Annotated in this window: 51 protein-coding genes, 1 tRNA gene, 2 pseudogenes and 1 riboswitch (1 of these 55 cut by a window edge); of the genes and pseudogenes, 14 read left to right on the top strand and 40 right to left on the bottom strand. The window is 70.0% G+C overall.

What is annotated here, in order from left to right; all coding sequences use genetic code 11:
* From nrdE to FFS25_RS08485, 6 genes are all read right to left on the bottom strand, one after another.
* Nucleotides 1-970, bottom strand: partial view of a class 1b ribonucleoside-diphosphate reductase subunit alpha gene (nrdE, locus tag FFS25_RS08510; RefSeq protein WP_137802610.1) — the 5' portion only. The gene continues 1,136 nt to the left of window position 1, outside the view; the window shows 970 of its 2,106 coding nt (coding positions 1-970); its start codon is at nt 968-970; its stop codon lies beyond the left edge, outside the window.
* A gap of 74 nt (nt 971-1,044) precedes the next feature.
* On the bottom strand, nt 1,045-1,482 hold the full coding sequence (gene nrdI / locus FFS25_RS08505) for a class Ib ribonucleoside-diphosphate reductase assembly flavoprotein NrdI (RefSeq protein ID WP_051990374.1): 438 nt from the start codon (nt 1,480-1,482) through the stop codon (nt 1,045-1,047).
* 198 nt (nt 1,483-1,680) lie between these two features.
* Nucleotides 1,681-1,917, bottom strand: coding sequence for a glutaredoxin-like protein NrdH (nrdH, locus tag FFS25_RS08500; protein WP_006213334.1), 237 nt, complete (start codon nt 1,915-1,917; stop codon nt 1,681-1,683).
* A gap of 397 nt (nt 1,918-2,314) precedes the next feature.
* A complete protein-coding gene (locus tag FFS25_RS08495; protein ID WP_137802571.1) occupies nt 2,315-3,457 on the bottom strand; it encodes a glycerate kinase in 1,143 nt (380 codons plus the stop codon).
* A 54-nt stretch (nt 3,458-3,511) separates the two neighbouring features.
* Nucleotides 3,512-4,633, bottom strand: a complete 1,122-nt coding sequence (locus tag FFS25_RS08490; protein WP_006213336.1) for a tartrate dehydrogenase — start codon at nt 4,631-4,633, stop codon at nt 3,512-3,514.
* Between the two features lie 114 nt (nt 4,634-4,747).
* The gene (locus tag FFS25_RS08485) at nt 4,748-5,677 is read right to left on the bottom strand and encodes a LysR family transcriptional regulator (RefSeq protein WP_137802570.1); all 930 of its coding nucleotides are present in this window, start codon (nt 5,675-5,677) and stop codon (nt 4,748-4,750) included.
* Nucleotides 5,678-5,812: 135 nt separating this feature from the next.
* Between FFS25_RS08485 and FFS25_RS08480 the strand changes: the two genes are divergently transcribed.
* Nucleotides 5,813-7,438 carry an SLC13 family permease gene (locus FFS25_RS08480; RefSeq protein WP_171004148.1) on the top strand — a complete coding sequence of 542 codons (1,626 nt, stop codon included), beginning with the start codon at nt 5,813-5,815 and terminating at the stop codon, nt 7,436-7,438.
* Between the two features lie 94 nt (nt 7,439-7,532).
* On the opposite strand, the gene FFS25_RS08475 is transcribed toward FFS25_RS08480, so the two are convergent.
* Together FFS25_RS08475 and FFS25_RS08470 are read right to left on the bottom strand one after the other, a co-directional pair.
* Nucleotides 7,533-9,071, bottom strand: a complete 1,539-nt coding sequence (locus FFS25_RS08475) for an aldehyde dehydrogenase family protein (protein WP_137802569.1) — start codon at nt 9,069-9,071, stop codon at nt 7,533-7,535.
* Nucleotides 9,072-9,114: 43 nt separating this feature from the next.
* A complete protein-coding gene (locus FFS25_RS08470) occupies nt 9,115-10,209 on the bottom strand; it encodes an App1 family protein phosphatidate phosphatase (protein ID WP_137802568.1) in 1,095 nt (364 codons plus the stop codon).
* A gap of 156 nt (nt 10,210-10,365) precedes the next feature.
* Between FFS25_RS08470 and FFS25_RS08465 the strand changes: the two genes are divergently transcribed.
* Together FFS25_RS08465 and ppk2 are read left to right on the top strand one after the other, a co-directional pair.
* Nucleotides 10,366-10,917 (top strand): DUF3817 domain-containing protein, encoded by a 552-nt coding sequence (locus tag FFS25_RS08465; RefSeq protein WP_137802567.1) that lies wholly within the window; start codon nt 10,366-10,368, stop codon nt 10,915-10,917.
* Between the two features lie 115 nt (nt 10,918-11,032).
* A complete protein-coding gene (gene ppk2 / locus FFS25_RS08460; RefSeq protein ID WP_137802566.1) occupies nt 11,033-11,887 on the top strand; it encodes a polyphosphate kinase 2 in 855 nt (284 codons plus the stop codon).
* 22 nt (nt 11,888-11,909) lie between these two features.
* Here ppk2 and FFS25_RS08455 read toward each other — a convergent pair whose 3' ends face one another.
* Complete coding sequence (locus FFS25_RS08455) at nt 11,910-12,971, bottom strand: NADP-dependent oxidoreductase (protein ID WP_137802565.1); 1,062 nt, start codon at nt 12,969-12,971, stop codon at nt 11,910-11,912.
* 69 nt (nt 12,972-13,040) lie between these two features.
* Nucleotides 13,041-13,883 (bottom strand): MSMEG_6728 family protein, encoded by an 843-nt coding sequence (locus FFS25_RS13605; RefSeq protein ID WP_212742735.1) that lies wholly within the window; start codon nt 13,881-13,883, stop codon nt 13,041-13,043.
* 110 nt (nt 13,884-13,993) lie between these two features.
* On the opposite strand from FFS25_RS13605, the gene FFS25_RS08445 reads away from it, so the two are divergent.
* Both FFS25_RS08445 and FFS25_RS08440 read left to right on the top strand, forming a co-directional pair.
* Nucleotides 13,994-14,887, top strand: a complete 894-nt coding sequence (locus FFS25_RS08445; protein WP_249933830.1) for an EamA family transporter — start codon at nt 13,994-13,996, stop codon at nt 14,885-14,887.
* A gap of 108 nt (nt 14,888-14,995) precedes the next feature.
* On the top strand, nt 14,996-15,325 hold the full coding sequence (locus FFS25_RS08440; protein ID WP_137802563.1) for a hypothetical protein: 330 nt from the start codon (nt 14,996-14,998) through the stop codon (nt 15,323-15,325).
* Nucleotides 15,326-15,434: 109 nt separating this feature from the next.
* Here the strand turns inward: FFS25_RS08440 and FFS25_RS08435 are convergent, their stop codons facing one another.
* Entirely contained in the window at nt 15,435-16,289 is an 855-nt protein-coding gene (locus tag FFS25_RS08435) for an SDR family oxidoreductase (RefSeq protein WP_137802562.1), read from the bottom strand.
* Nucleotides 16,290-16,401: 112 nt separating this feature from the next.
* Here FFS25_RS08435 and FFS25_RS08430 point away from each other — a divergent pair, with 112 nt between their 5' ends.
* Entirely contained in the window at nt 16,402-16,827 is a 426-nt protein-coding gene (locus tag FFS25_RS08430) for a winged helix-turn-helix transcriptional regulator (protein ID WP_024290589.1), read from the top strand.
* Nucleotides 16,828-16,920: 93 nt separating this feature from the next.
* Here FFS25_RS08430 and FFS25_RS08425 read toward each other — a convergent pair whose 3' ends face one another.
* The gene (locus FFS25_RS08425; protein WP_137802561.1) at nt 16,921-17,760 is read right to left on the bottom strand and encodes an Ltp family lipoprotein; all 840 of its coding nucleotides are present in this window, start codon (nt 17,758-17,760) and stop codon (nt 16,921-16,923) included.
* Between the two features lie 163 nt (nt 17,761-17,923).
* Between FFS25_RS08425 and FFS25_RS08420 the strand changes: the two genes are divergently transcribed.
* The gene (locus tag FFS25_RS08420; protein WP_137802560.1) at nt 17,924-18,514 is read left to right on the top strand and encodes a sugar O-acetyltransferase; all 591 of its coding nucleotides are present in this window, start codon (nt 17,924-17,926) and stop codon (nt 18,512-18,514) included.
* Between the two features lie 58 nt (nt 18,515-18,572).
* A complete protein-coding gene (locus FFS25_RS08415; RefSeq protein ID WP_349654422.1) occupies nt 18,573-19,778 on the top strand; it encodes an FAD-dependent oxidoreductase in 1,206 nt (401 codons plus the stop codon).
* A gap of 41 nt (nt 19,779-19,819) precedes the next feature.
* Here the strand turns inward: FFS25_RS08415 and FFS25_RS08410 are convergent, their stop codons facing one another.
* The 3 genes from FFS25_RS08410 to FFS25_RS14030 are packed head-to-tail and all read right to left on the bottom strand — an operon-like array spanning nt 19,820 to nt 21,423.
* Nucleotides 19,820-20,620 carry an alpha/beta fold hydrolase gene (locus tag FFS25_RS08410; RefSeq protein ID WP_171004147.1) on the bottom strand — a complete coding sequence of 267 codons (801 nt, stop codon included), beginning with the start codon at nt 20,618-20,620 and terminating at the stop codon, nt 19,820-19,822.
* Nucleotides 20,621-20,679: 59 nt separating this feature from the next.
* Nucleotides 20,680-21,222, bottom strand: a complete 543-nt coding sequence (locus FFS25_RS08405) for an MmyB family transcriptional regulator (protein ID WP_349654423.1) — start codon at nt 21,220-21,222, stop codon at nt 20,680-20,682.
* 9 nt (nt 21,223-21,231) lie between these two features.
* Complete coding sequence (locus FFS25_RS14030) at nt 21,232-21,423, bottom strand: hypothetical protein (protein WP_349654421.1); 192 nt, start codon at nt 21,421-21,423, stop codon at nt 21,232-21,234.
* Nucleotides 21,424-21,574: 151 nt separating this feature from the next.
* Here FFS25_RS14030 and FFS25_RS08400 point away from each other — a divergent pair, with 151 nt between their 5' ends.
* Together FFS25_RS08400 and FFS25_RS08395 are read left to right on the top strand one after the other, a co-directional pair.
* Nucleotides 21,575-21,760 (top strand): DUF3024 domain-containing protein, encoded by a 186-nt coding sequence (locus FFS25_RS08400; RefSeq protein WP_249933829.1) that lies wholly within the window; start codon nt 21,575-21,577, stop codon nt 21,758-21,760.
* 345 nt (nt 21,761-22,105) lie between these two features.
* Complete coding sequence (locus tag FFS25_RS08395) at nt 22,106-22,450, top strand: helix-turn-helix domain-containing protein (protein WP_171004145.1); 345 nt, start codon at nt 22,106-22,108, stop codon at nt 22,448-22,450.
* Nucleotides 22,451-22,472: 22 nt separating this feature from the next.
* Here FFS25_RS08395 and FFS25_RS08390 read toward each other — a convergent pair whose 3' ends face one another.
* The 16 genes from FFS25_RS08390 to FFS25_RS08315 all read right to left on the bottom strand — a co-directional run bounded on the left by FFS25_RS08390 (nt 22,473) and on the right by FFS25_RS08315 (nt 41,324).
* On the bottom strand, nt 22,473-25,004 hold the full coding sequence (locus tag FFS25_RS08390; RefSeq protein WP_137802556.1) for a S8 family peptidase: 2,532 nt from the start codon (nt 25,002-25,004) through the stop codon (nt 22,473-22,475).
* Nucleotides 24,997-25,965, bottom strand: coding sequence for an AAA family ATPase (locus tag FFS25_RS08385; RefSeq protein WP_137802555.1), 969 nt, complete (start codon nt 25,963-25,965; stop codon nt 24,997-24,999). Before FFS25_RS08385 ends, FFS25_RS08390 begins: the two co-directional genes overlap by 8 nt.
* 493 nt (nt 25,966-26,458) lie before the next feature.
* Nucleotides 26,459-26,531, bottom strand: a tRNA-Ala gene (locus FFS25_RS08380).
* Between the two features lie 159 nt (nt 26,532-26,690).
* Nucleotides 26,691-27,080 carry a ribosome silencing factor gene (gene rsfS, locus FFS25_RS08375; RefSeq protein ID WP_137802554.1) on the bottom strand — a complete coding sequence of 130 codons (390 nt, stop codon included), beginning with the start codon at nt 27,078-27,080 and terminating at the stop codon, nt 26,691-26,693.
* A 52-nt stretch (nt 27,081-27,132) separates the two neighbouring features.
* Complete coding sequence (locus tag FFS25_RS08370) at nt 27,133-28,056, bottom strand: hypothetical protein (protein ID WP_137802553.1); 924 nt, start codon at nt 28,054-28,056, stop codon at nt 27,133-27,135.
* Between the two features lie 66 nt (nt 28,057-28,122).
* Entirely contained in the window at nt 28,123-28,770 is a 648-nt protein-coding gene (gene nadD / locus FFS25_RS08365; protein WP_283957208.1) for a nicotinate-nucleotide adenylyltransferase, read from the bottom strand.
* Nucleotides 28,771-28,874: 104 nt separating this feature from the next.
* Entirely contained in the window at nt 28,875-29,123 is a 249-nt protein-coding gene (locus FFS25_RS08360) for a hypothetical protein (RefSeq protein ID WP_006214643.1), read from the bottom strand.
* 135 nt (nt 29,124-29,258) lie between these two features.
* Entirely contained in the window at nt 29,259-30,590 is a 1,332-nt protein-coding gene (locus FFS25_RS08355) for a glutamate-5-semialdehyde dehydrogenase (protein ID WP_137802552.1), read from the bottom strand.
* 121 nt (nt 30,591-30,711) lie between these two features.
* Complete coding sequence (gene proB, locus FFS25_RS08350) at nt 30,712-32,163, bottom strand: glutamate 5-kinase (protein WP_137802551.1); 1,452 nt, start codon at nt 32,161-32,163, stop codon at nt 30,712-30,714.
* A 111-nt stretch (nt 32,164-32,274) separates the two neighbouring features.
* A complete protein-coding gene (gene obgE / locus FFS25_RS08345) occupies nt 32,275-33,879 on the bottom strand; it encodes a GTPase ObgE (RefSeq protein ID WP_137802550.1) in 1,605 nt (534 codons plus the stop codon).
* 226 nt (nt 33,880-34,105) lie between these two features.
* Nucleotides 34,106-34,363, bottom strand: a complete 258-nt coding sequence (gene rpmA / locus FFS25_RS08340) for a 50S ribosomal protein L27 (protein ID WP_137802549.1) — start codon at nt 34,361-34,363, stop codon at nt 34,106-34,108.
* Nucleotides 34,364-34,453: 90 nt separating this feature from the next.
* Nucleotides 34,454-34,765 (bottom strand): 50S ribosomal protein L21, encoded by a 312-nt coding sequence (gene rplU, locus FFS25_RS08335; RefSeq protein ID WP_137802548.1) that lies wholly within the window; start codon nt 34,763-34,765, stop codon nt 34,454-34,456.
* A gap of 291 nt (nt 34,766-35,056) precedes the next feature.
* Nucleotides 35,057-35,923 carry a bifunctional hydroxymethylpyrimidine kinase/phosphomethylpyrimidine kinase gene (gene thiD, locus FFS25_RS08330; RefSeq protein WP_137802547.1) on the bottom strand — a complete coding sequence of 289 codons (867 nt, stop codon included), beginning with the start codon at nt 35,921-35,923 and terminating at the stop codon, nt 35,057-35,059.
* Complete coding sequence (gene thiE / locus FFS25_RS08325) at nt 35,920-36,579, bottom strand: thiamine phosphate synthase (protein ID WP_137802546.1); 660 nt, start codon at nt 36,577-36,579, stop codon at nt 35,920-35,922. Before thiE ends, thiD begins: the two co-directional genes overlap by 4 nt.
* Entirely contained in the window at nt 36,576-37,478 is a 903-nt protein-coding gene (gene thiM / locus FFS25_RS08320; RefSeq protein WP_137802545.1) for a hydroxyethylthiazole kinase, read from the bottom strand. Before thiM ends, thiE begins: the two co-directional genes overlap by 4 nt.
* Nucleotides 37,472-37,570, bottom strand: a riboswitch (TPP riboswitch). Its footprint overlaps the gene before it by 7 nt.
* 124 nt (nt 37,571-37,694) lie before the next feature.
* Nucleotides 37,695-41,324, bottom strand: a complete 3,630-nt coding sequence (locus FFS25_RS08315) for an Rne/Rng family ribonuclease (RefSeq protein ID WP_137802544.1) — start codon at nt 41,322-41,324, stop codon at nt 37,695-37,697.
* 416 nt (nt 41,325-41,740) lie between these two features.
* Here FFS25_RS08315 and FFS25_RS08310 point away from each other — a divergent pair, with 416 nt between their 5' ends.
* The gene (locus FFS25_RS08310) at nt 41,741-42,403 is read left to right on the top strand and encodes a vitamin K epoxide reductase family protein (RefSeq protein WP_053447262.1); all 663 of its coding nucleotides are present in this window, start codon (nt 41,741-41,743) and stop codon (nt 42,401-42,403) included.
* A 195-nt stretch (nt 42,404-42,598) separates the two neighbouring features.
* Here the strand turns inward: FFS25_RS08310 and FFS25_RS08305 are convergent, their stop codons facing one another.
* The 5 genes and pseudogenes from FFS25_RS08305 to FFS25_RS14150 all read right to left on the bottom strand — a co-directional run.
* Nucleotides 42,599-43,357, bottom strand: coding sequence for an SDR family NAD(P)-dependent oxidoreductase (locus FFS25_RS08305; RefSeq protein WP_006214632.1), 759 nt, complete (start codon nt 43,355-43,357; stop codon nt 42,599-42,601).
* Nucleotides 43,358-43,421: 64 nt separating this feature from the next.
* Nucleotides 43,422-45,074, bottom strand: a complete 1,653-nt coding sequence (locus tag FFS25_RS08300) for an AMP-binding protein (protein WP_137802543.1) — start codon at nt 45,072-45,074, stop codon at nt 43,422-43,424.
* Between the two features lie 186 nt (nt 45,075-45,260).
* Nucleotides 45,261-45,674, bottom strand: coding sequence for a nucleoside-diphosphate kinase (gene ndk, locus FFS25_RS08295; protein ID WP_006214630.1), 414 nt, complete (start codon nt 45,672-45,674; stop codon nt 45,261-45,263).
* 87 nt (nt 45,675-45,761) lie between these two features.
* Complete coding sequence (locus FFS25_RS08290) at nt 45,762-47,480, bottom strand: choline/carnitine O-acyltransferase (RefSeq protein WP_137802542.1); 1,719 nt, start codon at nt 47,478-47,480, stop codon at nt 45,762-45,764.
* Between the two features lie 142 nt (nt 47,481-47,622).
* Nucleotides 47,623-47,760, bottom strand: a pseudogene (locus FFS25_RS14150) (dTDP-4-dehydrorhamnose reductase); the annotation flags it as partial.
* Nucleotides 47,761-47,940: 180 nt separating this feature from the next.
* On the opposite strand from FFS25_RS14150, the pseudogene FFS25_RS13795 reads away from it, so the two are divergent.
* Nucleotides 47,941-48,120: pseudogene (locus FFS25_RS13795) on the top strand (sugar transferase); the annotation flags it as partial.
* An 84-nt stretch (nt 48,121-48,204) separates the two neighbouring features.
* Here FFS25_RS13795 and FFS25_RS08280 read toward each other — a convergent pair.
* The 3 genes from FFS25_RS08280 to ileS all read right to left on the bottom strand — a co-directional run bounded on the left by FFS25_RS08280 (nt 48,205) and on the right by ileS (nt 53,482).
* Nucleotides 48,205-48,654 carry a DUF4233 domain-containing protein gene (locus FFS25_RS08280; RefSeq protein ID WP_137802540.1) on the bottom strand — a complete coding sequence of 150 codons (450 nt, stop codon included), beginning with the start codon at nt 48,652-48,654 and terminating at the stop codon, nt 48,205-48,207.
* Between the two features lie 5 nt (nt 48,655-48,659).
* Nucleotides 48,660-50,021 carry a bifunctional folylpolyglutamate synthase/dihydrofolate synthase gene (locus tag FFS25_RS08275; protein ID WP_137802606.1) on the bottom strand — a complete coding sequence of 454 codons (1,362 nt, stop codon included), beginning with the start codon at nt 50,019-50,021 and terminating at the stop codon, nt 48,660-48,662.
* A 101-nt stretch (nt 50,022-50,122) separates the two neighbouring features.
* Nucleotides 50,123-53,482 (bottom strand): isoleucine--tRNA ligase, encoded by a 3,360-nt coding sequence (ileS, locus tag FFS25_RS08270; RefSeq protein WP_137802539.1) that lies wholly within the window; start codon nt 53,480-53,482, stop codon nt 50,123-50,125.
* 380 nt (nt 53,483-53,862) lie between these two features.
* Here ileS and purU point away from each other — a divergent pair, with 380 nt between their 5' ends.
* Entirely contained in the window at nt 53,863-54,726 is an 864-nt protein-coding gene (gene purU, locus FFS25_RS08265) for a formyltetrahydrofolate deformylase (RefSeq protein WP_171004146.1), read from the top strand.
* 317 nt (nt 54,727-55,043) lie between these two features.
* Complete coding sequence (locus FFS25_RS08260) at nt 55,044-55,250, top strand: hypothetical protein (RefSeq protein ID WP_006214623.1); 207 nt, start codon at nt 55,044-55,046, stop codon at nt 55,248-55,250.
* A gap of 32 nt (nt 55,251-55,282) precedes the next feature.
* On the opposite strand, the gene FFS25_RS08255 is transcribed toward FFS25_RS08260, so the two are convergent.
* Nucleotides 55,283-56,062, bottom strand: a complete 780-nt coding sequence (locus FFS25_RS08255) for an SDR family oxidoreductase (RefSeq protein WP_058871010.1) — start codon at nt 56,060-56,062, stop codon at nt 55,283-55,285.
* Nucleotides 56,063-56,266: the final 204 nt, after the last annotated feature.

Here is a 56,266-nt window from a genome sequence, read left to right as displayed (position 1 = left end):
CGTCGACCATCTCGTGGTACTTCTCGGTGACGTTGACGTCCGAGAACGGCATGCCGTAGACGCGCTCGACGTCGTAGGGCGAGAACAAGTACATGTCCTGGTTGTTCTTGGCCAGCTCGAAGGTGATGTCCGGGATGACGACGCCCAGCGACAGGGTCTTGATGCGGATCTTCTCGTCCGCGTTCTCGCGCTTGGTGTCCAGGAACTTGTTGATGTCCGGGTGGTGCGCGTGCAGGTAGACCGCACCGGCGCCCTGGCGAGCCCCGAGCTGGTTGGCGTAGGAGAACGAGTCCTCCAGCAGCTTCATGACGGGGATGATGCCCGAGGACTGGTTCTGGATCTTCTTGATCGGGGCACCGGACTCGCGGATGTTGGTCAGCGCGAACGCCACGCCGCCGCCGCGCTTGGACAGCTGAAGTGCGGAGTTGATCGAGCGGCCGATCGACTCCATGTTGTCCTCGATGCGCAGCAGGAAGCACGAGACCATCTCGCCGCGCTGCTTCTTGCCCGCGTTCAGGAACGTGGGGGTCGCCGGCTGGAAGCGCCCGGAGATGATCTCCTCGACCAGGTGCTCGGCCAGCTCGCGGTCGCCGTCGGCCAGGTAGAGCGCGACCATGACCACGCGGTCCTCGAAGCGCTCGAGGTAGCGCTGGCCGTCGAAGGTCTTGAGCGTGTACGAGGTGTAGTACTTGAACGCGCCCAGGAACGTCTTGAAGCGGAACTTGTGCCCGTAGGCGAGCTTGGACAGCTTCTTCACGAACTCGAAGTCGTACTTCTCGAGGACCTCGGGCTCGTAGTACTGGTGCTCCACCAGGTAGTCGAGCTTCTCCTTCAGGTCGTGGAAGAAGACGGTGTTCTCGTTGACGTGCTGCAGGAAGTACTGGCGCACGGCGTGGCGATCGGCGTCGAACTGGATGTTGCCGTCGGCGTCGTACAGGTTCAGCACGGCGTTGAGCTCGTGATAGCCCATGCCGCGGAACTTCTCGGGGACCTTGGGATCTTCGTGGCCCCAGCCGGAGACGCCGGCGTGGGAGGTATGGGTGGTCACTGCCACAGCTTCATCAGTCCTTCGTTCACATTGGCGACGTCCTGCTCGGTGCCCATCAGCTCGAATCGGTAGAGCAGCGGGGCATCGCACTTGACGGCGATCTTCTGGGCGGCGAGGCAGAAATGCTCGCCGAAGTTGGTGTTGCCGGCCCCCAGGACCCCGCGCAGCTGACGGCGGTTCTCCTCGAGGTTGAGGAACTTCACGACTTGCGGGGGCACTGCCCCCGAGCCGCCGGGGCGGCCGTAGGTGGGCACAGCCAGCACGTAGGGCTCCCGGACGACGGGGGCCTCCTCGTGGGTGCGCAGCGGCAGGCGCAGCGAGCGGGCGCTGAGCTTCTCGACGAACTTGTGCGTGTTGCCCGAGATCGACGAGAAGTAGACGACGAGGGGGTCGCCCGAGCTCGGCGACGTGCGATCGGTGGTCTCGGCGGCCAGCCGGTCGCGCTCAGCGGCCGCGCGGCGCAGATCAGCGATGAGTGCGGACAAGGCAGTCACTCACTTCTCAAGCGGTACGACGGGTCCCGGACGAGCCGGGGTGCGGGGGCGACCATGGTGCTCGACGGCCGGACCGGGCACCGATCCCCCTCTCGGGAGACGAGCGCCGCGCGGTCCGGCCGTCGTGGTCGGAGAGCTTCAGGCGGAGACGCGCACCGCGAGCTGGGAGATCATGTCCGGGCGGTAGCCGGACCAGTGGTCCTCACCGGTCTCCACGACCGGGACCTGCTGGTAGCCCAGGCTCACGACGTGCTCGTAGGCGGCCTGGTCCTCGGTCACATCGACGACGCTGTAGTCGATGCCCTTCTTGGCGAGCGCACGGTAGGTGGCGTTGCACTGGACGCAGGAGGGCTTGCTGTAGACGGTCACTGACATGTCGGTGATCCCTTCCTGTTCATGGGGGTGAGTGGCGTGGTGAGAAGAGCCGCTCCGAGGCCTCCGGCTGGTGCCGGTGCTCGGTGCAGGACCGCCGTTCCGGGGGCTCCGATCGGTCCGCGTCATCCGGGCCGCTCTGGTTCCTGCGCTGGATAGAGATACTACATCTAGTGCCGCACCCACGGCACGACCCCAAGATGATGTGTGATGGTCAGATTCGTCACCATCGGGCCGCCTCCCCAGGATGTCCACAGACCGGGTGTCCTCACCGGCCGCTGCGGACCGCGTCCCCACGCGCATCGGGCGTGACGAAGGGGGCGTCATCCACACCTGGGGACGCCCCCTTCGAGCAGCCTGTGCACCGGCGAAATCTCTTGCCGCGCGGCGTGTCATGACGTCATGGGACCTGATCGGCCCCTTCCGCCAGCTCCGCCCCGATCTCCCGGCCGATCTCGACCAGCAGCGTCCGGGACAGCTCGGTGTCCCGCGCGCAGTCGGCCTGTGTGCGCCCGCTCAGCGAGCGGATGCGCGCGATGCCCGCCTCCGGGGCGGTGTCCGCGCCCAGGGCGTTGTGCCCCACGACGGCCTCCACCCGCGCGGGGGCGGCCCGATGGGCGACGACGGCCGGCAGCTTGCCGGACAGGGTCTGGCTGTCGATCCGGCCCTCGCCGGTGATCACCAGATCGCAGCCGGCCGCGGCGCGGTCGAAGCCCAGCAGGTCCAGGAAGTGATCCGCCCCGGAGGCGATCCGGGCCCCGAGCAACATGGCCGCGAATCCGAGCCCGCCGGCGGCACCCGCAGCCGGGCGCTCGGCCAGCTCGGCGGCATCGGGGCGGATCCCGGCCAGCTGCCGGACCAGGTGCTGCAGGCCGGATTCGAGCTGCTGGACCTCCTGCGGGTCCGCGCCCTTCTGCGGTGCGTAGACCGCAGCGGCGCCGTCGGAGCCGAGCAGGGGGTTCTGGACATCGCTGGCGGCCACGAGCTCGATGCCCGTGAGATCCACCGCGCCCGTCGCCTCGATCCGACGGATCTCCGCCAGCCCCAGGCCGCTGGGGTCCACGGGGGCGCCGTCGGCGTCCAGGAATCGCCACCCCAGTGCGGTGAGCATGCCGATGCCGCCGTCGGTCGAGGCGCTTCCGCCCAGGGCCAGGACGATGCGCTCGGCGCCGAGCCCGAGAGCCGCACGCACCGCCTCCCCCAGGCCGCGACTGCTCGCCGCACCGGCATCGCGGCGGTCATCGGGCACCATCTGCAGCCCGCTCGTGGTGGCCGCCTCCACGATCGCGGTGGCCTCCCGCAGAGCGATGGCGGTGACGGCCGGATCCCCGAGCGGGCCCGTCACAGGCGCCTCATGCGCGGCGAAGCCCGCCGAGAGGCCGGCCTCCACGCTGCCGTCGCCGCCGTCGGCCAGAGGCAGCTCGCGCACCTGCGCCCGCGGCACGACGGCCCGGATCCCCTCGGCCAGCGCAGCGGCCACCTCGCGGGCGGTCAGGCTGCCCTTGAACTTGTCCGGAGCGATGAGCACGTTCGGCGATGGCATGAGGGGACCTCGGTTCTCAGTGGTGCGGTCGGCGGCAGATCCGGTGGGTGCCGCTCAGACCGTCTCGTAGGCGGCGTCGGCCTCGGGCTTGGGCTGCGCGCTGGCCAGTGCCTCGATGATCGCCTGCGTGACCTCGTCCGTCGAGCTCGTGCCGCCGATGTCGCGGGTCAGGTGGCCGGCCCCCGTCGTGGCCTCGATCGCCGCCTCCAGGCGGCGCGCCTGATCGGAGAGGCCGAACTGGTCGAGCATCAGCGCCGCGGAGGCGATCGCGCCGATCGGATTGGAGATCTCCTGACCGGCGATATCCGGAGCGGAGCCGTGGACCGGCTCGAACATCGACGGGAAGCGCCGCTCCGGGTTGAGGTTGGCACTGGCGGCCAGGCCGAGACTGCCCGCGAGCGCCGAGCCCAGGTCCGAGAGGATGTCGGCGTTGAGGTTCGAGGCCACCACGACCGAGAGGTCCTCCGGGTGCAGGATGAACTTGGCGCTCATGGCATCCACCAGCACCGACTCGTTCGCCACGTCCGGGTACTCGGCGGCCACGCGCTGGAAGACCTCGTCCCACAGGACCATGCCGTACTGCTGGGCGTTCGACTTGGTCACCGAGGAGACCTTCTTCACCCGACGGGTGCGCGCCAGGTCGAAGGCGAAGCGGATGATCCGCTCGCATCCCTTCTCGGTGAACAGCGACGACTGGATCGCGACCTCCTCGCCGGGGCCGCGGCCCGAGAGGTTGCGTCCGCCCAGTCCGGCGTACTCCCCCTCGGAGTTCTCGCGCACCACGATCCAGTCGAGGTCCTCGGAATCGGCCTTGCGCAGCGGCGACTGCACGCCGGGCAGGAACTTCACGGGGCGGATGTTGGCCCACTGATCGAAGTTCTGCGTGATGTTCAGGCGCAGGCCCCACAGGCTCACGTGATCCGGCACGGACTCCCAGCCCACGGCGCCGAAGTAGATCGCATCGAAGTCGCGCAGCTGCTCCAGGCCGTCCTCGGCCATCATCACACCGTGCTCGGCGTAGTAGGCCGAGCCCCAGGGGAACTCCTGCCAGTCGAAGGCGAAGGCGCCGTCGGAGGCCTCGGCCATCGCGTCGAGGACGCGGCGTCCGGCGGCGACGACCTCCTTGCCCACGCCGTCGGCGGGGATGGAGGCGATGCGGAAGGTCTGCTCAGCCATGATCGGCCTTTCGTCGAGGTGCGGCGCCGCGGGAGTCTGCGGCTGGGATCCAGTAGAGACCGCGACGACTCGATCGGTCCAAGACCGCATTGCGATCCCCTCCATAGGAAGGGCCTATCCAAGTTGCGGGGTCGGGAGCTCGTCTCCGTCCGGGCCCTCCTCACGAGCGTGCTCGCGGGCATGGCCCAGGAAGGCGACGGCCAGCGGGGTCAGATCGGCGGTGCGGCTGATCAGCGAGATGTGCAGCGGCGGCCGCGGATCCAGGGGCAGCGCCGTCAGGCCCATCGCCCGGGCCGTGGGCATCCACGACGACGGCAGGATCGCGTGTCCCACATCGGCCATGACCAGCGGCAGGATCGAGGTCCGGTGCGCGGCTTCCACCACGATGCGCAGGTCGATGCCCTCGGCCAGCGCCTCGTCCAGGACCTGGCGCATGAGCGAGCCGCGCTGCGAGGCGATCATCGGCTGTCCGGACAGCTTCGCCAGAGGCACGGCCTCGAGCCCGTCGAAGGCCCGCGAATGCCGGGCCAGGACGATCATCAGGTCCTGCCGCGGCAGCGGCTGCACATCCACCGCGGCGCTGCAGAACGGCTCGGGGGTGCCCAGCAGGCCGAGCTCGGCCGAGCCCTGGCGCACCGCGTCGACGACCTGCTCCGGGGTGAAGGCCGCCTTCACAGCGATCCGCACGCCCGGGCGCTCGGCGGTGAATCCCGCCACGAGCGTGGCCAGCGGCTCCATGGCCGGCGACGGCATGGCGATCATCTCGAGCCTGCCCGACAGCGTCTCCGACAGCTCCGCGGCCGCGCTGCGCGCCACCTCGAGATCCCGCAGCACGATCCGCGCGGGTCCCACGAGCGCCTTCCCGGTCTCGCTGAGCACCACGCCTCGGCCGCTCCGGTGGAACAGGGGCACACCCAGCTCGGACTCCATCCCCTTGATCGTCTGGGACAGCGACGGCTGGGCGATGTACAGGTGCTCGGCGGCCCGGGTGAATCCGCCGTGATCGACCACGGCCAGGAAGCAGGTCAGCTGACGGATGTCCATGGAAGCAGCCTCATCTCTCGGGGGCCGCGGAGACGACTCATCGGCCCTGCCTATGCGAATGGTAGCTATCCTGACTTGGACGTGGCCTGCGTCACAGGCGCAGGGTGAGGGGACCCTCGTGAGGAAGGACCTCCAGTGACCGACACCAGCCCCATCTCCTGGGCTCGGGACGCCTCCCGGCGCACGGATGTGCGCTCCGCCCTGCTCGGCGGCAAGACGTTCCGCAGCCTGAGCGAGCAGAAGCTCTCCCCGCGGGAGGAGAAGTTCGAGCGAGCCCGCCAGACGGCCGGCTTCTTCGTCGCTCCCGCCATCGCGATCCTGTTCGCGCTGCTGCCCGTGAACCTCGAGCCGGATCAGCATCTGCTGGCCTCCGTGCTGCTGGGCGTGATCGTGCTGTGGATCTGCGAGCCGGTGCCCATCCCCGTGGGCGGCCTGATCGGCGTCGGCGCGATCGTCGTGCTGGGCGTGGCGCCGGCCGGCGACGTGCTCGCGCCCTTCGGATCGACCACGATCTTCACGTTCATCGGCGCGTTCATCCTGGCCCAGGCCATGCTCAAGCACGGGATCGCCCAGCGCGTGGCCCTGTTCGTGCTCTCGCTGCCGGGCGTGGGGCGCTCGACCTACCGGGTGATCATCGCGTTCGGCGTGATCACCTGCATCCTCTCGGCCTTCGTCTCCAACACCGCGACGGTGGCCATGCTCATGCCCACCGCTCTGGGCATCCTGGCGGTGATCGCCCAGCTGATGCAGGACCGAGGCATCGTCAAGGAGGACTTCGATCCGCTGCGCCTGCGCGTGGGCGCAGCACTCATGCTCATGCTGGCCTACGGAGCCAGCGTCGGCGGCCTGCTGACACCGGTCGGCTCCCCGCCCAACCTGATCGGCCGCGGCCTGATCGAGGAGGCCATGGGCATCCGGATCTCGTTCGCGCAGTGGATGGTCATGGCCTTCCCGATCTGCCTGGGGATGTTCATCGTTCTCGCCGCGGCCATGTTCCTGCTCAACCGGCCCGAGGTCCGTCGCCTGGACGGCGTGGAGGACTACGTCCGCGAGCAGCGCGAAGCCCAGGGCCCCATGGATCGCGCGGCCAAGAACACGATCATCGCCTTCGGCGTGACCATCACCCTGTGGCTGCTGCCGGCCGTGGTCAGCCTGTTCGCGGGCACCGACTCCGAGCTCTACATCTTCATGGACGACCGCCTGGACAAGGGCATCGTGGCGGTGCTCGGCGCCTCCCTGCTGTTCATCCTGCCCAAGGACTGGGCCAAGCGGGAGCCCACCCTCACCTGGTCCGAGGCCGCCAAGATCGACTGGGGCACGATCCTGCTCTTCGGCACGGGCATCATCTTCGGCTCCATGCTGGCCGACACCGGCCTGGCCGAGACCATCGGCACCGGCGCCTCCGAGAACCTGGGGGTCACGAGCCTGGCCGCGATCACGGTGTTCTCCGCAGTGCTGGCCGTGCTGATCTCGGAGACGACCTCCAACACGGCCGCCGCCGCCGTGATCGTCCCGATCGTCATCCCTCTGTGCCAGGCCATGGAGGTCGATCCGTTGGTGCCCGCCATGGCGGCCACGTTCGCGGCGTCGTTCGGGTTCATGCTGCCGGTCTCCACGCCGCAGAACGCGATCGTCTACGGCACCGGCGCAGTGCCCATGGTGCGGATGATCCGCACGGGCGCGGTGTTCGATGTCCTGGGCATCATCCTCATCGTGACCATGGTGCCGGTGATGGTGGGGCTGGTCGGGCTCTCCGGCTGAGGCCCCCGGTCTGATCCGCCGAGGGCGCGGCCCCGAAGCCATCCAGGCCTCGGAGGCCGTGCTCCTGCGGGGGCCGTCGTGGACGGCGGAAGGCTCAGTCCCGCGTGCGCCCGCCCCGACGGCGGCGCAGACGATGCACCAGCTCGGACGGCGTGGGCGCGGACATGAGCTGTCGCGCTGCCCAGGCCCGCGCGCCGCTGTACGGCGGGAAGGTGACGCTGAGGGTCTCCGGGGCCAGCGGCTTGTCGAGCACCGAGCGGTGATGGCTGAACGTGTCGAAGCTGGCGCGCCCGTGATAGGCGCCCATGCCGGAATCGCCCACGCCGCCGAAGGGCAGCTGCGGGTGGATGAGATGGACCATGGGGGCCTCGAACGTCATGCCGCCGGAGGATGTCCGCTCGCTGAAGCCGGCGCGCACCTGCTCGTCCCGGCTCATGACGTAGAGCGCCAGGGGCTTCTCCCCGGCCTGGACGACGTCGATCGCCTGGCCGTGGTCCTCCACCGCCACGAGCGGCAGGACGGGCCCGAAGATCTCCTGCTCCATGAGCGGACCATCCGGTGCGCTGCGCACGATCGTGGGGTCCAGGTACCGGTCCTCGAGGTCGTGGCGCCCGCCGGCCAGGACGTCCGCTGCCGGCACCCGCTCGAGCAGCTGCGTCAGGCGCTGCAGGTGCCGCGAGCTCACGATCCGCCCGTAGGAGGGGCTGGACTGCGGATCCTCGCCGTAGAACTCGCGGATGGCCTCCGTGAGCAGCGGCACGAGCTGCTCCAGCACGCTGGCCGGAGCCATGACATAATCCGGGGCCACACAGGTCTGCCCGGCGTTGACCAGCTTGGCCCAGGCCAGGCGCCGGGCGGCTGCGGCGAGATCGACGGTGTCGTCGATCCACACCGGCGACTTGCCGCCGAGCTCCAGCGTCACGGGCGTGAGGTGCTCGGCCGCAGCCCGCATGACCACGCGCCCCACGGCCGAGTTGCCCGTGAAGAAGAGGTGGTCGAAGCGGTGCTGCAGCAGCCGCGTGGTCTCCGGGACACCGCCCTGGACCACGCCCACGCAGTCGGGCAGCTCCTGCTCCAGGGCCCGGCTCAGCGCCTGGGACACGTGCGGGGTGTGCTCGGAGGGCTTGACCACCGCGGTGTTGCCGGCCGCGAGCGCGCCCACCAGCGGAGACAGCAGCAGCTGCACCGGGTAGTTCCACGGAGCGATGATCAGCACGGTGCCCAGAGGCTGCGCCTGGACCCAGCCGCTGGAGGGACTCAGCACCGCAGCCGATCCCACGGACCGCGGCGCCATCCAGGAGGCCAGGCTGCGACGGACGTGGCGCAGCTCGGTGAGCGTCACGCCGATCTCGGTGAGCTCGGACTCGGTCTGCGACTTGCCCAGGTCCTGGGCCAGCGCCGCCTGCAGCGCCTCACGGTGCCCGGTCAGCACGCGCTCGAGCCGGTCCAGGCGCTCCAGCCGCAGCTCGAGCGGCGCCGGGGCGCTGAAGGCCGCCTGAGTGCGCTCCACGAGGCGATCGATCTGCCGGGCGCTGTCTGCGGGCAGATCCTCGACCGCGCTGAGCTGCGGCTCGCGCCGCCGGAACGACGGGGCCGTGGGCAGGGACTCGGACTGGGTGCCTCGCTCGGTCATAGGTCCACGGTAGAGGCCCTCCCCGACAGCACAGCGTCCTGCCTCAGAGCAGCCCGTGCTCCTCGAGCTGCTCCGAGATCGAGGCACCGTCGTTCGCGCGGATCAGCGGGATCCCCTCCGGCAGCTCGGGGCCGTCGGCGGTGAGCAGGCGACCGGAGGCCAGCACGGCCTCGGTGGGCGAGAGCGTGCGGATCACGACGGCGGCCACGTTCTGCGGGTAGCGCTGCGCGAAGCCCCCGTAGATCTCCGGGTCGTGCTGGCCGTCGTCGCCGATCAGGATCCACTTCATGTGCGGGAACTCGCGGGCCAGCTGCTCGAGGTTCTCGACCTTGTGCCGGGGCCCCGAGCGGAACCAGCGATCCGTGGTGGGTCCCCAGTCGGTGAGCAGCAGCGTTCCGGGCGGGTAGGCGTTGCGGCTCAGGAAGCGGCGCAGCGTGGGCGCCACGTTCCAGGCCCCGGTCGAGAGGTAGATGAAGGGCAGGCCGCGGTGGCGGCGGCGCAGGCGCTCCAGCAGCACCGGCATGCCGGGGGTGGCGTCGCGGGCGTGCTCGTTGAGCACGAAAGAGTTCCAGGCCGCCAGCATGGGCCGCGGCAGGGCGGTGACCATGACGGTGTCGTCGATATCGGAGACCACGCCGATGCGCTGGGAGCCGTCGACCACCCAGATCCGGGAGGTGGCCCAGGCCGAGCCGGCGGTGCGCAGCCGCGCGGTGTGCACGCCGGGCTCCAGGCTGATCTCCACGTCGGCATCGATCACCCCGCCCTTGTCCGCCACCAGCCGGAACTGCACACCCTCGATCTCGACATCCACGTGGGCGAAGCCGATGGGGATCGAGGTGAAGGACCGCCAGCCGCGGATCGAGGTTTCGTCCTCGGCGGTGGGGTCCTCCCGCCCGTGCGTCTTGTAAAGAGCCCGGCCCAGGATGCGCACGTGGTCGGTGGTTCCGTAGCAGTCGAAGGCGACCATGACGGGTCGATCCCCGCGCCGCTCCGCACTGCGCTGCCGGAACTGGGTGAAGCCCTGCTCGATCCGGTACCCGAAGTTCAGGGCATCCTGCGTGACCTGATCCATGGTCTGGAGCAGATCGGTGGCCAGGTCGACGGGCTGCTGGTCCTGTTCCGGACGGGTCTGCGACATGGCGCTCAGTCTGGCACAGCCCTCCAGACCCACCACGCACGACGCCGGCCCAGCCGTCGTCGTGCCGCAGCCGTCGGCTGCGCGGACTGTGATGCGGCGCCCGCTCCACGGCGGCGCCTGGAGGACGCGTCCAGCCTGATGCGGTGCAATGGGGGCATGTCGAGCGATCCGAACCCCCGCACCACCGGTCCGAGCACCGCCCCCACGACGGCCCCCGCCACCCCTGTGCCGCACGCGGACCCCGTCACGCCGCACCGGCTCTTCCGCGTCCTGGCGCTGGCCGAGGCGGTGACCTGGACGCTGCTGATCCTGGGGATGATCGGCAAGTACGCGCTGCACCTGGGCGACTGGCCGGTCTCCGTGGGCGGTGGCATCCACGGCTTCGTGTTCCTGAGCTACTGCGCGGTCACGGTGCTCGTGTGGATCGACGCCCGGTGGTCCGTGGCCGACGGCCTGCTCGCCCTGTTCAGCTCCGTGATCCCCTACGCCACGATCCCGGTGGAGCGCCGGGCGCTGCGCCGCGGCCTTCTGCCCCACAGCTGGCGCCTGCGCGGCGACGACGAGGCACCTCGAGGCCCGCTCGAGAAGCCGCTGGCCGCCCTGCTGCGGCATCCGGTGGTCTCGACGGTCGTGATCATCGTCGTGGTGGCGGCTCTCTACCTGACCCTGCTGGCCATGGGTCCGCCCGTGGAGGTCTCCCCGGAGTGATCCGATCCAGCGCAGCAGAGGCGCCCGACCCTCACCGGCCGGGCGCCTCTTCGCGTGACGGCAACTTGCCCGTCCCGGCTGAGTGATCTGTTTCACAGCTGGCTATCGTCGAGGCATGACCAAGACGAAGCGCATGGACAAGTCCCTGTACGAGGCGGAGCTGCTGCGACTGCAGGCCGAGCTCGTGGAGATGCAGCAGTGGGTGAAGTCGACCGGCAATCGCGTCGTGATCGTCTTCGAGGGCCGTGATGCGGCGGGCAAAGGCGGGGCGATCAAGCGCCTGACCGAGTACCTCAATCCCCGCACCGCCCGTATCGTGGCGCTGCCGGCGCCGACCGAGCGGCAGAAGACGCAGTGGTACTTCCAGCGCTACATCGAGCATCTGCCGGCCGCGGGCGAGATCGTGATCTTCGACCGCTCCTGGTACAACCGCGCCGGGGTCGAGCGGGTCATGGGCTTCTGCACCCCGGAGGAGCATCAGCGCTTCCTGCGCCAGTGCCCGATCTTCGAGCAGATGCTGATCGAGGACGGCATCATCCTGCGCAAGTACTGGTTCTCGGTCTCCGGCAAGGAGCAGGAGAAGCGCTTCCAGTCCCGGCTCTCCGATCCCATGCGCCACTGGAAGCTCTCGCCCATGGACCTCGAGTCGCTGACCCGCTGGGAGGACTACTCACGGGCCCGCGACGAGATGCTCGTGCACACCGATCTCCCCTATTCGCGGTGGAACATCGCGGAGGCCGAGGACAAGCGGCGGGCGCGGATCAACATGATCGCCGATCTGCTGCACACCATCCAGTGGGAGCACATCGAGCGCCCGGAGCTGGAGCTGCCCAAGCGCCCGCCGTCCTCGGGCTATCAGCGCCCGCCGCGCGAGCTGCAGCGCGCCGTCCCGGACCACTCCGCCGAGGTGGAGGCCAAGGCCGAGAAGCAGCCCTCCCGGAAGAAGAAACGCGGGGCCAAGAAGGGCTGAGCCTCGTCGGACAGGCGGGCGTTCAGTCGGCGACGGCGGTGCGCACCACCATCTTGCCGACGTTGCGGCCCTGCATCATGCCCAGGAAGGCGTCGAAGGCCTGGTCGATCCCGTCCTCGACAGTCTCATCGGCCACGATCTCCCCTGCCGCGAGCCAGGGACCCATCTCGGCCAGGAAGTCGCCCATGGCCTCGGTATAGAAGCCCTGGATGAACCCCTGCAGCATCAGCCGCTTGGTGACCAGCATCCCCATGTTGCGCGGACCCGGGGCGGGCTGATCGTCGTTGTACTGGCTGATCGCACCGCACAGTGCTGCGCGGCCGTCGTCGTTGAAGTGCTGGATCGCAGCCTCCAGGTGATCGCCGCCGACGTTGTCGAAGTAGACGTCGATGCCGTTCGGAGCGGCCTCGCCGAGCTGACCCATGACGTCGCCGCGCTTGTAGTCCAGGCAGGCGTCGAAGCCGTAGCGCTCGGTCACGATGCGGTTCTTCTCAGGACCGCCCGCCGAGCCGATGACGCGGGCGGCGCCCTTGAGCCGGGCGATCTGCCCCACGGCCGAGCCGACGGTGCCGGCGGCACCCGAGACGAACACCGTGTCGCCCTCCTGCATGGACGCGATCCGCGCCAGACCCAGCCACGCCGTGAAGCCGGGCATCCCGGCGATCCCCAGGAACTTCGAGGCGGCCAGCGGGCCCTCGGTGTCGCGCAGGTCGGGCAGCTTCTGGGTCTTGGCCGCCGGCAGCTGGGCGACGTCGCGCCAGCCCTGTCCGTGCAGCACGCGGGTGCCCTCGGGGACATCCTCCGAGCGGGAGGCGACGACGACTCCCACCGCCGCGCCGTCCATCGGCTCGCCGAGCTCGAAGGGCGGGACGTAGGAGGGGCCATCGTTCATGCGCCCGCGCATGTAAGGATCCACGGAGATGGCCTCGTTGACCACGCGGATCTCGCCGTCGGACAGCTCCGGCAGCTCCACGGTCTCCTGGCGGACGTCGTCCTCGGTGGGCCAGCCGCTGGGTCGAGCGGCCAGCACCCAACGGGTGCTGCGGGCGGAGGCGGCAAGATCGTTCACAGTGGGAATGCTCATGGACACCACTGTCCGCCTGCCGGCCCCGGTGCGTCCACCTCAGCGCTCAGCCCATGGCGGAATCCGCTCTCAGCGACGGATCGGGAAGACGGTACGGGGGCGCTGCAGCTGCCACGGATCCTCCAGAGCATCGCGGGAGAGGATCTCCAGCCACTCGACCTCGCGGCGGATGCCGTCGTCGCCGTGCTCCCCGGCGCCGAGTCGACCCCGCAGCACCGGCTCGCGCAGACCCTCCTGCGCCTCATCGCGCTCGGACTCGAAGGCAGTGCCCTCGGCCGAGGCCGATGACAGCGGGATGAGCACCTCCTCACCGGGCTGGGCCTCGGTGCGCAGGCGCTCCAGCTGCCCCGGGCGGCGTCGGCGCTGGGCTGCGGTGTCCCCTGGCGCGGGCTCAGCGGGCAGCAGCAGGGCGTCATCGTGCAGCACGGGCCCGACCACGACCCAGGCGCGCTTGCCGGGGCCGGGTTCAGCGGGCTTCACGTGCGGGCTGGCCGGGCTCGGCCAGACCGCCTCCAGGCCCGTGGGGGTCTCGGGCCACAGCGGGCGATAGTGCTGCTCGTCCTTGGCGATCAGCGACGAGCGGTGCGCCGCGTGGAACTCCGGGTCGCCCACCCACGGCGGCAGGGCCGCCGGGCTGCGGGCCGCCTCCGGAGCGAACTCGGCGATCTTCCAGCGCGTGGAATCCCGCCCGCCGCGGGCCTCCCACTCATCGACCATGGCCAGTCCGTAGGACACCAGCCCGGGCACATGTCCGGACCACATCAGCACGGCCGGGTGCGTGCCCCAGCCGTAGTCCGGCAGGCACAGCGCACGCAGGATCTGCAGCGTCTCGACGCGCTGCTTGCCCAGGCGACGGCGGTCCAGAGCGTGGGCGGAGTCAGCCGGGCTCGGCATCGGGAGGAAGGTCTGCACAGCGGCTCAGCCTACCGGCGGGAGACGACGAGACAGCCCGACTGGCCCCGACAGCCGCGGCTCCGACATGCTGAGCCCCTGATCGCCACCACCCCGATGAGCCCGTCCTCGTGAGCGCGCAGTCGACTGCCCGCTCCACCGGCCCCGGGGCCGCGATGGTCCTGTCCGCCTGTCTGTCGATCCAGGTCGGCGCGGCAGCCACCGCCCAGCTCTTCGACGACCTCGGCTCGTGGGGCGCCAGCGCGCTGCGGCTGCTGCTGGCCGCCGGTCTCATGCTGCTGGCCGCCCGCCCGAGGATCCGGGCGTGGGACCGGCTGCAGTGGCGCTGCGTGATCGCCCTGGGACTCGCCCTGGCCGGGATGAACGGCTTCATCTACGCCGCCATCCAGCGGATCCCGCTGGGGACGGCAGTGGCCATCGAGTTCCTGGGCCCCCTCGTGCTGGCGGCGTGCCTGTCCCGACGCTCCCGCGATCTGCTCTGGGTCGCGCTGGCGTTCATCGGCATGGCCCTGCTGGGCGCCGAGTCCGCTGTCACCGCGGCTTCCCTGGATCCGCTGGGCGTCGTGTTCGGCCTGCTCGCCGGGGCGTTCTGGGCCCTCTACATCCTGGCCAGCGCGGAGACGGGCAAGCAGGTCCCCGGACTCGGCGGGCTCAGTGCGGCCATGATCATCGCCGCAGTCGTCGTGGTGCCGATCGGCGCCTCGGGAGCGGTGCGGGTCGTCGAGGAGCCCGGGCTGCTGCTCTTCGCCCTGGCGGCCGCGCTGCTGTCCTCTGTGCTCCCGTACTCGCTGGAGATCGCTGCGCTGCGCCGCCTGCCCAGCGACGTCTTCTCCGTGCTGCTGAGCCTGGAGCCCGCGATCGCGACGGTGGTCGGCTGGGTCCTGCTCGGCCAGGGCGCTGGAGTGCTGAGCATCGCGGCGGTGAGCCTGGTGGTCCTGGCCAGCATGGGCGTCACCCTGGGCCAGGGGCGCCCGCGCGCCGACCCCGAGCCCTCGGCCGCCTGAGGCACCGGTCACAGAGGATCCGCACCGCGTCACACACGAGTGAGGCAGCCCACCCTGTCGCCGGGATATCTATGCTTACGCAACCACCCCCGACGACAGGACCCCCCGATGGCACTCTTCGCCTCCAACGCCACCCTCAGCAAGGACCTCCCCGCGCCTCTGGACCGCGTCCGCGAGGCGATCGAGTCCACAGCCCGATCGGAGGGCCACCACATCGACGCCGTCAGCAGCGATCGGCTGCGCTTCGACATCACCACCAAGCGCACAGCCCTGAGCTGGGGCACCCATCTGGCGATCACCCTGGAGGAGGCCGGCGGCCGAACGCGGATGACCGTCGACTACGACAACAGCCCGGGCTCCCCCAAGGCGCTGATGGACAAGAAGAAGAACACCAAGTCCGCCCAGACCTTCGCCGATCAGGTCGAAGCCGCGCTCTGAGCCGGGATCGCCCCGTTCTGGCAGCGCTCGCGGCGACGACGAGGGGGTGCGACGCCATCGCGGCGTCGCACCCCCTCGGTGCTCCCGGCCCCGGGCGGACCTGTTCAGCTCAGACGGAGTCCGCGAGCGCCTGCGCGATCGTGGTGGCCGGGCGCCCGAGCAGGGTCTGCAGATCCCTGCTGTCCGACTCCAGGGCGCCGTCGGCGATCCCGCGGTCCATCTCGGCGACGAACCCGGCGACCTGCTCCGGCAGCCCGGCCTGCTGCAGCACCTGCGCGTACTCCTCGACGGTCTGATCGATGTAGTCGACCTCGCGCTCGAGCAGCCCGCCGATGCGCGCAGCGATCTCGGGGTAGCTCAGGGCAGGGTCGCCGGCCAGCTCGTAGACTCGGCCCTCCTGGGCCTCCATCGTGATCACGGCCGCGGCGGCCTCGGCGTAGTCCCTGCGCGCGGCTCCGTTCACACGGGCCGTTCCGGCGGCCCCGAACATCTTCCCGTACTCGCGGGCCGGGGCGATCGCCGAGGCGTAGTTCTCCCAGTACCAGCCGTTGCGCAGCAGCACGTGGCCGATGCCGGACTCGGCCAGCAGCTGCTCGGTCTCCCGATGCTCGGGGGCCAGATTCAGGGTCGAGGTCTCGACACCCAGCAGCGACGTGTAGGCGATCAGCTGCACACCGGCCGCCTGAGCAGCCTGGATGACGTTGGAGTGCTGCGCCACGCGCTTGCCGATCTCGCTGCCGGAGACCATCACCAGGCGCTGCACGCCCTCCAGAGCGGCCTTCAGGGCGTCGGCGTCCTCGTAGGCGGCGACCGCGACCCGGACACCGCGGTCGGCGAGGTCCTGCGCCTTGTCGGCATTGCGCACGACGGCGACGATCTCCCGCGGCTCGACCTGGCGCTCGATGAGGGATTCGATGACCTGATGGCCCAGCTGTCCGGTGGCTCCGGTGACGGCGATGCTCATGATGCTCTCCTTCGGTTCGGTGGTCTCGCACACCGTAGCACTTACTTTTCGTGAGCACTGCGTATCTTCACGTGCCGACATATTCGAAAGTGCTCTCGCTACAGTGGAGGACATGACTTCGCAGGAGACGACACCCCAGATCGTGCACGGGCAGGCCGAGCAGCCCACGGCAGAGCTCGGTGCTGATGTCATGGCAAAGGCCTGCGCGTCGCGCTCCGTGCTGCATCACGTCACGGGCCGATGGGGCGCCCTGACCATGGTCGCGCTCTCCCGCAGCGAGGGCCCAGCGCGCTTCGGCGAGCTGCGCCGGGCCATCGAGGGGATCAGCGACCGCATGCTCTCCCAGACCCTCAGCGAGCTCGAGCACGACGGCCTGGTGGTGCGAACCGTGCACAGCGCCATCCCGCCGCACGTGGACTACGCCCTGACGGAGCTCGGCGCGGCCGTGGCCGAGCCTCTCATTGCGCTCATCACCACGATCGAGGCGGATCTGCCCGCCGTGCTGGAGGCCCGGAAGGTGCACGACGACTGCGCGTGACCAGTTCGCGCAGTCGTCGTCGGCAGCCGTCGATCTCGGCCCCACAGGCCTGGGACCGTCAGGCCACCTGCCGGCCCGTCGCCGATCTGCGCTTCACAGACCGGCGCTGTCCGCTCCTGCGGCGGCCTCCTCAGGCGTGTACCCCTCGTAGATCAGCTGATCCACGAGCTCCGCGCGCGACATCGGCATCAGATCCAGATAGCTCTGTGCCGACCGGCCCGCCTGTTCCGAGTAGTCCACACTCAGGCTGCTCACCCCGGATTCGGCCTGGCCAGGGGTGTATCCCTCATAGACGAGCTGATCGACCAGCCGGGAGCGGCTGAAGCCGGTCATGTCGATGTAGCTCTGTGCACTTCCAGCGGCCTGCTGAGCGTAATCCACGTTCAACCCGTCGACCGCCGCCGTGGCCTCAGAGTTCGAGTAGCCCTCGTACTCGAGCTGCTCGATCAGGCCGCTGCGAGAGAAGTTCGTGAAGTCCAGATAGTTCTGCGCCGCCGCCGTCGCCGTGCCCTGCGGCACAGCCCCGGGGCCGCCTGCGGAGGCGTCCTCGCCGAACGGGTTCTGACCGACCTCCGCCGGAACCGGGACCTCCCCCGGGGCCGGACCGACGCCCGACTCCTCGGCGAAGGGGTCCTGCCCGACGTCCGCCGGGACAGGAGTCTCGTCCGGAGTCGGCCCGGCGGAAGGATCCTGAGCTTCAGCCGGGGTCTCCGCCTGCGCCTCGGCGGCAGGCTGATCGGTCGGCGCGGAGGATGCCTCCGTGGCGGTCTCGGTGGGCGTCTCGGTCTCGGTCGGCTCAGCGCTCGGCGAGGCGGAGGCGGAGGACGTCGAGCCCTTCTCGGCGTCCTCACCCGAGCCGCAGGCGCTGAGCAGCAGCACGGCGGCCAGTCCCGTTGCGATCCCTGCGGTGGACCTGCGGACGCGCTGTCCCATGACTGCTGTGCTCCTCGGCGATGAAGCGAGGCCTCGGATCGCACCGAAGATCGGCACCCCGAAGCAGATGATATGAATTACATCACATCTTCAGGGGGCAGGCAGGCGCGCCTGCCCAGCGATCCTCCGCGGCACGTCGGCGGCCCCGCGTAGCGTTCGGAGCATGACGAACGATCACTTCGCAGGTGACGACCGCAGCCACTGGCAGCGCATGCTCGACGGCGACCCCTACATCGCCGATGGCCCCGAGTTCGCTGAAGCCTCCCGCCGCGCCACGCGCCTCTGCGATGCCTTCCACCGCGCCGTCGTCGACGTCGATCCCGGCTCCCGCGAGCTGCTCGAGGAGCTGCTCGGGCACCTCGGTGAGGACGCGGACGTGCGCCCGCCGCTCTGTGTGGACTACGGCAGCCGCATCAGCATCGGCGCCCGGTCCTTCGTGAACTTCAACCTCACTGCCCTGGACGTCGCGCCGATCACCATCGGTGAGGACTGCCAGCTCGGACCCAACGTCCAGCTGCTGACGCCCACCCACCCCGTGGAGCCCGGCCCTCGACGGGACAAGCTCGAGGATGCCGAGCCGATCACGCTGGGCGACAACGTCTGGCTCGGCGGCGGCGTGATCGTGTGCCCCGGCGTGAGCATCGGCGAGAACACCGTGGTGGGCGCAGGATCCGTGGTCACCAGGGATCTGCCCGCGAACGTGATCGCCGTCGGCAACCCCGCCAAGGTCATCCGCGAGATCCAGGCCGACTGACCCCCATTCCCCCAGAAGGAGCACGTCCAGGAGCTCAGAGCTGTCCGTCGAACTGCTGGTGATCGGCTGGGGCAAGGCGGGCAAGACGCTCGCCAAGCGCTGGGCCGCGACCGGCAGATCCGTGGCCATGGTGGAGAAGAGCCCTCAGATGTACGGCGGCACCTGCATCAACATCGCCTGCGTTCCCACCAAGGATCTGATCGTCTCGGCGCAGCGGCGCCGCCCGCAGGATGATCCGCAGGAGTACTTCACGCAGGCCGTGGCCGGGCGCGACTCGCTGATCGGCAAGCTCAATGCGGCCAACCACAGGATGCTCGAGGGCCAGGCAGAACTGGTGGACGGAACCGCTCGGTTCATCGGCCCGCGGAAGGTCGCGGTGGACACGGCCGACGGCGAGCTGATCATCACCGCGGAGACGGTCGTGCTGGGCACCGGTGCCGTGCCCGCGCGCCCGGATATCCCCGGCATCGATCTGCCTCGGGTCTACGACTCGACGTCCATCCAGCACGCGGATCCCCTGCCGCAGCGCCTGGCGATCATCGGCAGCGGGTTCATCGGACTGGAGTTCGCCCAGATGTTCCAGCACTTCGGCTCCCAGGTCACCGTGCTGGAGCTGGCCGACGGCCAGGTCAAGGCCGATGCCGTGCTGGTGGCAGCAGGCCGCACCCCGGCCACCGCCGACCTGAACCTGGAGGCAGCCGGCATCGAGACCGACGACCGGGGCTTCGTGGCGGTCGATGATCAGCTGCGCACGAGCGCGGAGGGCGTGTACGCGGTGGGCGACATCAACGGCGGCCCGCAGTTCACCTACATCTCCCTGGACGACCACCGCATCGTCTGGGATCAGCTCATCGGCTCCGGGCAGCGCAGCCGCGCCGACCGCGTGGCCGTGCCGAGCACGACGTTCCTCACTCCCCCGCTGTCCCAGGTGGGCATGGGCCCGGAGGAAGCCGTGCGTGCAGGGCACTCGGTTCTCTACGCGGCCAAGGACGTGGCCTCGATCGCCGCCATGCCGCGGCCCAAGATCGTGGGCGAGACAGACGGCGTCATCACCTTCACTGTGGACGCGCAGACCCGGCAGGTGCTGGGCGCCTCGCTGTTCTGCATCGATTCCCAGGAGCTGATCAATCTGGTGGCCCTGGCCATCCGGGTCCAGGTCACCGCGGACGAGCTGATGAACGGCATCTGGACCCACCCCTCCAGCACGGAGGCGCTGAACGAGGTGCTCGGTGAGCTGCAGCCGTATTCGGGCGAGAGCGCCTGAGACAGCGGCACCCCGGTCGGCGCACCGGCGACCCCGCAAGATCAGTCAGCCGCCAGGAGCTCCTCCACGGCCTCCAGCGCCTCCGTCGACTCCAGGTGCGGGCAGTGGCGCTGTCCTTCCAGGATCCGCCGCTGGGCACTCGGAATGAGCTCGGCGAGCTGCCGGGCGCTGTCAGGGCGTGTCACCTGGTCGTCGGCCCCGTGCAGCACCAGCGTGGGCGCCGTGATCCTGGGCAGGTCGCCCCAGGCGTCGTGGCCGCGGCTGGCCTGGAAGTGCATCCGGCGTGCGGTGAGATCGGCGTCGCGGGCGAAGAACTGCTCGACGACATCTGGATGCTGGGCTGCGAAGCCGTCGGTGAAGAACAGCGGCGTCATGGTCTTGCGGTCGCCGGAGGCCAGGGCGGCGTCGATCCCCGGTCCGCGAGGGCCGTCCCGACGGTCGCCTCCGGTGGTGCTGGCCAGGACCAGCCGACGCACGCGCTCGGGCGCATCGATCGCCAGCCACTGACCGATGCGCCCTCCCATCGAATGGCCGTAGACATCCGCTCGCTCCAGACCGGCGTCCGTCATCACGGCGAGCGCGTCCTGGGCCAGCGCCCGAGTGCTGAGCCCGTCGGGCTCCCCCAGCGTGCTGCGCCCCACGCCGCGATGATCGAAGACCACGACCCGCCGTCTGCGCGCCAGCTGCGGCAGCACATGCAGCCAGCTGACGTGGGTGGTGGCCTGACCAGCGATCAGCACCAGACCGGGGCCCTCGCCATACGACGCCCACTGCAGCCGCGCGCCGTCTGCGGTCTCCACGGTCCCGATCCGCTTGTCAGCCTGCTGCGGCTCCTCGCTCATGGCAGACCACCGTACTCCGGCGGGGCCGAGGGCCATGACCGTCCTCTGAGAGGAACGCCTCAGCTGCCCGGATACAGCGATGCGCCGCTGTCCGGCTCCTGAGCTGCGCCCGTGGCGTGCCAGCTCGCCAGGAGCCTGAGCCGCTCTTCGTGCGCCGTCCCCGGCTCCGCGGTGCAGAAGGTCAGGTCGTGCCAGGCCCGCTGAGCGAGGGGGATCTCCGTGGACTGGCAGGTCAGCTCGAGCTCCCCGACGGCGGGGTGCTGGAGCCCCTTCCGGTCCTCATGGCGGATGAGGATGTCGTGGGAGCCCCAGTGCGCGCTGAACTGCTCGCTGATCGTGGAGAGCTCTCCGATCAGCTCCCGCAGCGCCATGTCGTACGGCGCAGGCCCCGCCTCGGCCCGCAGCAGGGCGACCGTCGCGGCGGCACCGCCCTCCCAGTCGACGAAGAACTCCCGAGAACCGGGGTCCAGGAAGTGGCAGCGCGCGAAGTTCGCCCGCCCTCCCCTGGCCGTGGGGCTGTCGAACATGGGCGCGTGCAGGGCCCTGCCCAGCGCATTCACGACGATCACGTCCAGGCGCAGAGCATCGGCGACGGCTGCCAGGACCTCCTCCTAGACCCCTGAGATGTAGCCCTTCTCGAGCTTCGTGTACCACTCGGTGCTGACCCCCGCGAGCACCGCGACCTCCTCGCGCCGCAGGCCGGGGACCCGGCGACGGGCGCTGGTGGGCAGCCCGACGTCAGCAGGCGTCCGCTTGGCCCGCTGAGTGGCGAGGAAGTCGCGGATCTCGTCGCGATTGTCCATGCCCTCACGATAGGAGCTCCGGCCGGTCAGAAGGGGGCCTGGTCTGCACCCCGCTGAGGGGACGTCTCACGCCACCGACGGTGGCTGCTCCATCGCCTGCGGTGGGATTCACGAGCTCCGCAATGAGCGGAGGAGAGGTGTGGAGGCAGGCATGGCTGTCCCCGAAAAGGATCTGCCGCGCATCCAGCGCTGGTGCCGTGAGCAAGTGCCCAAGCATCTGCGCGATCAGGTGCGCGTCGAGGTGGACGCAGCCGAGCGCCACGTCACGATTGTCGAGACGAGACCCCCGTGGGACGGCCAGGGTGATTGGGCACGCTTCGCCATCTTCTGGCGCTGAGGGCTTCCGACGCCGGAATCCGTCGAGCAGCCCCGCTGCATGAGCACCACAATCGGATGGCCCTGTGGTGTCGCTCGGCAGGTGGGCACCCACCGCTGCTGGGGGGACTCATCGGCCGTGCTTCAGGCCCCGAAAGCCTTCAGATGCGCCCCCTCGACGCGCTCCAGCCTCTGACCCGATGAGCCAGAACGACATGGTCCGGGCAACGACGAAGGGCCGCACCGGGAGGTTCGGCCCTTCGTATTCCTTCGGTGGAGGTAGCGCGGCAATGTTCTAACCTCGTCCCGTCGTTGCTCCGTGTGGCTCGTGAGCAGTGGACGATCCGGCGTCGCCCCCATGTCAGCGATGAATTCCACGCCGCAGACGGGTCGGCCTGCGCAACCCGTCCCCCGGCTGACAGAGGCGATGCTGGACGACGTTCAGCGCCGATATGAGGCGGGAACCACCCTGTGGCTGATCGCCGACGACCTGGGCGTGAGTCGTCAGCGCCTCGCTGCCCGCCTCCGGGAGCGCGGGATCAAGATCCGGGGCGAGGGACCCACGCCCGATCAAATTCTGGAGATGGTTCGGCGGTACGACCAAGGCGAGTCACTGATGAGGGTGGGTGCGCGTGTCGGATTCAACGGCGGAACGGTGCGCGCACATCTGCGCCGCGCTGGCGTCGCGTTGAGGGACACGCATGGGCGCTGACTCGGCCCCAGTGGGCTGCACGCTACGTTGCGGGGATTTCTGCCATGACCGGAATCTGGAGCTGGGTGGCGATTGGCGTGTAGAGGTCGACGCCTTGTTCCTTGGTCTGGAGTGACAGCAGGAGGGCGTACCGGACTGGTAGGTCACGGCGGTCTTTGCGTCCATTGTTCTTCCACCATCCGCCTACCGGATATACGGCAACATTATTGCAGTGAGCCAACTCTGCTCCGGTTCCCGTCCATTCATCCTGGTGCAACGATCCAAGGTGCCGGCCGCGTTCACCGAGGAACCAGCGGTCAGACTCGCTGGGTCGTGAGCCACCTTCTTCGTTCTGCGCTTCGCGATTGACGCGCTGGACGAACTCTGCTTGGTTCTCGGATCGTCCCTGAAGGTCGAAACGCAAGCCGTGTGAGGCATAGGCGTACTTGTTACGCCAGCCTCGGCGGGACGCCGAGGGCTCGATGAAGTACGACAACGTGACTCGGAGACGCACATCGGCCGCACCGAGGCTCTGCAGAACGTCAGTCGGCCACGGGAGCGGATGGAGACGGAAGTGGCGCATCGCGTACTTGTCCCCGCCGAATGGTACGAAACTGTCCTGCGCAATCAGGGTGACAGCATCGCGCCTAGAGTTCAGAACCGATTCCTCCGATGGCACCCCCCAGCCGAACTGACGAAGGAGTGTTTGACGCGCCGTTTTGCTGTGGTCCTGATCGATCTTTTGGACCATCGCGTCGGTCCATTCCGCAGAGTGGGTAAGGAGTCCCCGCACGGTCTCCGGCCAATACGACGGATATCGAGCCATCGTAAGAGCAGCGAGCCGTGATGCTTGCGCTGTGGCAGCGCTCGTCGCGTTCGCCGATGTCAGGGCAGCGTCAGTTCGGTGCCCCGTAGTGCGCAGCGATAGCAAAGGCAGGCGGTCTTCGTACATGCCCGCTCCGTTGCTGAGAACGTTGCCGCCTTCCATGCAAATGTCGGGCTTGATCGGCCAGCGGGTTCTGCTGAAGTAGAGCGATGTTGTGGTGTGCGGTGAGATGTCACCAGATCCGGCCAACACGTCCCAGCCGGCATACTGCGGGTGGGAGGGAGCCTGCGTGAGTTCCGTGTAGGCCCCGACCGTGAGCGCGTTCCATGCCTGGGCGGGGTCCTGGATCGGCGAGTTCTCTGAGTTGGTGCGGTAGTCGAGTTCGTACTGACGCACATTTCCAGCTGCGACCACAATGAGGCGAGCCGAGTCAGGGTTGGGCGTTGACAGCAATTGAAGCTCATTGCCCGAACGAACGATGTCGGTACCGACGGCGAGTGCGTCCACCGACGCTGACCATAGAGTCGGCTCGCCCGGTTTGTCTGGCTCCGTGCTCAGGGTCAGGCAGAATGTGCGGTTGCGGTCACTTCTGGCAATTTCGGGGTACGAGACAGCTTCGGTCGTTGCGGTGCCGTAGTCGAGTGGGTCGATCTGCTGATCGCCCGCTCCAGGGCGCATCCGCACAGATTCAAGGCGGTGTCGGAGTGTGATGTGGTCACCGCCGGTGAGCAGCGGTTCGAGGTTCCCAAACAGTGCGAGCCCGGCCATGGAAGTGCCATGCCCTTGGGGGTGGATGTCAGTTCCTGACCCGCCGAAGATCGAGTGATGGTCGCCTGGTGCCAACGAGCGATCCAGGAGGGCGTGGGTGCGGAGAACTCCAGTGTCGAGGTGGCACACGGCTGGTTCGTCGTCGGCCGCGGGCGAGACTCGTCCGGCAAGATCCTCCGCGTACTCAGTCTGCTCGGTTGTACTGAGGTCTTCGACGGAATCGATGAACTCGGGGTTTCGGACTTCGGTCACGGGGACTGAGGTAAACGGGAGAACTTGCAACTGCGTCCAGGTCGCTTCTACCCAGACGACAAGGCGATCGCCCAGCCGGAACTCGCCCTGTCGAGCCTTGAGGCCGTAGGCGGCGACGAAACCGTCCCAGTCGCCAACATGGGTGCTCGTCCCGTCGAGCCAAAGCTCCCACCAGTGGAGTCCAGAGCGGGGTGGTTGTGAATCCGAGGTCCAGAGATCGTCAAGGACGGCATCGCGGATGCGGGAGATGTTCGCTACGAGGTCCTGATTCTTCGGCCGACCGTTCTTCGTGTTCTTCTGGTCGTCGAGGTAGTCCTCAAACAACTTCAAGAACTGTGGGCGATACGCATCGGAGACCCACACGGTAGCGGCTTCCGGCGTGTCGTCCGTTGCTTCGCGGACGGAAAGCAGGAGCCACTTTGGCTTGCGAGTTTTTCCCCCGCTGTAGGCGTTGAGCGAGTCAGCTTTGAGGGGGTGTGCTGCGCCCTCACCTTCGAGGACGATGACGGTTCCCGTGGCACGGAGTTCCTCGTCCGTTGGTAGAGCCGCTACGGCTTCGTCGAAGCCCGCGAATACCTGCTCGGCGGCATTCTTCAGGTCGGTTCCATGCTTGTAGCGGTCAACTTGGCGGAGTGGTTTACCCCGTCCGCCACCAGTCCGGTGAAAATCTGCTGTTTCGACGTAGCCCTGAACGTAGAGATGGTCGAGGTCGCGCGGCCGCTCAGCCAAGACTTGCCGTTCGCCGCGAGATCAGTGCCGCGATGATGTCGTCGCGTTGAACCTCTGTCTCGCCGCGCATCAGTATCGTTTTGGCAGCGGTCTCGGCCGCCTTCACCAACTCCGCGTGGCTCAACCCTGCCGTGTATTCGCCGAGCTTCGCCATGCTGGTACCGCGGGCCAAAGTCCCAAGACGCGCCTTGATGACTGCGGCGGCCTGACGCGCGTCAGGCAGGGTGTACGTGAGCACCGCATCGAAGCGCCGGAAGAGCGCCTTATCCAGGATTGCGCGGTGATTAGTTGCTGCGAGCACCAACGATTCACAGCTGGCTTCCTCCAGAAAGACGAGGAAAGAGTTCAAGATTCGACGCGCTTCGCCGACATCGTTACCGGCGCGATCAGCACCAAGTGCGTCAAACTCATCGAAAAGGTACACCGCGCGACGTTGAGCGACCGAATCGAAGACAAGCCGGAGTTTGCTGGCCGTTTCACCCATGAACTTGCTCAACAGGCTGTCGAGCCTGATCGTGAACATCGGTACCGCAAGCTCGGTTGCAAGGACCGATGCGGTCATGGTCTTCCCAGTTCCGGGTGGGCCTTCCAGTAGAAGCCGGTGTGCGGGAGCAAAGCCATGTTCGAGAAGGTTCTTTCGCTGGCGTTGCTCGGCTAGTACCTGCTTGATCTGATCGGTAAGTTCAACGGGCGCGACAAGCTCGCGAAGACGGACGTCGGGGTGCGTCGCTTCGACGAGTTCGGCAAGCTCGCCGCGCGGTTGGGCAAGTGTTGTGATCTTACCGGCCGTCTCGCCTTCGCGGGACGCGTCGACGGCCTTCTTGATGTCGTTGGCGAGGACGTGATGGCCTGCCTTGGCCTCACGGGCAGCAACCTGGAGCGCTACTGAGTAGAAGCTGGCGTCGTCACCGGACGCGTGGCTGCGCACCATCGCGGTGATGTGCTGTCCGAGACCGGCCATGGTGCACCTCACTTTCGCGGGTCTGTGCGTCCTCCACCCAGGTCAATCTATCGGGCAGACTACCGTGCCGACGAGCGGCGCGCAGCCAGCGAGAGGACTCTGTCCGTGGCCTACAACGGAGGAGGCCCCGCTGGCGAGCGCGGCCTCATGTCGACAACTGATGATGCGCCAAAGGGACTGCCGCATGGGCAGGTCAAACTGTCACCTGATCGTGCGGCGGTCCCACAACCTACGACAAAGCCAAGGTCGCCTCGACACGATCCTGTCCACCCTTACCGACCTTGGAGACCTCTCTACGCCAAGGCCGAACCAGCCGAACGACGGATGCTCAACCAGGCACTGTTCGACCGCATCACCCTCGAAGACGACGACAGCGCGACCATCACACCCAAGCAGGCCATCGCCACGATCCTCGCCAGCGATCCCAGCCCCCACAACGAGCGAACCCTGCCCCGCGATCACGCGGGACAGGGTTCGAACGATTCCGATTATGTGGAGCTGAGGGGACTCGAACCCCTGACCCTCTGCATGCCATGCAGATGCGCTACCAGCTGCGCCACAGCCCCTTGCCGTTTCCGACCCGGAAACTCTACCACGTTCTCGGACTGAATCTCTCATCGAGAGTTCCTGCCCGTTCCCGCTGGGTTCGTCTCCCGTTCGGCAACGCATTAAATATTAGGGAACGCTCGGCGGCCGCGCAAATCGGCCGCCGCTCCCCTGCCGGATCAGCCTGCCGACGGCTCCGCCGCGGCCTCGGCCAGGCCCAGGTCGATGGCGGGAGCATCGCCCCACAGGCGCTCGAGCGCGTAGAACGCCCGCTCCTCGTCGTGCTGGACGTGCACGACGACGTCGCCGAAGTCCAGCAGCACCCAGCGACCCTCGGCGCGGCCCTCGCGGCGGATGGGCTTCAGATCGTGCTTCTCCTGCAGCTCCTCCTCGATCGCATCGACGATCGAGGCCACCTGGCGCTCATTGGGAGCCGAGGCGATCAGGAACGAATCGACGATGGCCAGCGCCTCGCTCACGTCGATGGCCACGATGTTCTCGGCCTTCTTGTCATCGGCGGCGCGCGCCGCCGTGCGGAGGTACTCCAGGGAGGTCTCGGGAATGCTCATGCAGTGCTTCCTCTCGATCGCCAGCGGCGATGGATGGTGGTGTGTCTCAGGTTCAGAGGATGAAGAAGATGATCAGGACCGCGAGCAGCGCCAGGACCAGGATCGCCGCGATCGTCAGGACGGGCGTGCGCCAGTCCGACGGCGTGCGGTAGTCCTTGGGGTCCATCAGCTGCAGGCCCTGGGCATTGACGGCGCGCACGGGCTCCGACGGAGCCTGCTCGTCATCGCTCGCAGCGGCACCGGCAGCCCCCGCTGCCTCCAGCGGCGAGCTCTGCTCGGACGCGTTCGCATCCGCGCCCTCCGAGGACTCCAGGGAGGACACGTGCTCCTCGACCGCCTCGGCGGAGTCGCTCGGCTGAGCAGTCTCCGACGACTCCTCGAGGTCATCGCGCGCCGGCTCTTCGGCGGGCTCAGATGCCGGCACGACCGGAACGGGCTCGCTCCACGGCGTCGCCTGGATCACGGGGTCGCTCGAAGCCTCATCAGAGGCCCGGTCCGGCTGCTCGACCTGCTCCGAGACCTCTTCGGGCGCCTCCTCGAGAGAGGACGTCCCGGGCTGGGTCTCGCGGGCTTCCTGCTCGTCGAGGGAGGCCAGGTACTCGTCCGTGATGGGCTGGATGCTCTGCGTCTGGGCGATCGCCTCGTCGGCGAGCCGGCGGTCCTCCTCGGAGGAGATCGCAGCACGGGAGGCGAGCTCGGCCATGCGCCGCTGCTTCTGCGCCAGCACGGGATCCACGTGCGCCGGGTCCTCCGTGCCGGAGCGCTCGATCTCCTGCTGGTGCTCGGCCATCTGCTCGCGCAGCAGCGCCAGGCGCCGCGGGCCCAGCGGGCGGCTCGGGCCCACGGCGATGTCGCCGTCCAGGTCGATGATCGGCGCCGGCGGGTTCAGGCCCTGCTGATCAGGGTCGGTGGGATCCGGGATGGTGACGTCATCCGGTGCAGCGTCGCTGTCCTGTGCGAACCGGCCGTCGCTCATCGGTGCCTCGAATCTGCTCGCCCGTATGAGCGGGCGGCGGGATGAATGTGTGCGTGGGGGGGGTCTTCAGGCGGTGCCGAGGGTATCGGCGGGCCAGCGGTGGTCGTCACCGGGACGGTAGAGACCGTACTTGCCGATGTACTGGACCACGCCGTCCGGCACCAGATACCAGACGGGCTGACCGCTGCGCACCCTGGCGCGGCAGTCCGTGGACGAGATCGCCATGGCGGGGACCTCCAGCAGGAAGACATCGCCGGCGCCCTCGGGGACGCTGAGCTCATGGCCAGGCCTCGTGACGCCGACGAAGTGCGCCAGGTCCCAGATGTCCTCCGCCCCGTGCCAGGAGAGGATCTCGCTGAGGACATCCGCGCCGGTGATGAAGAACAGGTCCGAATCCGGGCGCAGCTCATGCAGGTCCCGCAGGGTGTCCACGGTGTACGTGGGCCCGTGGCGGTCGATGTCCACGCGCGAGACGCTGAAGCGCGGATTGGCCGCCGTGGCGACCACGGTCATCAGGTAGCGATGCTCGGCGTCCGAGACCTCGGAGCCGGACTTCTGCCAGGGCTGACCGGTCGGCACGAACACGACCTCATCCAGATCGAACACTGCGGCCACCTCGGAGGCGGCGACCAGGTGCCCGTGGTGGATGGGGTCGAACGTGCCGCCCATGACGCCGAGCCTGGTGCGCCCGGGGCGCCGCGGCGGCACCTGGATCCCCTGCGGGGCCCGAGCGCGCGCTGGAACCTGCGCCTGCCGCTCCGCCACGATGCTCAGCTCGGAGGTCTCCGACACGGGGTGTCCGGGATGTCCTGCTGCGCTCAGTGCCCGCGCTTGGTCGAGTAGCTGGCCAGCATGGCGGCCTCGTCAGCCGGCAGCTGGGCCGGATCCACGTGGTGGTCGGTGTCATCCGGCGACTGACTGCGGGGCCCGAAGGTCAGGGTGGTGATCAGCAGCAGCATGAACACGATGAAGGCCACGATGCCGAACCACGGCCCGTCCACCGGCAGCTCGTTGACGATGTGGTGGCCGCCCTCGGCAGCCTGGATCAGCACTGAGGTCTGCTGCATGGTCTTCCCTTCTGTCTCCCCGCACGCGCGCGGGGCTCCTGGTCCCCACCATGGTAGCGGTCCAGGAGCCCCGTTCGCGGCTTCGGCTCAGCTCGCGCCCAGCACACGTCTGGCCGGTGCGGGTCGTCTCCTGCTTCAGGGACGGATGTGGCCGTCGCCCTGCACGATCCACTTGGTCGTGGTCAGCTCCTCGAGGCCCATGGGCCCGCGGGCGTGCATCTTCTGCGTGGAGATCCCGATCTCCGCGCCCAGGCCGAGCTGGCCGCCGTCGGTGAAGCGCGTGGAGGCGTTGACCATCACGGCTGCGGCGTCGATCGAGGCGATGAACTTCTCGGAAGCGGCCAGATCGTTCGTCACGATCGCCTCGGTGTGGCGGGTCGTGTACTTCTCGATGTGCTCGAGCGCCTCGTCCAGGGAGTCCACGACCTTCACGGCCATGTGCATGTCGAGGTACTCGGTCTCCCAGTCCTCCTCCGTGGCCGCCGGCTGATCCGAGCCGGAGGGCAGCAGCTGCGCGGCGCGCTCGTCGACGTGCAGCGTCACTCCGGCCTTGATCAGCGCCTCGAGCACGGCGGCACCGGCGGTGGAGTCCTTGTGCAGCAGCAGCGTCTCGGCGGTGTTGCAGGTGGAGGTGCGATGCGTCTTGGCGTTCACGGCGACCTCGACGGCCATCTTCTCGGAGGCCGAGGCGTCGATGAAGACGTGCACGTTGCCCTCGCCGGTCTCGATGACCGGAACCGTGGCGTTCTGGACGACGGACTGGATGAGCCCGCGACCGCCGCGCGGGATGAGCACGTCGACCTTGCCGCGCGCCGACATCAGCGCCGTGGCTCCGTCGCGGCCATAGTCGTCGACGGTCTGCACGATGTCCACGGGCAGCCGCTTGTCCGCCAGGGCGTCGCGGATCAGCCCGACGAGCACGCGGTTGGACTCGGCGGCAGCGGAGCCGCCGCGCAGCAGGACGGCGTTGCCCGACTTCAGGGCGATGCCGGCGATGTCGACCGTCACGTTCGGGCGCGCCTCGTAGATCGCGCCGACGACGCCCATGGGCACGCGCACCTGGCGCATGCGCAGTCCGTTGGCCAGGGTCTCGCCGCGCACCATGGTGCCGACGGGATCCGGAAGCGCGGCCAGCTCGCGCAGCGAGTCCGCGAGGCCCTTGATGCGGTCCTCATCCAGCTCCAGCCGGTCCAGCAGGGCCGAGGAGGTCCCGTTCTCGCGACCGCGGTCGATATCGCGTCTGTTGGCCTCGATGATGCGCTCGAAGGACTTCTCGATGGCCTCCGCGATGTGCAGCAGCGCGGCGTCCTTGCGCGAGCGGGTGGCCGTGGCCAGCGTGCGGGCTGCCACCTTGGCGTCATCGGCCATGAGCCCGACGGCCACCTGGGGGTCCTCGCCGAAGGTCTCGTGGGTCAGGCGGACCGAGGCATCGGTCGAGGCGGTGTCGTTCGTGGTGTTCTCGCTCATCAGGGTGTGCTCCTCCTCCGCCGTCGCGGCGGGGTCGTGAATCATCCTGCTCCGGTGGTCTTCCTGCTCAGCACAGCGAACCTGCCCGGCGCATTGTTCCGCGCCGGGCCAGGCCGCCGGATCACTCGCTCCTGCGCTTGCGGGGCTTGTCCGCGGCGTCGGAGGTGCTGCGCTTGCGGGAGGCGGACCTCGCGGCGGCGCCGTCCTTGGCCTTCGCCCTGGACTTCCCCTCGGCCTTGTCCTTGTCCTTGGTCTTGGCCTTGGACTTCGCGCCTGCGCCGTCCTTGGCCTTCACCTTGGGCATGGACTGGGTCCTGGCGCGGCGGCGCACCTTGGTCTTGGCCGAGCGCGGGCGGATGGTCACGAGGTTGTCCACGTGAACCAGCTCGCGCTCGAAGCGCGAGCCCAGGTCCTCCCCGATCTCCCGGGTCGTGCGGCCCAGCATGTCCGGGATGTCCTCGGAGTCGTAGTTGGACAGCCCGTGGGCGACCTCCTCGCCTTCGGCGTTGACCAGCGAGACCGGCTCACCTGCCGCGAAGCGGCCGCGGACCTCGGTCACGCCGGCCGGCAGCAGCGACTTGCGCTTGCCGATGGCCTTGACGGCGCCGTCGTCGAGCACGAGCGAGCCCTTGATGTCGGCCAGGTGCGCCAGCCACAGCAGGCGGGTGTTGCGTCGTCCGCCGGTGGGCAGGAACCAGGTGCCGACGTCCTCGCCGGCCAGGGCGCGCTCGATGTTCGCGGTGGAGGTCACCAGCGCGGGCACGCCGCCGGCCGCGGCGATGCGGGCGGCCTGGACCTTGGTCACCATGCCGCCGGAGCCCACGCCCGCCCGGCCCACGGTGCCGATCTCGACGCCCTCGAGGTCCTTGAGCGGATCCTCGACGACCGGGATGCGCTCACCGCCCTCATCCGGGTGCCTGGTGTACAGCGCGTCCACGTCCGAGAGCAGCAGCAGGACGTCGGCCTTGACCAGGTTCGCGGTCAGCGCCGCGATGCGGTCGTTGTCGCCGAACTTGATCTCCTGGGTGGCCACGGCGTCGTTCTCGTTGATGATCGGCAGCACGCCCAGGTCCAGAAGCCGCTCGATCTGGCGGTGCGTGTTCTGGTAGTGATGCCGCTTCATGAGGTCCTCGGCGGTGACCAGGACCTGGCCCACCTGGACGTCGTAGCGGGCCAGCGAGTCGATGTACCGGCCGATCAGCAGGCCCTGGCCCACGGATGCGGCGGCCTGCTGGGCGGCCAGCTCCTTGGGGCGCTTGTCGAAGCCCAACGGCGACAGACCGGCCGAGATCGCGCCGGAGGAGACGTAGACGATCTCCTTGCCGCGCTTCTTCTGCTGGCCCAGCGCGGCGACGATGCGCTGGATCGCGGCCTCGTCGATCGAGTTCTGGATGCTGGTCAGCGACGACGAGCCGACCTTCACGACGATCCGCTGGGCCCTGGGGATCTGCGACGGGCTCGTGATCGGCGAGACCCGGTTCTTCCCCCGGTTCTCGGAGCTGATCTGCTCGACGGACTTCTCCGCCTCCCCGCCCATGCGGTCGATGTCGTTCTTGTGCAAGACCTTCGCCATGCTTGTCCGTGTCCTTCCTGTGCCCCGCTGCGGGGCAGGTCTGAAGAGGTCAGGGGGATCGTGCGTGTCGCTTGGGTGCTGCTGTCGTGCCGCGCTGCGGCAGGGCCGGGCTCAGTCCTCGGTGGTGTCCTGGCCCTGGCTGCCGCCCTGCTGACGGGCTCGGCGCTTCTCGTCGACGGATTCGGTCCACACGCCGGCCAGGCGCTCCGATTCGAGCTCGTCGCGCGCGGCGGTCTTGGCGTCCATCCGATCGTAGAACTCCCGGCGCTTCTGCTCGCGCGTGGGACGGCCCGTGGTGTCCTGCAGTCGCGGATCCGTGCCGCGCGGTGCCGCGAGCAGCTCGGCGCCGCCGACCATGGTGGGCTCCCAGTCGAAGACCACGCCGTCCTCCTCGGGACCGATCAGCACGGCGTCGCCGGGTCGGGCCTTCTGGCGGAACAGCTCGTCCTCGATGCCGAGCTTGGCGAAGCGGTCGGCCAGGTAGCCCACCGCCTCCTCGTTGTTGAAGTCGGTCTGCAGGACCCACTTCTCGGGCTTCTCGCCGCGCACGTGCCACAGCGGCTCGAGGCCGCGCTCCTCGCGCGTGATCGTGAAGTCGGGGACCCCGACCTTCCCGCCGCGACGGGTGCGCAGCGGCTCGGGCCGCAGCACGGCCGGTGCGGTCTCCTCCGGAGCCTCGGCCTCGCGGCCCTGCTCGACGAGCTCGCCCATGGCGTAGCCCAGCAGGCTCATCCCCTCGTGCGAGGCCGTGGAGACCTCGAAGACGCGGTAGCCGCGCTCCTCAAGGTCCGGGCGCACGAATTCGGCCAGCTCGCGGGCATCGGGGACATCGATCTTGTTGAGCACCACCAGGCGGGGTCGCTCCAGCAGCGGGATGGAGCGGCCGCCGTCGAGCTTGCCGTCGATCGCGTAGGCGGCCAGCTCGGCCTCGAGAGCCTCCAGATCGGAGATCGGGTCGCGGTTGGGCTCGAGGGTGGCGCAGTCGATGACGTGCACCAGGGCGGCGCAGCGCTCCACGTGGCGCAGGAACTCGAGGCCCAGGCCCTTGCCCTCGGACGCGCCGGGGATCAGGCCGGGGACGTCGGCGACGGTGTAGCGGTACTGCCCGGCCTCGACCACGCCCAGGTTGGGGACCAGGGTCGTGAACGGGTAGTCGGCGATCTTGGGCCGCGCCTTGGACATGGCCGCGATCAGCGAGGACTTTCCGGCCGACGGGTAGCCCACCAGCGCGATGTCCGCCAGGGACTTGACCTCGAGCACGATGTCCCGGGCGTCGCCGGGAAGGCCCAGCAGTGCGAAGCCGGGGGCCTTGCGCTTGGGAGAGGCCAGGGCCGCGTTGCCGAGCCCGCCCTGACCGCCGGCGGCGGCCACGAACTCGGAGCCGACGCCGACCAGATCCGCCAGGACCTCACCGTCGCGGTCCTTCACGACAGTGCCGTCCGGGACCGAGAGGATCAGGTCCTCGCCCTTGAACCCGTTGCGGTCATCGCCCATGCCCGGGCCGCCGTTGGGCGCCGAGCGGTGCGGAGAACGGTGATACGGCAGCAGCGTGGTGGACTGGCCGTCGACCCGCAGGATCACGGAGCCGCCGTCGCCGCCGTGGCCGCCGTCCGGTCCGCCCAGCGGCTTGAACTTCTCGCGCCTGACGGACACGCAGCCGTGGCCGCCGTTGCCGCCCGCTGCGTGGAGCACCACTCGGTCGACGAACTCGGCCATGGTCTCCCTTCCTTGCCGGGCGTCCCGCGCCGGCAGCTGATCGGCGCCTGAGGGCGCCGAAATGTGCGTTCCGCCAGGCGTTCAGCCGGCGGGGTCCTGAAACGGAAGAGAGGGCGGGCGCACGTGGCACCCACCCTCTGACTCGTCATGGTGAGCGTGACGCGGACGATCCCGCGTCGAGCGACCGCTGCAGCGCCCCCTCAGGGTCGCTGCAGCGGTCGCCGGGTCACTCAGCCGCTGCGAGGACGTTGACGACCTTGCGGCCGCGCTTGGTCCCGAAGGCCACCTCGCCGGTGGCCAGGGCGAACAGGGTGTCGTCCTTGCCGCGGCCCACGTTCTCACCGGGGTGGAAGTGGGTGCCGCGCTGACGCACGATGATCGAGCCGGCGTTGACGGACTCGCCGCCGAAGCGCTTGACGCCCAGGTACTGGGCGTTGGAGTCGCGGCCGTTGCGGGTGGAGCTTGCGCCCTTCTTATGTGCCATGGCTGCTGCCTGCTTTCGCTAGTCGGTCCGGTTCGAGCCGCTGAAGGCTCGGGCGGACCCATGGAGTGTGGAGAGGGTGACCGGGTGGGGTCAGGCCTTGATGTCGGTGACCTTCACGGTGGTCAGCTCCGAACGGTGACCCTGGCGCTTCTTGTAGCCGGTCTTGTTCTTGTACTTCATGATGCGGATCTTGGGGCCGCGGAGGTTCTCGACGACCTCGGCCGTGACCTTGACGCCCGAGAGCTTCTCGGCCTCGGAGGTCACCTTGTCGCCGTCGACGAGCAGAAGCGCGGGGAGCTCGAAGGTGCTGCCGGCCTCACCGGCGACACGGTCGAGGGTCACGAGGTCGCCGACGGCAACCTTCTCCTGGCGGCCGCCTGCGCGGACAATCGCGTAAACCACGGGGAACTCACTTCTCTCGAGTAGAAATCACTGTCTGGGGGCGCAGACGCTCCTGCCTGACTGACGACGCCGAGATCACCGTGGCGTCGGCCTGCCAGTGGGATGGAGACAGTACGGCCGACGCGGCTTCTCAGCGGTCAGGAGCTACACCCGGGTGTGCCTTCCGAAGTCCCGCGCTCACGACATGGACGGTGTCGCAAGGGGTCATGCGGCATGACACTGAGCAAGGAGACTACTCCATCGTCACCGCCGCGGACAAGGACATTCGGCCCCCGCGAGTCGTCGTGCGGATCACGTCCCGAGAAGCCCGCGCAGGGCCGGGCCCAGGTGGTGCCCGTGGTGCACCGGGCCGTTGCCCTGCCCCACCTCGAGCTCCTCGGCATGGGCGAGCGCCCCGCGCAGCCAGGCCCGCGCCGCCTCCACGGACTCCGGGAGACGCCCCGAGCGCGCCGCCAGCACGGCGATCGCGCTCGAGAGGGAGCAGCCCGCGCCGTGGGTGCAGCTCGTGTCGATCCGCGCTGCGTCCCACCGCGCCATCGGCTCCGCCTGCCCGGGCGCGACCATCGCATCAGGGGTTCGCTCCCCCGGCAGGTGCCCGCCCTTGACGAGCACGGCCACGCCGAGCTGATCTGCAAGGCGCCGTCCCTGCTCGAGGGCCTCGGGCCAGTCCTGCGCCGGCGCCCGGTCCAGCAGGGAGGCGAGCTCCGTGAGGTTCGGCGTCACCAGGTCGGCGGAGCCCAGCAGCTCCAGGACGGCGCCGAGCGCATCGGACTCCAGCAGCGTCCCACCGGCGGTGGCGACCATGACGGGATCGATGACGCACAGCGGCGGCTTCTGCTCCTGCAGCCACTGCCCCACGACCTCGACCGCACCGGCGCTGCCCAGCATGCCGATCTTCACGGCATCCACGACGACGTCGTCGGAGACGGCCAGCAGCTGATCCCTCAGCACCTCCGGCGGCGGCGTGTGGATTGAGCGCACACCGCAGGTGTTCTGCGCGATGACAGCGGTGACCGCACCCATGCCGTAGCCGCCCAGTACGCTGATGGTCTTCAGATCCGCATGCAGACCGGCGCCGCCGGTCGGATCGGTGCCGGCGATCGACAGGACGCGCGGGACGGCGCGCGTGCTGGTCGTGCTCCAGGTCGTCGAGCTCATCGCTGGATCTCCCGTCGGTAGGTCTGCGCCGCCAGGCGCGGATCGGGGGCCGCGCAGATCCCGGAGACCACGGCCACGCCGTCGGCCCCGGCGGCCATCAGCCCCGCGACGTCCTCCGGCCGGATCCCGCCGATGGCCACAGCAGGCAGCGGGCTCAGAGCTCGCGCCCGGGCGAAGCCGTCGATGCCCAGCGGCTGCGGGGCGTCGGGCTTGGTCTCCGTGGCCCGCACCGCCCCGATGCCCAGGTAGTCCACCGTGCCCGCGGGCAGTGCCGCGGCAGCTGCGATCTCGTCCTGCGAGGCCGCAGAGAGCCCGATGATCGCCTCCGGTCCGCACAGGCGCCGGGCGTCCTCCGGGGGCAGATCCGACTGGCCGATGTGGACGCCGTCGCATGCGACCCCCCGGGCGCGTGCGGCCAGGTGGCACTCCACGCGATCGTCCACGACCACCGGGGCCGCGCCGTCTACGGCCGACACGACGGCCTCGAGCAGCTCGAGCAGCTCGCGTCCGGAGGCATCCTTGGCCCGGACCTGGATCATGCTCGCCCCGCCCTCGACAGCCAGCCGCGCGACCTCGGGGACGCTGCGAGTCCGGCTGAGCTGGGGGTCGGTGACGTGGTAGAGCGACAGTGCGGCGGGGTCGAATCGGGGGCTCATCGCCCGGCCTCCTCGGCCCGACCCGCCCCGGCGGCGGCACCGTCCGCGGCGTTCGAGGCATCGGCTGCCTCGACACGGCAGCGCTCGGCGACGTCCTCGGGGCGCAGCCCGGCCAGGGCGTCGAGCAGATGCACGGCGAAGGACCCCGGGCCCTGGCAGCGATCGGCGGCGTCCTCGGCCGCCAGCCCCCAGACCAGGCTCCCGGCCGCAGCGGCCTCGGCGGGGTCCTGCGCGACGGCAGCGAAGGCCGCGATCACGGAGCCCAGGGCGCACCCTCCGCCCACCACCTGGGTCAGCAGCCCGTGACCGTGCGGCACTCGCAGCGTCCCCGACGCGGAGACGATCAGATCGACGGGCCCGGAGATGGCCACGGCATCGGCGCAACCGGTCGACACGAGCTGCCGAGCGGCCTGCACCGCGGCCTCCGGGACATCCGTCGTGTCGACGCCGCGGCCCCCGGCCCCTCCGGTCAGAGCCAGGACCTCCGAGGGGTTGCCGCGGATCACCGCCGGACGGGACTCGAGCAGCTCGGCGGCAAGGGCAGTGCGGATCGGCAGCGAGCCGATCGCCACCGGGTCCAGCACCCAGGGGCGGCCTGAGGCCTGTCGCGCGGCAGCGGCCTCGCGCATGGCGCCGCGCTGCTCGGGATCCGGGGTGCCCAGGTTGATCAGCATGCCGTCGGCGACCTCGGCGAACGGCCCTGCCTCCCCCTGGATGTCCGTCATGGCCGGAGCAGCGCCGAGGGCCAGCAGGGCGTTGGCGGTGAAGTTGGAGACCACCGTGTTGGTCAGGCACTGCACCAGGGGGCGAGTGCTGCGCAGCTGCTCGAGCAGCCGGGCCATCCGCTCCGAGACGGGCTGGTGGGCGGACTGCGATGGACTCTGGGTGTGACTGTGCATCAAGGCGACAATCCCTCCGCTAGTGCGAACTAGTTCAGGTTCGACGGGTGTGCTCTCAGCCGCCTGCTCGGGCGGCACCCCGTGTCGTGCCTGCTCAGTCTACACGTGATCCGGCTGCTCTGTTGGGAGACGATGACGGCCGCCTCCCCGCTCGGGGAGGCGGCCGTCATGCACGCGGCTCAGCGGGGCCGGCTGCTCGCCGGTGCGGCCCTGCGCTCAGGTGCGCCCGTGACCGTCCTGCGGCGAGGACTGCTCCGCGCCCGTCTGAGGAGCGGCCTCGGGCGCGCTGGCGCGCCGCGAGCGGCGCGGGCGGCGACGCGGTCCGGCGGCACCGGGCTCGCGCTCGCCCATGGTGCTGGCCAGCGACTCGAGCTGCGAGCCGGTCGAGCCGCCGGCGCCCAGCGCCTCGGCGGCGCTGTGGCCCTGCGGCAGCTCGATGACCTCGCCGTTGATCGTCACCTGCGAGGCTCCGTCGGTCTGGGCGACCACCGAGGCGGTGCCTGCGGTCACGGTCGCCGCGGCGCCCGGAGCCGCGGGAGCCGACTGCGGGACCTCGGGCGTGCCCGCCGGGGCTGCGGCACGGCGCGAGCGACGGGCCCGCTGGCGCACCGGGGCGGCCTGCTCCGCGTCCGCATCGCGCACCGTCGCCGTGCCCTGAGCGGCCGGGGCCGTCGGTGCGGCCGGGGCCTGGACCGGCTCCGGCGCCGCCTGGGCAGCGGCCGCGGTGCGGCTGCGACGCTTCTGCTGAGCGGCAGCCGCCTGCTCGCCCTGGGAAGCACCCTGGGCCGCCTCCTGCGACTCGGCTCGCGCCGTGCGCGATCGCCGCTCACGTCGTCCCTGGGGGCCCTGAGCGGCGTCCCGGCGCTTCGGCTCCGATGCCTCTCGCGGCGTGGACTCGCCGTCGGCCTCCTTCTCCGGGGCCGACTGATCCGCCGCGTCCTCGCGCGGGGCGCTCGCCTCGGGAGCCTCGCCGGAGGCCGCACGGATGCGCGCCTCGATCAGGGAGCGGGTCTCGTCCTCGGAGCGGGCCCCGGACTGCGCCTCGGACCGGCCGCGGCCGCCACGGCCGGAGGATCGCTCACCGCGCTGCCGGCGCTGCCCGGAGCGGCCGTCCGACTCACCGCGGCCCCGCTCTGCCTGGGCGCCCGTGTCCTGGCCCTGCCCCGGATCGGCCTGCGGGGAGTCCTGCCGGTCGCTCTGGGCCTGGTCGCTGCGGTCCTGATCGTTCTGGTCCTGCGGGGCCTGGCCGTCCTGACCGCGGCCGCGCGAGCGCTTGCCGCGGCGCTTGCGACGACGCTTGCCGCTCTCGCGGGAGTCCTGGGACTCCTGCGTGCGCTGGCCCTGGGACTCCTGGTCCCCGGCGGACTCGCTCGCAGAGGCTGCCTCCGTCCGCTCTCCTGCCGAGGCGGAGGAATCGGTGTCGTGGCCGCTGGCCGAGGCGATCGCGGCCAGGGCGCTTCGGGTGGCCTGTGCGCGCTTGGCCTGCTCCGGATCCTCGGCGCGCGGACGCTGCTCGTCCTGAGCGCCCGGGAGACGACGGCTGCGCTTGCGGTCGTTGCGACCCTGCCGGTTGTCCGAGGAGCCCGAGCTGCGGCCCTTGAGCGGGTGATCGTGGACGACCACGCCGCGGCCGTCGCAGGCCTCGCAGTCCTCCGAGAAGACCTCGAGCAGGCCGGTGCCCATGCGCTTGCGGGTCATCTGCACGAGCCCCAGCGAGGTGACCTCGGCGACCTGGTGCTTGGTGCGGTCGCGACCCAGGCACTCGACCAGGCGCCGCAGCACGAGGTCGCGGTTGGCCTCGAGCACCATGTCGATGAAGTCGATGACCACGATGCCGCCGATATCGCGCAGGCGCAGCTGCCGCACGATCTCCTCGGCCGCCTCGAGGTTGTTCTTGGTGACGGTCTCCTCGAGATTGCCGCCGGAGCCGGTGAACTTGCCCGTGTTGACGTCGACGACGGTCATGGCCTCGGTGCGGTCGATCACCAGGGAGCCGCCCGAGGGCAACATGACCTTGCGCTCCAGTGCCTTGAAGATCTGATCGTCCACCCGGTAGTGGGCGAAGAGATCCTCGTCCCCGTCCCAGCGGTGGACGCGGTCCAGCAGGTCAGGAGCCACGTAGGTCACGTAGGCCTCGATGCCGTCCCAGGCCTCCTGGCCCTGGACGTGCATGGCGGTGAAGTCCTCGTTGAAGACGTCGCGCACGGTCTTGATGGTCAGATCCGGCTCGGCGTACAGCAGCTCCGGCGCAAGCGTCTTGCCCTGGGCCGCCTTCTCCTGGATCTGCTCCCACTGGGTGCGCAGGCGGTTGATGTCGTTGGTCAGCTCCTCCTCCGAAGCCCCCTCGGCGGCGGTGCGCACGATGACGCCCGCACCCTCCGGGAGGTGGTCCTTGAGGATCTTCTTCAGCCGCTGGCGCTCGACGTCGGGCAGCTTGCGGGAGATGCCGGTCATCGAGCCGCCGGGCACGAACACGAGGTAGCGCCCCGGCAGGGAGATCTGGCTGGTCAGGCGCGCGCCCTTGTGCCCCACCGGGTCCTTGGTGGCCTGCACGAGCACCGGGTCTCCGGGCTTCAGCGCATTCTCGATGCGCTTGGCCGCACCGTTGAGGCTCGCCTTGTCCCAGTCGACCTCGCCGGCGTAGAGGACGGCGTTGCGGCCGCGGCCGATGTCCACGAAGGCGGCCTCCATGGACGGCAGCACGTTCTGGACCTTGCCCAGGTAGACGCTGCCGATCAGCGAGTCCTGCTGGGTGTGCGAGACGAAGTGCTCCGCGAGGATCCCGTCCTCGAGCACGCCGATCTGGATGCGGTCGTTCTTCTGCCGCACCACCATGGTCCGCTCGACCGATTCCCGACGAGCCAGGAACTCCGCCTCGGTGATCACCTGGCGGCGGCGCCCGGTCTGACGCGACTCGCGACGACGCTGCTTCTTGGCCTCCAGGCGCGTGGAGCCCTTGACCGACTGCACGGTGGTGGGCGCGGAGCCGTCGACCACGCGCGCGGTGCGGATGCGCGTGATGGTCTGCTCCGGGTCGCCGTCGTCCCCGCCGATCAGCTCCAGATCCTCCGAGCCGCGACGGCGCCTGCGCCGACGTCGGCTCGTGACCCCCGCACCGGGCTCCGGGTCCTCGTACTCCGCCTCCTCGGCCTGCTCCTCCTCCTGCACCTCGCGCAGACGAGCCTCCTCGCGCTCGCGCTCGGCGCGCTCCCGTGCCGCGGCGACGTCCTCCGGGGCCGGGGCGTGGAAGAGCAGCGACGTGGCCGACGCCGCGCCGAACGCGGCGAACGGATCCGCCGCCGGCTGCTCGTCCTTGGTCTCCTCGTCCTTGCCCTGCTGCGGCGGCTCCTGCTGGGCCGGCTGCTGCTGGCTCTGCGCCTCCTGGGTCTGCTCGCTGCCGCCCAGCGGCGCGGTGCGCAGGATCGTGGTGCTGGCCTGCTCCTGCGTGTGCTCTGCGGACTCGAGCGCCTCGAAGGCGGTCTGCGCCGGATCTGCCTGCTCGGCGGCCTGGCCCTCGGTCTCGACGCGCTCGCCCTCCTGCTGGGACTCCTCGTCCTGCGCCGACTCCGTCTGCTCGGTCTGGTCTGTCAGGCTCTTCTTGCCGCCGGCCTCGGCCTGCTCGGTCCCGGCGTCCGCCGACGGGGCGGGATCCGTCGAGGCCGGCTCAGCGGATGCCGTCTCAGCGGTGGTCGCCCGGGGTTCCGTGGGGGTGTCCTGAGCCGATGCGCCCAGGTCGATCTCGGTCTGGGCCGACGGGTCAGCGGAATCGGTGGAGGGGTTCTCCGCCGGGACGTTCGCGCCCTCCGGCGAGGAGTCCGACTCGGGCTGTGCCTGCTCTGATGCCATGTGTGCTGTGCTCCTGCGGGTACCAGCCGTCCGCACCCGGTGGTCCCCCGGTCGTGAGCGCCGTGCGTGGCCCCGAGGGGTCGCGCGGCTGCTGCAAGAAGTCGTGTGTGTGCGCTGCGCGGGGGCGCTGATCGCCGGGCGCGCAGGCCGTCACGGATCCGAGTCGCCGGGGCGGGCCCTGTAGGACCCTGCTCACGGCCGATCTTGTCCGGGCGGCGGACGCGCTCGATCCTTCCGAGAGCTGCGGCCGCGCCGACCGGGTCGGAGCCGTCGACGGACCCTCCCACGGGTGCGGCCGAAGGAGGACCGCTCACATTCTGACACAGCGCTCCCCCGGAATGAGGCACATCACGTCCGGGCCCGGGGTGATCGCCGCGACCCTCACCACCCATCGGCGCGCCCGTAGGATCGGGAGGGTGAACACTCGAGACACTCTGGACTCCCCCACTGACGAGCCGGGCCGCGCTCACGCCGCCGCGCGCGGCTCCGAGCCAACCTCCCCCCGCCCGGCAGGCGAGACCGGCTGGGCGATCCTGGCCCTGATCACTGCGGCCGCCGGGCTGTACGCCTCGATCTCGCTCGTCGGGGAGAAGCTGCAGATCCTGGAGAACCCGCTGCACACCACGGCCTGCGACATCAATGCGGTGCTCTCGTGCGGCACCGTGATCCGCACCGACCAGGCGGCGGTCTTCGGATTCCCGAACCCACTGATCGGCCTGGTCGCCTACGCAGTCGTGATCGTGGTCGCGGTCGCCGTGCTGGCCGGTGCCCGCTTCCGCAGCTGGTTCTGGTGGGGCCTGATCGCAGGTCTGGTGCTGGGGCAGGTCTTCCTGATCTGGCTCTGGTTCGAGGCCACCTTCCAGATCAACGCCCTGTGCCTGTACTGCATGCTCGTGTGGCTCGTGCACCCGTTCCTGCTGATGTCCACGATCGGGCGCGGCGTGCGCACCGGCGCGCTGCCGGGCTCGGCTGCCGCCCGCTCCAGCGCGGGCCTGTGGAGCATCGGGCTGGCCGTGCTGATCGTGGTGATCATCTTCGGCGCCGTGCTGGTGCGGTTCTCCGGCACCATGTTCGGCTGAATCCCCGCAGTACCCGTCCAGCGGGTGCCGACCTGAGAGAGGACGAACGCCCCGGAAGAGGACTTCCGGGGCGTTCGCACTGTCATTCCCCCGCATCTGCGCGGGCCGCGGTACGGCCCGTCCGCGATCGGGAGGGACTCTCAGCCTAGGGCTGCGCCCGAACCTCCGCAATCCGCTCAGGGGACTTCCCAGTGCTCAGCGCGGCGGCATGCGCAGCGCGCCGTCCATGCGCACCGTCTCGCCGTTGAGGTAGTCGTGCTCGACGAGCATGCTCACCAGGCGCGCGTACTCCTCCGGGCGGGCCAGGCGCGCCGGGAACGGGACGGTGGCCTCCAGCCCGGCGCGGAAGTCCGGGTCGATTCCGGCCATCATGGGCGTCTCGACGATTCCCGGGGCGATCGTGCACACACGGATGCCCTTCGAGGCCAGGTCTCGGGCCGCCGAGATCGTCAGCGCGTGGACGCCGCCCTTCGAGGCCGCGTAGGCGGCCTGCCCGATCTGCCCCTCGAAGGCCGCGACGGAGGCGGTGGAGACGATCAGGCCGCGCTGGCCGTCGTCGTCGACCGGCTCGAGCTCGGCCATGGCGGCCGCCGCAGCTGTCATGACGCTGAAGGTGCCGATCAGGTTGATCTCCACGACCTTCTGGAACAGCCCGATGTCGTGGGGGCCCTTCTTGCTGAGGATGCGCTGGCCCGGGGCGATGCCCGCACAGTTCACGGCCAGGCGCAGCGGGCCGGCCGCTGCCGCCTCCTGCACGGCGGCCTGCACGGCCTCGGGGTCGGTGACGTCCGCGGCGATCAGGTGCACGCCGTCCTGGGCCTCGGCCTTGTCGATCGAGGGCTGCAGGTCCACGCCGTACACGGTGGCTCCTTGGGCGACGAGCGCGGCCGCGGTGGCCGCGCCGAGTCCTGAGGCCGCTCCGGTGACGAGGGCGACGGTGTCCTTCAGCTGCATGGTCTCTCCTTGGGGTTCTCGTTCAGGTTCGGGTCTCGATGTGCGCTGGGCGCGGGATCGGCATTCAGGAGCGCTCGCCGATCCCGGCGCCCTGCTCCTTGCGCTGGGCGCGCAGCACATTGCGCTGGACCTTGCCCGACGGGGTCTTGGGAAGCTCGTCGACCAGGTGGACCCTGCGCGGGAAGGCGTGCGCGGCGTACTCGGTCTTCACGAACCGGGCGATCTCCTCGCCCAGGCCGTCCGCCCGCTGCACGTCGTCGCGCAGCACGACGAAGGCCTCCACGACCTCGCCGCGCAGCTCGTCGGGCACGCCGATCACGGCTGCCTCGGCCACGGCCGGGTGGCCCATCAGCGCCGACTCGACCTCGAGCGGGCCCACCCGGTACCCGGCCATGAGGATGACGTCGTCGTCGCGCGAGGTGAAGGCGAACGCCCCCGAGGACAGCCTGCGGGCCAGATCCCCGGTCAGATACAGGCTCCCGTCGCGCGAATAGCGCTGCGCTGTGCGCTCGGGCTCGTCCACGTAGCCGGTGAACCACATCAGGGGGCTGTCCGGCAGGACGATCGCCAGGCGGCCGGGCTCGTCGTCAGGGGCGGGCCGATCCGCCTCGAGCTCGAGGACCTGCGCTGCGAATCCGGGCAGAGGCCGGCCCATGGAGCCGGGCTCGATCGGGCGCAGCACGTCCGGGTGCCAGCCGTTGACGATGCACATGCCCATCTCGGTCTGGCCGTAATCGTCGCGGATGGCCGTGCCCAGATGCTGCTCGGCCCACTCGACCAGCTGCGGGTTCAGGGGCTCTCCGGCAGACGAGGCCACGCGCACGCTCAGCGGCTGGTCCGGAGCGGACCTGGAGCGCAGCACCCGGTACACGGTCGGAGCCGCCGCGAGGTTGGTGACGCCGAGCTCGGCGATCAGCCGCCAGGTCAGCTCGGGGCTGAAGCCGCCGCGCAGCAGGATGTTGGCCCGCCCCATGAACAGCGGGCCCATGAGCCCGTAGTACAGGCCGTAGGCCCATCCGGGATCGGCCGCGTTCCAGTAGACGTCGTCCGCGCGCACGTCGAGCCCGTACTCGAGGTAGATGCCGAACGCGGCCAGCGCGCGCACTGGGACCGGGACCGCCTTGGGCGATCCCGTGGTTCCGGAGGTGTAGATGTGCACCAGGTGATCGTCGCCGTCGCGAAGCGCTGCCGGCAGGCCTGCCTGCTGCTGCTCGATCAGCTGCTCCAGCGCCGGGGCCACGACGGGCTCGCCGGAGCCGTCGTCGGCCGTCACGACGGTCCAGCCGGCGTCCTCGCCGCGCAGCTGCTCGGAGTCCAGCTTGGAGCGCTGGGAGGCGTCGCACACCACCACATGAGGCTGGCTGGGCAGCAGCCGCTGGGCGATCGCGGACGGGGCGAAGGCTGTGAACAGCGGGATGTGGATCGCGCCCAGGCGCCAGATGCCCAGCAGCATCACCACCAGGTCCTCGCCCTTGCCCATCAGCGTGGCGACCCGGTCACCGGGTCCCACTCCGAGCTCGGCGAGTGCCGCCGCCGCGCGCTGCGAGCGCTCGGTGAGGTGCCCGTAGGTCAGATCGCGGCGGGAGAGGTCCTGCTCGACGACCGTGAAGGCCACAGCCTGCGGATCGTGGCGGTCGCACAGCAGCTGCGCGACCGGGATGCCGGTGCCGCTGACCTGCTCCAGCAGGTCCTGAGCCCTGCGCTCCGGGGTGCTCACGGCGTCTCCTTCGGGGGTGGGATCGTCTTCCGTGCGCGCGTGCACGGGACCTTCAGCAACCTACTGGTGCGCCCCGTGAGTGTGCAACGGCTCACACCCCACCGGCGCGTCGCCGCGCGGCAGGTACGACGACGGCCGCACCGAGCGGATCGGTGCGGCCGTCGTGATGCTGCGGAGGACTTCAGCTCAGGCGAACCAGATGCCGATCTCGCGCTCGGCGGACTCGGAGGAGTCGGAGCCGTGCACGATGTTCTTCTGGACCTTCTCGCCCCAGTCGCGGGCCAGGTCGCCGCGGATGGTCCCGGCGGCGGCCTTGACCGGATCGGACACCCCGGCCATGGCGCGGAAGGACTCGATCACGGACTCTCCCTCGAACACGGCGGCCACCACGGGCCCGGACATCATGAACTCGACGAGCGGCTCGAAGAACGGCTTGCCCTGGTGCTCGGCGTAGTGCTGCTCCAGGATCTCGCGGGTGGCGTCGAGCTTCTTGAGCTCGGCCAGGCGGAAGCCGCGGGCCTCGACCCGGGCCAGGACCTGGCCGGTCAGGCCGCGCTCGACGCCGTCGGGCTTGACCAGGATGAGGGTGCGCTCGGTCATTCGGTGCTTCTCCGTCTCTGCCGTGCGCCCTGGACGGGCGCGGTGTTCAGGTCTCCAGGACCACCCTAGTGGGGCCCGGAGCTCGCTTCAGCGCGCGGGCGTCCCGACAACGGACCACAGCAGCTGCGCGGCCTCGACCAGCGCCTCGGCGAAGCTGTCGGGGTCCTCGGCCGTGTCGGCGCGGAAGCTGAGGCAGAACTCGAACTCGCGCTCGCCCTTGGTGTAGGCGATGCCGAAACCGGCCGCGGAGGTGGGGGCGAAGGCGTAGCGCACGATGGACTGCGCCCCGCCCACCGAGGTGGTCGACAGGAAGTCCTCCGAGAGCGCCTCCAGCGATGGATCCCCGAGCAGCCCCTTCCGCACCTGGTCCTCATCCGCCATGAGCCGAAGGCCGGTGACGTGGCGCTGCGGGCCGTGCCCCGCCTTGCACGCCTTGATCCAGTCCTTGTGCGCCTCGATCGCAGCGCGCAGCTGCTCCTGGGTCGCGATGCCCTCCACGGCGGCGGCCGCGAGCTCGACGGCCTGGGCCGTCACCGGGCGCAGGCACTCGGTGCGCCCGGCCTGGAACTCGCGGACGTCGACCGACTCGTAGACGCTGCGCACCCGCCCGAAGGCCAGCTGCTGGGCGATCGTGAAGATCAGCTGCTGGACGGCGTCGTCGCTCATCTTGAACGGGCGCTCCTGTGCTGACATGCGCGGCACCGTGACGAGGCGCACCGACAGCGGCTCGGCGTCCTGAGACACGCCCTCCAGCCCGGTGCGCATGCGCTGGGCCTGCTCCGCAGTCATCGACCAGGCGAGCTCCGGGGCCTCGATGACCAGCTCCGGAACGGCGGCGGGGGCGTCGTGGATCTCGACCTGCTGCATGCGGCCCACGGCCGCCAGCACCGTGGCCCCGTCGATCGTGCTGTGCTCCACGTGCACGCCCGTGAAGGAGTCGTGCAGCGCGATCTCGTAGGACATGGGCTTGCGCACCCAGGCGTCGTGGAAGCCGAAGGCCAGGTGCTGCAGGTGCTGCTCATCCGTGAGCTGCTGCTCCTGCAGGTCCACCGTGTACACCAAGCGGGACAGCCGGTCGTAGGTCCGCGCGTTCGCCGAGTCCTGCAGCAGCTCCTCGAGGATCTCGGCGGCGTCGTCGGCGGGCAGCCAGGAGACCGCGCCGAAGGGCAGCTCGTCCCGGGCACCGCCCGGAGCGGCGACGATCGTGCGCAGCGCCTGCGCTATCCAGGCGGCGCTGCGGGGCTGGCCGTCGGCATCGGCGATCGGCAGCACTCGGAGGCGCCCGCGGTGGAGGATGCCGATCTCGGCGTCGGCGGCCTCGACCCGCGGCCGGCGGATCTCGTCCATGCCCGCCTGCGGGTGCCGCAGCCCGCCGCCCAGGGCCTCCCACTGCTGCATGCACAGGTGCGCACCGCGCGGGCTGACCTCCACCGGGGTCTCACCGCGCAGCTGCTGCAGGTGGACGGCGGCCGCGCGGTGGATAAACCGGGCTGCGCGGTCGAGGCCGGGAGTCCCGGGCTCGTCGGCCAGCTGGAAGCCCACGCTCGTGCTCAGCGGCAGGGACTCGCGCGTGCGCAGGTAGCCGCGCAGCCACTCCCGCGACAGCCAGCTGCGTCCGGCGGCGTCCTCCCGCCGGGCGAAGTCCAGCAGGCGCTGCTGCAGCACGGGGGCGTCGCCGGCCAGCCACTGCCGGGCGGTCTCGCGGGTGCGCTCGGCCTCGGCGTCGTCCTGGAGGGGTCGAAGCGCGCTGAGCAGCCGCTGAACGGTCGGCTCGAGCTCGGGCACTGGAAGGACGGGAGTGGTCATGGAGTCCTCTTGGAGAAGGCGGCGGCGATGACGGCCTCTCGATTCTCGCAGGCGCGAGCGGGCGACGCGGACGTCGAACTGGATGCGCTGGGCGCGGCGCCGCACCGGGACGGTCCCGGAAGAACTCCGCCGTGCTGACGGGGCTCACCCGCTGCGGATCGTGGCCCGTCAGCTCGAAGACCGCGCGCACCCCCTGGAACCAGCTCATGGCCGTTCCCGCGTTGGTGACGTGCCGGGTGCCGTAGGGGGCCTGCTCGACCACGAGGTCCAGCAGGACCACGGTCAGGTCGGCGGCGAAGGTGAGACGGCCGTGCTGATCATCGACGACGGCAGGGTCGATCCCCCGCGGGGCCAGCGGGGCCACGGGGTGCTCGGGTGCGTGCTCCTGATCCAGCGGCAGGGAGCCGTCGAAGACGCAGTCGGTCGACACGCGCGCCAGGGGGACGTCGTGATCGCGGGCCGTCTGCTGGTGCGCCCCGGACTGACCGGGCTGTGGCAGGTCTCCGGCCGTTCCAACCTCTCCTGGGAGGACTCGGTGCGCCTGCACCTGCTGTACGTCGAGCAGTGGTCGATGGTCCAGGATCTGCTGATCCTCGTGAAGACGGTCCGTGCCGTGGTCACGGCGCGCGGCGCGTACTGAGGCTCGAGCGCGCAGCCCGGACGAGACGGCGAGGGCGGCGACTGCATGATGCGGTCGCCACCCTCGCCATCGCTGCGGAGCCTGTCAGCCCAGCCCGTGGCGCCGATCCCACTCGAGCTCGGCCTCGTAGCGCTGCCGCTTCTCGCGGTCCAGGCGCCGACCGGTGCGCAGCGAGTACCACCAGCACAGCACGAACAGCACGCTCACCAGGAACATGGGCGGGAACACGAATCCGGTGGCCAGCATCACGAGCTGCAGGATCCAGCCGAAGGCCGGGCCCCACGGACGGCTCACGGTGCCGGAGCCGACCACGAAGACGATCCCCAGCACGGCGGCCCCGATCAGCACGGGCACGCGTCCGGTGTGTCCAGCACCCCAGATCCCGAAGGCCGCCAGTCCGCCGAAGAACACGACGAAGGCCTCCATGAGCAGCGTGGTGGCCCCGAACATCACCATGACCGAGGACGGCTTCTTGCGCTGCCCCGGGCGCCACTGCTGCTGCTTGCGGCTGAGCCTGCGCTGCTTCTGCGCCACGGCGCTCACCTCCCCAGGATCTCGCGGGCCTCGCCCACGACGGTGATGGAGCCGGTGACCAGCACGGCCGACTCGCCCTTGCCCTCGGAATCCGAGGCCGATTCCGCGCGTGCGGCCGACAGGGCCTCCTCGATAGCCTCGCCGATGCTCGACGAGGTGCGCACGGCGGCCTCGTCGAAGCCCAGGGCGATCGCGGCCTCCGCGAGCTGCTCGGGGTCCACAGCCCGCGGCGAGCTCGAGCGGGTGAACCACCACTGGGTCCGGGCGTGGTCGTAGCCGTCGTGCAGGGCCCGCAGGACGCCGTCGACGTCCTTCTCGGCGAGCACCCCCACCACGGCGTAGAGCCGCTCGGGGTGGAAGGACTCCACGAGACCCTCGGCGCTGGCCCGGACCCCGTGCGGGTTGTGGGCTGCGTCCAGGATCACCGGCGGCGACGGCTGCATCAGCTCGAGCCGCCCGGGCGAGGTGACGGCGGCGAAGGCGTCGCGCACGACCTCGAGATCCAGGGCGCGCTCCCCTCCGCCCACGAAGGCCTCAACGGCGGCGACTGCCACCGAGGCGTTCTGCGCCTGATGCGCTCCGAGCAGCGGCAGCAGCAGCTCCTCGTACTCGGAGGCCAGGCCGCGGATGGACAGCTGCTGCCCGCCGACGCCCGGGGTGCGCTCGGTGACGCCGAACTCGACGCCCTCGAAGCGGAACGGGGTCCCGAGCTCCTGCGCGCGCTCGAGCAGGATGTCGGCGACCTCCGGGACCTGGGCCGCCGAGATCAGGAAGCCCTCGGGCTTGAGGATCCCGGCCTTCTCGTGGGCGATGTCCTCCACCGTGTCGCCCAGCAGCTCGGTGTGATCCAGGTCGATCGGCGTGATGACCGAGACGGCGGCATCGGCCACGTTGGTGGCATCCCACTGCCCGCCCAGCCCCACCTCGAGCACGACGATGTCCACGGGGGCGTCGGCGAAGATCGCGAAGCCCAGCACGGTCAGCAGCTCGAAGTACGTCAGCCTCTGCTTGCCCTCGGCCTCCAGGCCGGAGTCCACGACCGAGATCAGCGGGGCGATCTCGGCGAAGACCCGCACGAAGGTCTCCTCGGTCACCGGGGAGCCGTCCAGGCAGATGCGCTCGGTCACCGACTCCAGGTGCGGCGACGTGTAGCGGCCCACCCGCAGATCCTGGGACAGCAGCAGCGCCTCGATGATGCGCGCTGTGGACGTCTTGCCGTTCGTGCCCGTGATGTGGATGACCGGGGCGGCCCGGTGCGGATCGCCCAGCAGCTCGACGGCCTGCTCGACCGCCTCCATCCGCGGTTCCATGGCAGATTCCGGGGCGCGGGCCAGCAGCTGCCGGTACACATCCTCGATGGAGCCCACCGACGGCGAGGCCCACACGGAGTCGTCCTGGCTCAGCGCCGAGGCGCCGAGGTCGGCGTCCTCGGCGGCTGCGCCAGCGTTCCTCTCGGGGGGATCGATGCTCACAGCGCGCCCTCCGATCCGGCCGAGGCCACCACGGCGACCGTGATGCCCGACTGCTTCGGGTCCGGGGTCTCGATCAGCTCGAGCTCGACCGACAGCGTCTCCCCGGAGACGAGCTCGCGGTTCTCCTGCACGGCCGCGACGACCTCGGCGGTGTCCGTGATCGTGGTGCGGATGCGGTCGGAGACCTGCAGCCCGGCGTCCTTGCGGGCCTGCTGCACGGCGCGGACCATGTCGCGGGCCACGCCCTCGGCCTGCAGCTGCGGGGTCAGGGCGGTGTCGAGCACCAGGAACCCGCCGCCGGGCAGGACGGTCACAGCGGTCTCGGCCGCCGCGTCCTCTCCCACCACGGTCTGCAGCTCGTACTCGCCCTCGGCCAGCTCGACGCCGCCGGCGGTCACGGTGCCGTCCTCGGCGGTGGACCAGTCCCCCGCCTTGGCCGCCTTGATCACGGCCTGCACGCCCTTGCCCAGGCGCGGGCCCGCCGCGCGGGCATTGACCTTGAGCTGCTGGGAGATGCCGTAGTCCGCGGGACTCGTGCTGGCGGTGTCGCGCAGCTCGACCGACTTGAGGTTCAGCTCATCGGCCACGATGGACTCGAACGTGCCGGCCAGCGCCTGGCCGTCCGGGACGACCACTGTCATGCCGGCCAGCGGCTGGCGCACGCGCAGGCTGTGCGCCTTGCGCAGCGACGAGCCCGCCGAGCACACCGCACGCGTGGTCTCCATGAGCTGGACCAGGCGCTCGTCCTCGGCGGAGCGGGGGAACCGATCGGCGTCGGGCCAGTCCGTCAGGTGCACGGAGCGCCCGCCGGTCAGCCCGCGCCAGATCTCCTCGCTGACCAGCGGCAGCAGCGGGGCCGCCATGCGCACGGTCGTCTCGAGCACGGTCCACAGGACGTCGAAGGCCTCGCGGTCCTCCTCGAAGAACCGATCGCGGCTGCGGCGCACGTACCAGTTGGTCACCAGCTCCATGTGAGCGCGCAGCGCCTCGGCCGCGGCCCAGACGTCGTAGTCCTGCAGGTGGCGCTCGACCTCCCGCACGGCGGCGCCGGTGCGGGCCAGTACGTAGCGGTCCATCACGTGATCGGAGCTGTACCGGGGCTGGGCGTCGTAGCCGGCCCCGCCGTCGGCGGCGTTCGTGTAGAGGCTGAAGAAGTTCCAGGTGCTCCACAGCGGCAGCAGCACCTGGCGGGCGGCCTCGCGGATGCCCTCCTCGGTGACGATCAGGTTGCCACCGCGCAGGATCGGGCTCGACATCAGGAACCAGCGCATGGCGTCGGCGCCGTCGCGGTCCAGGACCTCGTAGACATCCGGGTAGTTGCGCAGGGACTTGGACATCTTCTGCCCGTCCGAGCCCAGCACGATGCCGTGGGAGATCACATTGCGGAAGGCGGGGCGGTCGAACAGCGCCGTGGCCAGGATGTGCAGCGTGTAGAACCAGCCGCGGGTCTGCCCGATGTACTCGACGATGAAGTCGCCCGGGTTGTGGGTCTCGAACCACTCCCGGTTCTGCATCGGGTAGTGCACCTGGGCATAGGGCATCGACCCGGAGTCGAACCACACGTCGAGGACCTCGGGCACCCGGCGCATGGTGGCCTCCGGGTGATCCGGGTTGGGGCGCGTCAGCTCGTCGATCCAGGGCCGGTGCAGGTCCACCTCGCCCTCGGCATTGCGCGGCAGACGGCCGAAGTCCGCCTCGAGCTCGGCCAGCGAGCCGTAGACGTCGCGGCGCGGGTGGGCCGGATCATCCGACTCCCACACCGGGATGGGCGAGCCCCAGTAGCGGTTGCGCGAGATCGACCAGTCCCGGGCGTTCTCGAGCCACTTGCCGAACTGCCCGTCCTTCACATTGCCCGGGATCCAGTTGATGTCCTGGTTGAGCTCGACCATGCGCTGCTTGAAGCGCGTGACCTCCACGAACCAGGAGTCCACCGCGCGGTAGATCAGGGGGTTGCGACAGCGCCAACAGTGCGGATAGGAGTGCGCGTAGGACTGCTGCTTCACCAGCAGCCCGCGCTCGCGCAGATCGCGGATGATCGTGCGCGAGACCTCGGAGTCGAACACGTTGCGATCGGCGATCGGGCCCAGCGGGGTGCCCGGCAGCACGGAGCCGTCGGCGAACCAGCCGAAGAAGGCACCGGACTCGTCGACGGAGAGCACCACGGGGATGCCGTGGGCGGCGCACGCGATCTGGTCGTCCTCGCCGTAGGCCGGGGCCTGGTGGACGATGCCCGTGCCGTCGGTCGTGGTGACGTAGTCGGCCACGATGATCTGCCACGATTTCTCGAGCGACTGCCCCGGGGCCAGCGCCACGGCCGTGCCCGGCAGGCCGCGCAGGTAGTCCCACAGCGGCTCGTAGCGCAGGCCCTTGAGCTGCGCGCCCTGCAGCGTGCGCTCGACGGCGGCCGCGGCCTCCTCGGCGGACTCGAAGCCCAGTGCCTCGGCGTGGGCGCCCAGCAGGTCCTGGGCCAGCAGGAAGCGGCGGCCCTCGAGCTCGCCGCGCCCCGGCACCAGGACGTAGGAGATCTGCGGGCCGACCGCGAGCGCCTGGTTCGTGGGCAGGGTCCAGGGGGTGGTCGTCCAGGCCAAGGCCTCGGCGCCGGCGAGCTGAGCGGCCAGCTCGAGGTCGCCGGCGGTCTCGTCCTGGACCTCGCCGGTCAGGCGGAAGGCCACGGTGACCGTCTGGTCGGTGCGCTCCTGGTAGACGTCGTCGTCCATGCGCAGCTCGTGGTTGGACAGAGGGGTCTCGTCCTTCCAGCAGTACGGCAGGACGCGGTAGCCCTTGTAGACCAGGCCCTTGTCGTCCAGGGCCTTGAACGCGCCGATGACCGACTCCATGTAGTCGGGGTTCAGGGTTTTGTAGTCGTTGTCGAAGTCGACCCAGCGCGCCTGGCGGGTGACGTAGTCCTTCCACTCGGAGGCGTACGTCATCACGGAGGTGCGGCAGGCGTCGTTGAAGCGGTCGATGCCCATGGCCTCGATCTCGGCCTTGTCCGTCATGCCGAGCTGCTTCATGGCCTCGAGCTCCGCGGGCAGGCCGTGGGTGTCCCAGCCGAAGCGGCGCTCCACGCGACGGCCCTGCTGCGTCTGGAAGCGGGCCACGAGGTCCTTGACGTAGCCGGTGAGCAGGTGGCCGTAGTGCGGCAGGCCGTTGGCGAACGGAGGGCCGTCGTAGAAGACGAACTCGTTGGAGCCGTTCTCCCCGGCCGGGCGCTGGTCGATGCTGGCCTGGAAGGTGCCGTCCTGCTTCCAGTACTCGAGCACCCGCTCCTCGATCTGCGGGAAGCGCGGAGAGGCGGGGACGCCGCGGGTCTCGCCGGTGCTCGCCTTGGGATACAGGGGATGCTGTGCGCTCATGTGGTCCGTCCTGGTCGTGCGTCGTCCTCGTTCCCGCGGACCATGCTCCGCGGGTCCCTGCTGCAAGGACGCCGTGGCCGTGCGTGACGGCCGTCTTCGACGCGGTACCACCTCGCTTGCCCGCCGCCCCCGTGTCCGGGAGCAGGCGAGCCGCTCGATTCCCGAGGCTGTGTCGGGCCCGACCCGTTCGGCTCTACTGAGGGCGCAGGCCCCGTTCTTCCGAAGAGCTCCCCGGTGATGGCCGGATCTCTGCTCACGTTCTGCCTTCGATCATAGGCCACGGCCCACACCTGCGGCACGTCGGGATGGCCGCGCCGTGCGGGCGCCTGTGGGACGATATCCCTTCGTTCCCCCGCCTCTACGTCCCTCGAGGAAGTGCCGTGCTCCAGCGCATCGTCCGCGTCTCCTGCCCCGACCGCACCGGACTGGTCTCCATCATCACGACCGCCTTCGCGGACCGGGGTCTGAACATCAACCAGCTGGATCAGTTCACGAACGACGGCTCGTTCTTCGTGCGCGCGGTCATCGAGGCATCCTCCGGGCTCTTCGCCTCGCCCGCGGCCGAGGACGACGAGTTCCGGCGCCTGGGCGAGCGGCTGACCGCCTCGATCGACGACGCCGAGGTGGAGATCCGCCCGCACCCGGCGCAGCAGCGCATCGTGGTGCTGGCCTCCCGGACGGATCACTGCCTCAACGAGATGATCCGCAGGGCCCAGGACGGGCAGCTCGGCGGGTCGATCGTGAAGGTCGTGGCCAATCACGACGTCCACCGTCAGCTGTGCGAGTTCCACGGCATCCCGTTCGTCGTGGTGCCGCACGAGGGACTGTCCAAGCAGGAGCACGAGGCGGCGGTGCTCGAGGCGATCGGCGAGGATGTCGACCTGATCGTGCTGGCGCGCTACATGCGCATCCTCTCGGACGAGTTCCTGCAGAAGGCCCCCACCCCGATCATCAACATCCACCACTCGTTCCTGCCGTCGTTCATCGGCGCGAATCCGTATCAGCGCGCCCACGACCGCGGCGTGAAGATGATCGGGGCCACCGCGCACTACGTCACCGCGGATCTCGACGAGGGTCCGATCATCGAGCAGGACGTGACCCGCGTGCACCACGGGCACTCCAAGGACGACCTGGTGCAGGCCGGAGCCGATGTGGAGCGCACCGTCCTGCACCGGGCCGTCCAGGCGCACTGCGAGGGGCGGATCTTCCTCAACGGCGACCGCACGGTGGTCTTCGGGTCCTGAAGCTCCTGCTGTGACAGGACTCTTGCCCAGCCGCGCCCCAGGTGTGACCCAGATCAACGAATCGGCACACAGTGACCGGATCGTTATCGGTTTTCCCCTCGAATCGGCTCGCGGCCCTCGTGCGGGTCGCTACGTTGTCTCGTGGTCCGTCGCCGGATGCTGTCCTCGACACGCATCCGGGCCCGGCAGACCCGCTGCGGCGGAGGGCGCCGCAGCCGACCGACAGGTGCCGCAGGCGGCGGCACCGCGCCCCGGGGGCGACGATCGCAGGGAGTGATCGTCCGAGGGTCGCAGACAGCAGTGCAGGAGGTGCCCGCATGACCGATGCTCTCAACGGCCGAGCTCTGCTCAGCGCAGTGCTCGCCTTCCTGCTGGTGCTCAGCGTCCTGGCCGGCGTGGGCGCCTATGCCTCCAACGTCCACAGCGCCTGCGACGGCACCGACGCCGGCTCCTTCCTCTCCCAGGTCCAGGCCTTCCACTCGGACGACGGCTGCGAGGTCACCGGCACCGCCTACACCCGCTGAAGGCTCCTCCGCATACACCCGCTGAAGGCTCCTCAGCTGCTCCGGATCATCTTGTGCGGGGCGGCCTGGGCCACCGGCTTCACGGTGATCGTGTCCAGGTCCACGTGGTGCGGCAGGTTCACCGAGAAGGCGCAGACCTCGGCCACGTCCTCGGCCGTCAGCGGCTTGTCCACCCCCGCGTAGACCTTGTCCGCGGCCGCCTGATCCCCGCCCAGGCGCATCAGCGAGAACTCCTCGGTGTGCACCAGACCCGGGGCCACCTCGATCACCCGCAGGTTGTTCTCGGCCTCCTCAAGGCGCAGCGCCTCGGTCATGGCGCGCTCGGCGAACTTGGCGGCGTTGTAGCCGGAGCCGCCCTCGTAGGCCCGCCAGCCGGCGATCGAGGTCAGGTTGAGCACAGTGCCCTCGCCGTTGTCGCGCAGCGCCGGCAGGAAGGCGCGGATCAGGCGCATGGTGCCCATGACGTTGACGTCGTACATGAACTGCCAGTCCTCGTCCTTGGCATCCGCGACCCGGTCGGTGCCGCGCGCGCCGCCGGAGATGTTCAGCAGCGCGTCCAGGGCGCCCTGCTCGCTCAGCACGCGATCGCGCAGGGCATCGACCTGCTCCTGCACGGTGAGATCGGTCGCCGCCGCGATCACCCCGGTCTGCTGAGCCAGCGCTTCCAGGCGCTCGGCGCGCCGCGCCACGGCGTAGACGATCCAGCCGTCGGCGCGCAGGCGTCGTGCGGTGGCCTCGCCGATCCCGGTCGAGGCCCCGGTGACCACGGCGACCATCTGGCGTCCGGCGGCGTTCGTCTTCATTGCGTCCATGTCCTGCGCTCCTTCGCTGCTGTGCGTCGACGGGCTCGACCTGCACCGCCCGTCCTGTCTGTCCCTGACGCTACCGACGCCCTGCCCGAACATCCACGCCCACCGAGTCCCCCTCTCCCCTCCCCTCCCCGCCGAGTGGATGCCCAGTTGCGCTGTTCGCCCCAACAGCGCACCTGGGCATCCACTCGGCGGGGGGGGGGCGGG

Source organism: Kocuria sp. 2SI, assembly GCF_005502825.1.
GTDB lineage: Bacteria > Actinomycetota > Actinomycetes > Actinomycetales > Micrococcaceae > Kocuria > Kocuria palustris.
This window is presented reverse-complemented; position numbering and strand designations above follow the sequence as displayed.

What these genes read in the sequence shown, in the direction of transcription:
- FFS25_RS08260 (WP_006214623.1), top strand. Translation starts at nt 55,044, where the DNA reads ATGACCGATGCTCTCAACGGCCGAGCTCTGCTCAGCGCAGTGCTCGCC.
- obgE (WP_137802550.1), bottom strand. Translation starts at nt 33,879, where the DNA reads ATGGCCGAGTTCGTCGACCGAGTGGTGCTCCACGCAGCGGGCGGCAAC.
- FFS25_RS08470 (WP_137802568.1), bottom strand. Translation starts at nt 10,209, where the DNA reads ATGTCGCAGACCCGTCCGGAACAGGACCAGCAGCCCGTCGACCTGGCC.
- ileS (WP_137802539.1), bottom strand. Translation starts at nt 53,482, where the DNA reads ATGAGCGCACAGCATCCCCTGTATCCCAAGGCGAGCACCGGCGAGACC.
- FFS25_RS08490 (WP_006213336.1), bottom strand. Translation starts at nt 4,633, where the DNA reads ATGGCTGAGCAGACCTTCCGCATCGCCTCCATCCCCGCCGACGGCGTG.
- FFS25_RS08465 (WP_137802567.1), top strand. Translation starts at nt 10,366, where the DNA reads ATGTCGAGCGATCCGAACCCCCGCACCACCGGTCCGAGCACCGCCCCC.
- FFS25_RS08425 (WP_137802561.1), bottom strand. Translation starts at nt 17,760, where the DNA reads ATGGGACAGCGCGTCCGCAGGTCCACCGCAGGGATCGCAACGGGACTG.
- FFS25_RS08360 (WP_006214643.1), bottom strand. Translation starts at nt 29,123, where the DNA reads ATGCAGCAGACCTCAGTGCTGATCCAGGCTGCCGAGGGCGGCCACCAC.
- FFS25_RS08435 (WP_137802562.1), bottom strand. Translation starts at nt 16,289, where the DNA reads ATGAGCATCGCCGTCACCGGAGCCACCGGACAGCTGGGCCATCAGGTC.
- FFS25_RS08430 (WP_024290589.1), top strand. Translation starts at nt 16,402, where the DNA reads ATGACTTCGCAGGAGACGACACCCCAGATCGTGCACGGGCAGGCCGAG.
- FFS25_RS08495 (WP_137802571.1), bottom strand. Translation starts at nt 3,457, where the DNA reads ATGCCATCGCCGAACGTGCTCATCGCTCCGGACAAGTTCAAGGGCAGC.
- thiD (WP_137802547.1), bottom strand. Translation starts at nt 35,923, where the DNA reads ATGAGCTCGACGACCTGGAGCACGACCAGCACGCGCGCCGTCCCGCGC.
- FFS25_RS08355 (WP_137802552.1), bottom strand. Translation starts at nt 30,590, where the DNA reads ATGAGCGAGAACACCACGAACGACACCGCCTCGACCGATGCCTCGGTC.
- FFS25_RS08455 (WP_137802565.1), bottom strand. Translation starts at nt 12,971, where the DNA reads ATGAGCATTCCCACTGTGAACGATCTTGCCGCCTCCGCCCGCAGCACC.
- rpmA (WP_137802549.1), bottom strand. Translation starts at nt 34,363, where the DNA reads ATGGCACATAAGAAGGGCGCAAGCTCCACCCGCAACGGCCGCGACTCC.
- ppk2 (WP_137802566.1), top strand. Translation starts at nt 11,033, where the DNA reads ATGACCAAGACGAAGCGCATGGACAAGTCCCTGTACGAGGCGGAGCTG.
- FFS25_RS08290 (WP_137802542.1), bottom strand. Translation starts at nt 47,480, where the DNA reads ATGACCACTCCCGTCCTTCCAGTGCCCGAGCTCGAGCCGACCGTTCAG.
- nrdH (WP_006213334.1), bottom strand. Translation starts at nt 1,917, where the DNA reads ATGTCAGTGACCGTCTACAGCAAGCCCTCCTGCGTCCAGTGCAACGCC.
- FFS25_RS08370 (WP_137802553.1), bottom strand. Translation starts at nt 28,056, where the DNA reads ATGAGCGACGGCCGGTTCGCACAGGACAGCGACGCTGCACCGGATGAC.
- proB (WP_137802551.1), bottom strand. Translation starts at nt 32,163, where the DNA reads ATGGCGAAGGTCTTGCACAAGAACGACATCGACCGCATGGGCGGGGAG.
- thiM (WP_137802545.1), bottom strand. Translation starts at nt 37,478, where the DNA reads ATGCACAGTCACACCCAGAGTCCATCGCAGTCCGCCCACCAGCCCGTC.
- thiE (WP_137802546.1), bottom strand. Translation starts at nt 36,579, where the DNA reads ATGAGCCCCCGATTCGACCCCGCCGCACTGTCGCTCTACCACGTCACC.
- FFS25_RS08255 (WP_058871010.1), bottom strand. Translation starts at nt 56,062, where the DNA reads ATGGACGCAATGAAGACGAACGCCGCCGGACGCCAGATGGTCGCCGTG.
- ndk (WP_006214630.1), bottom strand. Translation starts at nt 45,674, where the DNA reads ATGACCGAGCGCACCCTCATCCTGGTCAAGCCCGACGGCGTCGAGCGC.
- FFS25_RS14030 (WP_349654421.1), bottom strand. Translation starts at nt 21,423, where the DNA reads ATGGACAATCGCGACGAGATCCGCGACTTCCTCGCCACTCAGCGGGCC.
- rsfS (WP_137802554.1), bottom strand. Translation starts at nt 27,080, where the DNA reads ATGAGCATTCCCGAGACCTCCCTGGAGTACCTCCGCACGGCGGCGCGC.
- FFS25_RS08475 (WP_137802569.1), bottom strand. Translation starts at nt 9,071, where the DNA reads ATGACCGAGCGAGGCACCCAGTCCGAGTCCCTGCCCACGGCCCCGTCG.
- FFS25_RS08440 (WP_137802563.1), top strand. Translation starts at nt 14,996, where the DNA reads ATGGCACTCTTCGCCTCCAACGCCACCCTCAGCAAGGACCTCCCCGCG.
- FFS25_RS08315 (WP_137802544.1), bottom strand. Translation starts at nt 41,324, where the DNA reads ATGGCATCAGAGCAGGCACAGCCCGAGTCGGACTCCTCGCCGGAGGGC.
- FFS25_RS08485 (WP_137802570.1), bottom strand. Translation starts at nt 5,677, where the DNA reads ATGGACATCCGTCAGCTGACCTGCTTCCTGGCCGTGGTCGATCACGGC.
- FFS25_RS08410 (WP_171004147.1), bottom strand. Translation starts at nt 20,620, where the DNA reads ATGAGCGAGGAGCCGCAGCAGGCTGACAAGCGGATCGGGACCGTGGAG.
- FFS25_RS08305 (WP_006214632.1), bottom strand. Translation starts at nt 43,357, where the DNA reads ATGCAGCTGAAGGACACCGTCGCCCTCGTCACCGGAGCGGCCTCAGGA.
- FFS25_RS08420 (WP_137802560.1), top strand. Translation starts at nt 17,924, where the DNA reads ATGACGAACGATCACTTCGCAGGTGACGACCGCAGCCACTGGCAGCGC.
- FFS25_RS08400 (WP_249933829.1), top strand. Translation starts at nt 21,575, where the DNA reads ATGGCTGTCCCCGAAAAGGATCTGCCGCGCATCCAGCGCTGGTGCCGT.
- FFS25_RS08395 (WP_171004145.1), top strand. Translation starts at nt 22,106, where the DNA reads ATGAATTCCACGCCGCAGACGGGTCGGCCTGCGCAACCCGTCCCCCGG.
- FFS25_RS08385 (WP_137802555.1), bottom strand. Translation starts at nt 25,965, where the DNA reads ATGGCCGGTCTCGGACAGCACATCACCGCGATGGTGCGCAGCCACGCG.